The organism is Natrinema amylolyticum, assembly GCF_020515625.1.
In the GTDB taxonomy this organism is placed as follows: domain Archaea; phylum Halobacteriota; class Halobacteria; order Halobacteriales; family Natrialbaceae; genus Natrinema; species Natrinema amylolyticum.
Genome location: NZ_JAIWPJ010000006.1, coordinates 57,672 through 115,342, shown reverse-complemented (window position 1 = coordinate 115,342; position 57,671 = coordinate 57,672). Strand labels below are relative to the sequence as shown.

Here is a 57,671-nt window from a genome sequence, read left to right as displayed (position 1 = left end):
GAGACCGAGATCGACGCCGAGGTCAACGTCACCGACCCCGACCAGCTCGAGCAGTTCCTCGAACAGGAAGAGGCACAGCTGCGCGAGATGGCCGAACAGGTCGCCGACGTCGGCGCTGACGTCGTCTTCGTCGACGGCGGTATCGACGACATGGCCCAGCACTACCTCGCACAGGAGGGCATCATCGCCGTCCGTCGCGTCAAGTCCAGCGACCAGGCCCAGCTCGCTCGCGCGACCGGTGCCTCGCCGGTCTCGAGCGTCGACGACCTGACCGAGGACGATCTCGGCGCTGCCGGCAGCGTCGCACAGAAGGAGATCGCCGGCGACCAGCGCATCTTCGTCGAGGACGTCGAGGACGCGCGCGCCGTCACCCTGATCCTCCGCGGTGGCACCGAGCACGTCATCGACGAGATCGACCGCGCCGTCGAGGACTCGCTGGGCGTCGTCCGGACGACCATCGAGGACGGCAAGGTGCTCGCCGGCGGCGGCGCACCCGAGATCGACGTTTCGCTCTCGCTGCGCGACTACGCCGACTCCGTCGGCGGCCGCGAACAGCTGGCCGTCGAGGCCTTCGCCGACGCGCTCGAGGTCATCCCGCGCACGCTGGCCGAGAACGCGGGCCTCGATCCCATCGACTCGCTGGTCGAGCTTCGCAGCGCCCACGACGGCGGCGACACCGCTGCCGGTCTCGACGCCTACACCGGCGACACCATCGACATGGACGCCGAGGGCGTCTACGAGCCGCTCCGCGTGAAGACCCAGGCCATCGAGTCCGCCACCGAGGCGGCCGTCATGCTGCTCCGCATCGACGACGTCATCGCCGCGGGCGACCTCGCGGTCTCCCACGACGACGACGACGAAGACATGCCCGCCGGCGGCCCCGGTGGCATGGGCGGCGGCATGGGCGGTATGGGCGGCGGCATGGGCGGCATGATGTAAAACTAAATTTTGCTCTGCGGGCCGCCTTCGGCGGCCCTCGGCAAAATTTAGTATAAAAGCACTCCTCCCTCCGTTCACTCCGCTCACATCGGTCGTCGGCCCGCTCGGGCCTGCGGCCCTCGCGGCGAGGAACGGAGGACGCCGCTCGTATCGACCCGCCGTTTCGACTAGCCCATCTCGATTCCACCGAGTCGGCCCATTTCTCCATATTTCGTTGTCGCTCCCGAATCCCGTCTTTCGGATTCGTTCGTCGTTCGTATAGCTCTGCTCTCATCGAACCCACCCTCGAGCGATGACCCCCTCGCGACCGGTCCCCACGCAACGCTCATGTGCTTTTCTCTACAAGTGGTGGCCGTGACGAAAGACGCCGACAGAAAGCGCGACGTCGCGACGGCCTTCGGGGACGCCGCGGACGGCTATCGGGACGGTGCCGTCCTCAAGGAGGGCGCCGACCTCGAGCGACTCGTCGACTGGTGTGCGGACGCGACGCGGGTCCTCGATGTGGCCACCGGTGGCGGTCACGTCGCCGGTACCCTCGCCGACCGCAGTGTGTCCCGCGTCGTCGCGGCGGATCTCTCGCCGGAGATGGTCGCGACGGCGACGGCCGAGTACGACGGGCTCGAGGGAGCCGTCGTCGACGCCGAGCGACTGCCCTTCTCGTCGGACGGCTTCGACGCGGTCACCTGCCGGTTCGCCGCGCATCACTTTCCGGATCCCGAAGCGTTCCTCGCGGAGGTCGAACGCGTGCTCGCGCCGGGTGGTGTACTCGCGCTTGAGGACCTCTGCGTCCCGGCCGATCCCGAGTTAGCGGCGTACGTGAATCGAATCGAACGGCTCCGCGATTCGGGCCACGTCGAGACCTACTCCCCGGCGCAGTGGCTCGACTGGCTCGCGGAGACGGGGCTGACGGTCGACGCGGTCGAGGAAACGAGTCGGCGACTCGAGGTCGACGCGTGGCTCGATCGCATGGACGTACCGGCTGCCGATCGGCGAGCGATCCGAACCCTGCTGTCCGATGCGCCGGACGGTCTCGAGGAGGCGTTCGAGTTTCGGTACGAGTCCGACGGCGACGGGGAGCGGCTCGCGTCGTACCGGACAGGCGTCGTGTTGCTCCGGGCGACGGCCTGATCGTCTCCGAGTCAATTGTCGTCGGAGCGATGCTATCGGATCGTATAACGGATGCTCTCGTCTCGCACGCATCCGTCGATTCACGACGAATTAAGTACGAGCCCGCAATATTCGCCAGTATGAACACGCTTCTTCTGGACAGCGACGACGTCGACGAGTTCGCGCGACTGTCCGACGTCATCGATGCGGTCGAACAGGCATTCGCGGCATTCGAACGCGGTGACTCCCAAATGCCCGCGAAGTCCTATATCGACCTCCCGCAGTACAACGGCGACTTCCGGTCGATGCCCGCCTATCTCGACACGGGCGACTGGGACGCCGCGGGGCTGAAGTGGGTCAACGTCCACCCCGACAACCCGGCGGATCACGACCTCCCGACGGTGCTGGGGACGATGATCTACTCCGATCCCGAGACCGCCTTCCCGCTGGCGATCATGGACGGGACGACGCTCACGATGAAGCGGACGGGGGCCGCCGCGGCCGTCGCCACCGACTACCTCGCCGTCGCGGACGCCTCAAGCCTCGGCCTCGTCGGGGCCGGCGTTCAGTCGTACACCCAACTCGAGGCGATCAGCGAGGTCCGATCGATCGAAGAGGTCGTCGTCTCGGACCCCGACGAGGAACGCGTTCAGCGGTTCGTCGAGGCCTTCGCCGACCGGTTCGACGTTCGGGCCGGCTCGATTTCGGAGGCGGGTCACTGCGACGTGCTCTCGACCGTGACGCCCGTCGAGGACCCGATCGTCGGACTCGAGGACGTCGGCGAGCGCACGCACATCAACGCGATCGGAGCCGACGCCGAGGGGAAACACGAACTGGAAGACGAGCTGTTGGGCGCGGCGCGGATCGTAATCGACGACCACGAGCAGTGTACCCACTCGGGCGAGATCAACGTCCCCTACGGCGAGGGGATCCTGACCGACGCGGACATCCACGCCGAGATCGGCGAACTCGTCGTCGATGCGGCGGCGGGCCGGACCGACGAGACCGGTATCACCGTCTTCGATTCGACCGGGCTTGCGATTCAGGACGTCGCGGCCGCCCGGGTCGTCTACGAGACCGCCCGCGAGAACGACGCCGGATACGGGTTCGGGATGATCGATACCGGTCAGTAGGCGGTCCGTTCGCCGGCCGTTAGGTCATCGACGCGACCCGCATCCGTTCTCGACCGAAACTCGTCCGTCTCGATCAATGTGCCGTCCATCTCGACCGTTAGTCGTCCGTCTCCGTCGCGCGGGGCCGTTCACCGGTGTCGCGTCCGAACGCCGTTTCGCGGAGGTCGGCCTCGATCGCCTCGAGCGACCGTCCCTTCGTCTCGGGGACGAGCCGATAACAGAAGACCAGCGCGAGCAGGGAGAGAGCGCCGTACAGCCAGAACGTCCCCGTCTGGCCGACGACGTCGATCAGCCGGAGGAAGGTCAGCGAGACGAGCAGGTTGCCGGCCCAGTTGACGACGGTGACGACGCCCATCGCCGTGCCGCGGACCTCCATCGGGTAGATCTCGGAGATCAGTAGCCAGAAGACCGGTCCGAGCCCGATCGCGAAGAACGCGACGTACAACATCAGGCTCCCGGTCGCGATCCAGCCGATCGCGCCCGAGAGACCGGGCAGGTAGAACGCGATCCCGAGGACGGCGAGCATGACGGTCATCCCAGCCAGCCCCGTGAGCAACAACGGACGGCGGCCGGAGCGGTCCATCAACACCACTGCGACGACGGTCATGACGACGTTGACGACGCCGATCCCGACGGTCGCGAGGATCGAGGCGGTGTCCGCGAACCCGGTCGACTCGAGGATCGTCGGCGCGTAGTACATGACCGTGTTGATGCCGGTAACTTGCTGGAACGCCGCCAGGCCAATGCCGACGATCAGCATCGGTCGTACCCACGGCTCGAACAGGTCACGAAGCGTTCCGGACTCCGTTCGGACCGTCTCCTCGATCTCGCGGAGTTCGTTCTCGACCTGACTCTCAACGCGGGTACTGGCGAGGACCTCGCGGGCGTCGCTCTCGCGACCGTGCTCGTAGAGCCAGCGGGGGCTCTCGGGCATGAACAGCATGCCGGCGAACAGGACTGCGGCGGGGACCATCCCGAGGCCGAGCATCCAGCGCCACTCGCCGCCGCCGGCGAACGCGAAGTTCACGAGGTACGCGATGAGGATGCCGCTGGTGATCGTCAGCTGGTTCAGCGAGACCAGCGATCCGCGGATCTCCGGCGGTGAGATCTCCGAGATGTACAGCGGACCGACGACCGAGGCGAATCCCACGCCGATCCCGTCGACGATCCGACCGACGATCAGTATCTCGACGGTCGGCGCGATCGCCATGATGAGTGATCCGACGAAGAAGACGACGGCTCCGACGAGGATGAGGCGTCGTCGACCGAGCCGATCCGCGAGCCGACCGCCCAGCGCCGCCCCGACGATCGCGCCGATCATCGCCCCGCTGACGATGATCCCCTCGATCAATGAGGCGTTTATCGAATATCCGAACACGGTCGCCAGCTCGAACGTGTTTCGAATGTATAACATCGCGCCCGAGATGACGCCGGTGTCGAACCCGAACAGTAGTCCGTTGAGCGCGGCCAATGCCGCGACGACGTAGATGAACGAATTCCGGCCGCTGCCGGTCGCTCCTGTGCGTGTCGTTGACATCGATACTATGTAGAAATATTGTTTCAAACCGTAGTTAACAAATCTAACGATACGCGACCTCACGTGCGGGGGTGGGGTGGTCGCGTCCGGCGCGCTACACGGGTCGGTTTCGGCGGTCCGAACGTGGATCGGCGGTTCCGGCCCGAATCGATGCCGGCGGGTCCGCTGGGGCTCGGTCAGGGTTCGATCCGCCGCGGAATCGAACCCGTCATCGACAGTTCGTCGGCGTAGTGGACGATCGGATCACCGATCGGCGCCGGTAACCCGTTGGCCTCGAGCATCGCGTTCTCGTGGATCGTCACCGCGGCTGGCTGGAGCGGCCACGGGTCGTGTGCGATCTCGCCGGCCAGGACGCTGTCAGCGTTCGGAGCGTAGAACCGACGACGCGCCGTGAGCCAGTGTACGAGCGTGTCTGGCTCGGCGGTGAAGACCTCGCCGTCGGGGCGGTAGGTCGCGGCGAACCTGGCCGGAGCGCCGCCCGTCGCCTCCGTCTCCCGGCGTTCGCTTTCGAAGGTCACGTGATTCGCTTCGGTGGCGCCGACCCGCATTCGAGCGCGATAGACGGGCAACCTCGTCGTCCGGCCGACGGTCGCGGCGACCAGCGGGTTCCCGACATCGATACTGAAGAAAAACAGGCCGGGGTCGCCCCGATACCGGACGTACGTCCGGACGTTGAGTTCTGCAAAGGCCAGTCGCGTAATCGATGGCGTCCCGCGAAGTCCCACGTTCGTGAGCACGAACGGGAGCACGCTCACCCAGGCGTGACCGTCCCGCGTCTCGAGCGTTAACTGGCCGGGAACGTGCGGGCGAAGGTCGTCCGGATCGACTGGCCAGTGGACGAACAATCCGTCACGCCAGGTCATCGAGGCGACGTGCGGTGCTTTCGGCGACGACTCATCTGCGAACGTCCATCGAAAGGGATCCGTACGTTGTGCGTTCATCCTCGAAGCGAACAGGTGCTGTCGAAACCCTACGATGAACCCGCGTATAAACTAGATAGCTTGCTTTCAGATCCGATGGCGATTCGGTCGAACCGCCGTCAGTCGGCCGGATCGACCGCGGACTCGTCGGACCGCTCGAGGGTGACGCCATCCGAGCCGTCGTCGCCGCTATCGGTCGATCTGAGTCCCGCGATCACCTGATCGGTCGCGTCGGTCGCCCGTAACACCAAGACACCGAACCCGATCCGGGCGAGAATGTCGAGATACGCGGCGACGAAGATACCGCTGAACGCGTCGAGCAGTCCCAGCCCCTGTCGCGAGACGAACCCCATAACGAGGTAGAACACCCAGAGCAAGAGCAGCAGGTTCCGGAGTTTGCCGTAGAGGAGGACTCGTTCACCGCTTTGCTTGCCGGAGCGTTTCGTGAGCGGCCAGATCATTAGGACGACGATCCCCACGAGAGAGACGATCGTGACGATCCCAGCGACGGTGTTCAACGGGGGATCGACGAGATAACGGACGGCCGACGACCCGACCCACGCCACGCTCAGGACGGTCGCGACGGCCAGTTGTCGTCTCGTCGCGCCGGCAATCAGCCCGGCGATGAAGACCATGATCGGCGTCGCGATCACGTAGTCGGCGTACCGGGTCATCGGGATCGGATCGCCGCCCGCCGTCGTGATGCGGAACAGTTCGATCGACATGCCGAAGTTCGCGAGTGCGAGCGTTCCGCAGAGGATCGGCACGGGGAGGTAGTATCGCCGTTTTCCCGCTGGCATCCGGGCGACCCATACGAGGAAGCAGAGGGTCGCTACCGTCATCGCGTAGAACGCGAACTGGTAGAGTTGAAGTTCGGGTATCATTGCGACTCACCTCCCTGTCCCGCCGGGGCCACGGTCGAACCGGCCGGCGACGACGAGACGGTGAACTCGTCGACGGCGTCGGCGAGATCCGCGGCCCGCTCGTCTAGTCGCGTCGCCTCGGCGGAGACGTCGGTAATCGTCGCGGTCGTCTCCTCGGCGGCCGCCGCGACCTGCTCGGCCTGCGACGTCGTTTCGTTCGCGACGCTCGCGACGTCCTGGACGATCGTCGCCAGCTCTTCGGCGGAGCTGGCCTGTTCGTCCGTCGCCTGGTCGATCTCTTGGACGCCGGACGTCACCTGTTCGATCTCCGTCGCGATCCGGTCGAGTTTGGTCGAGAGCGAGTCCACTCGTTCAGTCGCCGACCCGATCGTCGACTCGGCTTCCTCGATCTGCGTCGCACTCTCGGTCGCTCGCTGTTGTATCGATTCGATCATGATTTCGACATCCTCGACCGCCGTCTGGGTCTGCTCTGCGAGTTCCTTGACCTCGTCGGCGACGGCTTGGAACCCGTCGCTCTCGCTCGAGGCGCTCTCCGATCGCGCGGACTCGATGGCCGCGTTCAACGCGAGCATGTTGGTCTGGCCGGCAATCTCGTCGATCAACTCGACGATCTCCTGGATCTGTTCGGCCTCCTCGTCCAGCGTTCGGATCGTCTCCGCGACGGCTTCCGTCCGGTCGCTGGCCGCGTGCATCTCCGCGGTCGTCTCCGTCGCCGCCTGCTGACCGTCCGATGCCAGTTCGTCGACCTGGCTCGACTGCTCGGCGATGTTACTCGTCGCGGCGGCGACCTCTTCGACGGTCGCGGACATCTCCTTGACCTCGGTTGTCGCCACCGACAGGTCCTCGGCCTGCTTCGAGGATCCGTCCGAGATCTCCTGGACCGACGTGCTGACCTCCTGGCTGGCCCGTCGGATCTCGTCGGAACTGGTCTGGACCTCGGTACTCGTCCTGGCGACCTCCGCCGAGATCGTCTTGACCTGTGCGACCGCGGTCTCCAGATCGGCGATCATCTCGTTGAACGCCTCGGCGATCGACACCATCGCCTCGTGGTCCGTTTCGGGCTCCAAGCGCTTCTCGAGGTCGCCGTCGGCACACGCTGCCATGACCTCGCTGTAGCGTTCGGCCTCGGCCTCGAGTTCGCGGTTGCGCTTTTCGGTCCGTTCCTGAGCCTCGCGGGCGCGTTCGCGCTGGTCTTCGAGATCGACGAGCGTCTCCCGCAACGAGTCCCGCATCGACGCGAACGAAGCGTAGAGGCTCCCGACCTCGTCGACCCGATCGGTCTCGAGGTCGACCGAAAGGTCGCCGTCGCCCATCCGTTCGGCCTTGTTCGCGAGCCGGCGGAGATACAGCGAAATGTTGCCGCCGAGGACGACCCCGACGAGTCCGAGATGGAGGACGAAGAGCAAGAGGACTGCGAGTAGCGACGACGTCGCCGTTTGTTGTGGTCCGTAGACGGCCGCTGCCGTCTCGTAGGTCGTCACCGTCAGCGATTCGCCGCCGGCATCGATCGTCGCCGCCGTCGCCGCGAACTCCGTCTCGGAGCCCTCGGGGACGCCGGTCGAGACGCCGTCGTCGCTCGGTGAGACCGCGGCGAGCACCGTCTCGTCACCGACCGACGCCACCTGACCGACCGCCGCGATCGTCTCGCCGTCGGCGTTCGTGACGACCGTGCGACGCGACTCGCCTTCGGTCTCGAGGACCGATGCGAACGCGGCGGTCGAGGCGGAGACGGCCACGTACCGTTCGTCGTCGCCCTCGACGCTCGAGACGAACGAGAACACGGACTCGTCGCTCGTTATCGCCTCGTGAGTGGCGCTGGGTCCGTCGGTGGCACCCTGTACGCCGGCCGTCTCGAAGACGTTCTCCCCGACGGCAGCGTCCGCACTGCTCGCGAGGACGTCGCCGTCGCCGTCGAGATAGTGAATCTCCGCGATTCGATCCTCGCGGGCGGACTGTACCGTCGCGAGTCGGTCACTGATCTCGTCGGACGTTCCCGTTCGGACGGTCGCGTCCGCGGTGAGCCCGTCCGTCGTTTCGGCAGTGGTCTCGAGCCAGGCCGCCGCGACGTCACTGCGGTCGTCGGTTCGATCGCTGAAGTGCTCTTCCGCCGCCGGGCCGACCGTGCCGGAGACGTGACCGAAAAAGAGCGCCGAGACGGCGATCGTCAGCACGATGACCAACAGGAAAATCAGGCCGATCTTTACACTGTACGTTTCTCTGAACCGATCGGGGAACTTGTCCTCGAGTGCCATAATGTCAACTGAGTGGTCGAGCAGCGTCGCACTGCTCGATGCCTTCGTTACCTTTGCTCACCCGTCCCAGTTGAATGTATCGGTCGAACTGATTGTCACGAGAGATAGTCATTCACTATCCCGTATCAATAGTCTGTACAGGCGGTCTCGACCGGATAGCTCTCCAGCCCTAAAAGTATCAAATAAACACAGTACGAGTTTTAGTCAGATGATAAAGCGTGTACTGACTCGGTAGACGGTCGAGTGAGAAAATCATCGTTGAAGAGTACTGGCCCAATCGCGGAGACGACCGACGGTCAGTCGTCGATTTCGATCGCCGGTCGGCCGGGTTCCGCGTTCGTGAGGACGTCGTCGTCGGCGTCGTCGGCGTGAACGACGCGAACCGGCGCGTCGAACTCGCGCTCGATCAGCCACGCTGCGGACTCGAGGGCCGCGAACTCCGCGTCCGGATCGAGGGTCGTCGAGAGCGCCTCCCGTTCGGCCTGCAGGTCCTGGCCGTAATCGGCCGCGGCGTCGCCCTGCTCGCGGATGTGTGACTCGCCCATGAGTTCGCCGATCAGGTTGTCGGCGTCGCTCTCGATCGCGATATCGAGGGCGTCGTACTTCCACTCGGGCGCGATGACGACGTCGATCCCGGTGGGGTCTTCGATCCCAGCGACCTCGACGATGTCGCGGATGTCCTCGCGAGTGTTTTCGACCAGTCGGCGGCGCTTGGCGACGTAGTCGCGGTCGACCTCGGCGGTCGGCCACTCGGCGTTCGCGACGAACCCGTCGCCGCCCAGCGTTTCGTACAGCTCCTCGGCGATGTGGGGCGCAACCGGCGAGAGCAGGCGGACGACCGCGGAGAGCCCCCGCTCGTACGTCTCGGGGTGGGGTTCGGTATAGTCGACGTACTGCCGCAGCGTTCGGACGAGGTCCTGCGTTTCGCGCAGCGCCTTGTTGAACGTCAGATCGTCGTACTCGCCGCTGGCGATGGCGATCGTCGCGTCGATCTCCGCGTCGACGTAGCTCGCGATGGCGTCGTCGTCGCCGTCGGGTTCCTCGGCGACGTATCCCTCAATCAGCCCCTGCAGCCGCTCGAGGAAGGCGTACGTCGATTGGACACCCTCCTCGCTCCAGTCGAAGTCGCGTTCGGGCTGGGCGGCCTGCATCATGAACAGGCGCGCGGTGTCGGCCCCGTACTCCTCGACGATCCGCTGGGGCGAGACGACGTTCCCCTTGGACTTGGACATCTTTTCGCCCTCGAGTTGGACCATCCCCTGTGCCAGCAGGTTCGTGAAGGGCTCTCGGTGCTCGAGGCCCTCGTGGTCGGCCAGCACCTTCGTGAAGAACCGGGAGTACAGCAGGTGCATCACGGCGTGTTCGATGCCGCCGACGTACTGGTCGACCGGCATCCAGTCGTTCGCCTTCTCGCGGTCGAACGGCGCGTCCTCGAGGTCGGGCGAGACGTACCGCAGGAAGTACCACGAGGAGTCGACGAAGGTGTCCATCGTGTCGGTCTCGCGGGTCGCGTCGGCCCCGCACTCCGGACACGTGGTCTGTTGCCACTCCTCGGCGGCGTCCAGCGGGTTACCGGTCGTGTTGATGAACTCGGGGAGTTCGACCGGCAGGTCTTCCTCGGGGACCATCACGGGGCCGCAGTCCGAACAGTGGATGACCGGAATCGGCGTGCCCCAGTAGCGCTGGCGGGAGATCCCCCAGTCGCGAAGCTGATACTGCGTGGCTTCCTCGGCGCTATCGATCTCCTCCGTGAGCCGTTCGCGGGCCGTCTCGCTGTCCAGCCCGCTGTACTCCCCGGAGTTGATCAGGACGCCGTCCTCGGTGTAAGCCCCTTCGCTCACGTCAGGGGCGGTCGGCTCCTCGTCGCCCTCGGGCTCGGGGGCAATGACGGGCCGGATCTCGATGTCCATCTTCTCGGCGAAGGCGTGGTCGCGCTCGTCGTGGGCCGGCACGGCCATCAGCGCGCCCGTTCCGACGTCCGAGAGGACGAAGTCGGCGACGTAGACCGGAATCTCCTCGCCGGTGGCGGGATTCGTCGCGGTCAGGTCCGTCTCGACGCCGTTCGGTTCGTCGCCGTCCGGATCCGCCTCGTGGTGAACGAACTCGTGGATCTCGTCGTCTTCGGCGGCCAACTCCTCGCTGATCGGGTGATCCGGCGCGAGCGCGAAGAAGGTCGCGCCGTGGATCGTGTCGACGCGAGTGGTGAAGGCCTCGACCGGGCCGTAGCCCTCGATATCGAAGTCCAGTTCGGTCCCGTACTGTCGGCCGATCCAGTTGCGCTGCATCTGTCGCACCGAGTTCGGCCACCCCTCGAGGTCGTCGATCGCCTCGAGCAGGTCGTCGGCGTACTCGGTGATCTTCAGGAACCACTGCTCGAGTTCGCGCTGTTCGACGGGCGTGTCACAGCGCCAGCAGAGTTCGGCCTCGCCCTCGACCTGCTCGTCGGCGAGGACGGTCTCGCAGTGGGGACACCAGTTGACCTCGGCGTCGCGGCGCTCGACCAGTCCCTCCTCGTGGAACCGGGAGAAGAGCCACTGGTTCCACTGATAGTAGTCGGGCGTGCAGGTGGCTATCTCTCGGTCCCAGTCGTAGCCGAAGCCCATCGCGGTCATCTGGTCGCGCATCGTGTCGATGCAGTCGAAGGTCCAGTCGCGAGGGTTCGTGTCGCGCTCTTTGGCCGCGTTCTCCGCGGGGAGGCCGAACGCGTCCCAGCCCATCGGGTGGAGGACATCGTCGCCGCGCATCCGACGGTAGCGAGCGTACGCGTCCGTAATTGTGTAGTTACGGACGTGGCCCATGTGGAGCTTCCCGGACGGATACGGGTACATTCCGAGGACGTACGTCGGATCGTCGACGTCGTCGGGCGTCCGATAGACGTCCGCGTCGTCCCACGCCTCTTGCCAGCGCCGTTCGACCGTCGCGTGGTCGTATCCCGCGTCGCTCATTTGCTTATATACCAATAGGGCGGGACGCCACCCTATACCTTTCCATACCGTGGCCCGCCGCCCGTCGAGCGACGCCAGTCTCGCCGCTCGAGAACAACGTTTCCGGCGACCCGCTGCCGGCTCGAGCTCGCGGGCGAACTCGCACGCGAGACGCCCGCCGACGGTTCCGGGAAGCGGGACGTTTTATTCTCGGCTCGCCCCATATTGGGTCATGGTAACTAACTCCACTGCTTTCGTCACGGGAGCGAGCCAGGGCCTTGGCCGCAAAATCGCCCTCGCGTTCGCCGATGAGGGCGCGAACGTCGCCCTCGCGGCCCGGAGCGACGGGATCGACGAGACCGCGGACCTGATCGACGCGCCCGATCGAACGCTGGCCGTCGAGACCGACGTGACCGATCCCGAGTCGGTAACCGACGCGATCGACGAAACGGTCGCGACCTTCGGCGGGCTCGACTGTCTCGTGAACAACGCGGGGATCGCCGGACCCACCGCGCCGATCGAGGAGACGACCGACGACGAGTGGCTCGAGACGCTGGACGTCAACGTCGTCGGCATCGCTCGTGTCACGAGGGCGGCGGCTCCCTACCTCCGCGAGTCGGAGCGAGGGAGCGTCGTCAACATTTCCTCGATCGGCGGCAAGCGACCGTACGCGAATCGGACCCCCTACGCCGCCTCGAAGATGGGCGTGATCGGGCTGACCCGCGCGCTCGCGGCGGAGTTCGGCGACGACGGCGTGACGGTCAACGCGATCTGTCCCGGTCCGGTCGAGGGCGACCGCATTCGCACCGTCTTCGAACGGCAGGCCGAGAAACAGGGCGTTTCCCCCGAGGAAGTCGAGGACGAAATCCTCGAGAGCCTCATGATCGACGACCTGGTCCCGCCCGAGGACGTCGCCGACATGGCCGTCCACCTCGCGAGTTCGGACTCGCGGCACGTCACGGGACAGGACATTAACGTCTCGTCGGGCGGGGCGTGGTACTGAAACACCGGTTCGAATCGACGGCTCGAGCGACGGGCCGTCGGCGAGCGAGCTACTCGATGTCGATCTGTTTCGAATCTTCGCCGCCCGACACCTTCGGCAGTCGGACCGTCAGCACGCCGTTCTCGAAGCCGGCGGCCACCGACTCCTCGTCGACCGGCTCCGGCAGCCGAATCCGACGACTCGCCGACGTTTCGGTCCGCTCGCGCCGGAGATACGTTCCCTCAGCGTAGGCCTCGTCGTCCGTCCGATTGGCCTCGAGGCGGAGCGTGCCGTCCGAGAGGGTCAACTCGATGTCGTCGGTCTCGTAGCCGGGCAGGTCGGCCGTGACGATATACTCTTCGTCCGTATCGGCGACGTCGACCGGCACCGAGCCCGGTACTTGCAGCCCGCCGGCGGTCATGCCTTCCTCGACCTGCCGGCTGACGCGGTCGAGCATCTCCTCGATTTCGTCGAACGGGTTTCCTCGCATGCGTCGCAGTAGGGTCCCGACGGGGATAAATTCTGCCCGCGGGACGACGACAGAAGGAGCGACTACTCGGGAAGGGTCACGAGCCCGTCGTCGAGGGCGTCGAGCAGGACCTCGCGCGCGTGACCGTCCGGATCGACGCCCTCGTAGACCGCCTGTACCTCGCCGTCGGCGAGGACGAACGTCGTTCGGCTGGTCACGCCGCTGTCGCGCAGTTCGACGTCGAACGCGTCGGCGATCTCCCCGTCGGGATCGGCCAGCAGGTCGAACTCGAGGCCCTCCGACTCGCAAAAGGACCGGTGGGACTCCACGTCGTCGGTCGAGACGCCGTAGACGTCGACGCCGGCATCCCGGTACGTCTCGCGCTCGCGCTGGAACTGGTTCGCCTCGATCGTACAGCCGGGCGTGTCGTCTTTCGGATAGAAGTAGAGGACCGTCGGCTCCTCGAACGCGAGGCTGACGTCCTCTCCGTCCTGATTCGGTGCGGTCACGGTCGGCGCGTCGTCGCCCGCAGCGAGTGGCATATACGTGGTAGCGCGGGACGCGGAGAAACAACTTGCGGTACGGCGAGCGACTCGCCCGCCGCCGGCCGTCTGCGTCGATCGCCGGTTTCCCTCAAGTATCTCTCCGTGATTCACACGCAGTGAGGACTCTCCGAGCGTATTATCGGTCGGCCGTGGTAGCCATGTGTGCACCGTACTCGTGTCCGGGTTGGGGTAGTGGCCATCCTTCAGCCTGTGCAGGCTGAGACGCGTAGTTCGATTCTCGCACCCGGACCTTCTCGCCGTTCCGACGGTCGCCCGTCCCGCCAGTCGTCGCCACACCGCCTCGAGGGGCCGCAATTCCACAGAAACAGCGGGCCGAGCGCCTCGAGCGTGACCCCGATGCGGTCTACTCGACGACGTGCTCGGTATCGTACGAGCCGAGCCGGCGGACCCAGCCGTCCTCGGCGAGGTCTTCGAGTTCTTCGATCGCTTCCGCCGTTCGCGACTCGTACAGTCCGGCCTCGAAGTCGATGTGGAAGACGTAGTCGCCCAGTCGCTGGCCGCTCGGCCGCGACTCGACGCGGGTCAGGTTGATGTCCCGGTCCGCGAACGGCTCGAGCAATTTGAGCAACAGGCCGGGGTAGTTCGCGCTCGGGTAGACCACCAGCGAGGACTTGCCGCCGCCCTTCGAGCGCTCCGCGGCGGGTGCGATCGCGAAGAAGCGCGTCGCGTTCGAGTCCTGATCCTGAATGTCCTCGGCGAGCACCGAGAGGTCGTCGCCGCCGAGAGCCGGATGACCGATGCCCGCCACCGAGGGATCGTCGCGGGCGAACTCGACGCCCTGTGCCGTGCTCGCGACGGCCTCGACGGTGGCGTCGGGGTACTCCCGCTCGAGGTAGGTCCGACACTGGGCCAACGCCTGGGAGTGGCTGGCGACGGTGTCGAACTCCGGACCCTGTGCGAGCAAGGCGTGTCTGATCGGGGTGACGATTTCGCGGACGACGGCGACGTCGTAGTCGGCGACGGCGTCGAGACTCTCCGTCACGGAGCCCTCGATACTGTTCTCGATCGGGATCACACCGCGGTCGTACTCGCCGCTCGCGACGGCGTCGACGATCGCGGTCACCGACTGTCGGAAGTCGATCTCGTCGTCGTCGGCGATCGCACTCGTCGCTCTGTGAGAGTAGGTCCCCTCGGGTCCGAGCGTGACTGCAGCCATTGCCCACCGATAGGAGCGAACGGGTCAAAAGACCGTCGGGTCTCGCGGACTCTCAGACCCGCGCCCGGTCGACGTCGGACGAGCGTCAGTCGTCGGTCGGTGCGTGAGACGGCCCCTCGCTCGAGGCGAGGAAGCCGTCGTCGGTCGCGCGAGCCGCGACGTGGGGCTGGAAGACCCACGCGCACAGCAAGACGATGGGGATCATCGTGGCAGCGACCACGGAGTAGCCGGTGTGGAGGCTCGGCATCATCGGAGCGGCGTAGACCAGCGGGTAGGCGATCCCGCCGACGGTGCCGACGCCGCCGACGACGCCGGCGACGCTGCCCGAGCTATCGGGGAACATCGCCGGGACCTGCGCGAAGATCGCGCCTTCGGCGAACGCACAGCCCATGCCGACGACGAAGCCGGCCGCGACGGCCAGCAACACTCGGCCGGTCATCCCCGCCAGCGTCATCCCGACCATCGCGACGACGATGAAACACAGCGAGACGAACGTCCACTGCTCGCGGTAGCGGCCCGTGAAGATCGGCAGGACGTTCGTCTCGTTGCGGGCGAGACGGTCGCTCATGTAGCCGCCGATCGGGCGCAGCAGGCCGGCCGCGACCGAGAACGTCGCGGCGAACGTGCTCGCGAGCACGAGGTTCTCCGTGTTGAAGCCCTCACGGTAGTAGGTCGCCAGCCAGCCGTTCATCGAGAGCTCGAGACCGAAGCTCATCACGTAGGCCAGTGCGAGCACCACGGTGCCGTAGCGCGTAGCAGTGTAGAGCCAGTCCTTGAGGTTCGCAGTCGACTTGGTCGCCTGTCGTTTCGCGTCGCTCTTAGCGGCTTCACCGATCGTGTAGTAGACGATCGCCAGCAGGATCGAGACGATCCCGGTGTAAAAGAAGGCCGCCCGCCAGCTCGTGTCGAAGATCGGTCCGCTCCAGCTCTCGGTGAACACGCGCGGGAGGACGAGCGCTCCACCCGCCGCGCCGGCGTTTCCGACGCCGGCGTAGATCCCCTCGGCGGTGCCCAGCTCTTCCTCCTCGAACCACTCGGAGACGTGCTGGATGCCGATGACGAAGGTGATCCCGGCCGTCGCGACGATCAGTCGCTCAACGAAGAAGACGGCGTACGATTGGGCGAACGCCGACGCCATCGAGAACACGCCCACGTAGGTCAACACGATGGCGAACACCGTCGGTGCGCCCCAGCGATCGGAGAGCCACCCGGTCAGGATCCGCCCGAACGGCGCGAGCCAGATCGCTGCACTCGCCAGGATCCCGATCTCAGCGACTGAGAGGCCGAACTCGTCGGCCATCGGCCCCGTGAAGGGAGCGAATGAGAACCAGATCAGGAACGAGAAGTTGAACCCGATCGTCGCCAGCACGAGGGTCCGCCACTTGGTCATCCTAATCACGGCTGGTCACCCCCGATCACACCGATACTCATATCTCGCATTTCACCCACCAAATACGAGAATCGGGAGTCATACGTTTGCCCTTCTACCGAAGAACCTTCATCTACTGTCCCTGTCTCCTCATTTACTTCGACGTACATCCACATGGCTCACTCAGGTGGTCCGGCGACTATCGTATAAATCTACTTATTAGCGTCTCCCCAACTATTGGGGCTTGATCCAATAAGAACGACCAGTATTATGCCGTATAGTCTTCGTACAAACGTGCTATTCTCGCCTATTATTGTAATAATGTAAATCCAAGACCAGCGCTGTTGGCAGTTCTTCGGATTCACGCCGATCAACCGATCGCGTCACGACTCGGGGCAAGCGGACTCGTGGGCGCTTTCCGTCGCAGGCGAGACGACAGCGGTGGCCGTATATCCGTTTGCCGCCGACTACCGAGAGAATACGCGTCGGCACATCCGTGTCTCGAGACCCGTCGAACGACACCGCTCGGGACGATTCGCGTCGGAGAAATCTACCGAGTCAACGACTCACTCCTCGAGGTGTTCGATCCCTTTCTTCGAGACGTTCGCCTCCGTGATCTCGCCGGGCATCCAGTCGGGCTTGTCGTCGGGAGCCGTCTCCTCCCACGCCCACCCGTCGTAGATGTGGACCTTGTCCGTGCCCTTCTCTCGGAGTTGCAGTTCGACTCGCTCTGCCTCCTCCTCGCTCGAGCCCGGCTCGAGCCGTCGGGCCGCCTTGAGCGCCGCCTGCCGGGGCGTGTTGCCCGAGAAGACGCTTGACTCGTCACCGCCCGATTCGCGCAGTGCAAAGTTTCGTTTCCCGTCTTCGCGTACCATGAATTTCGCCTCCGTGTCAATTCAGCACACGATCCGACATAAAGATATCCCCACAAATCGACCGACTGCGGCGGTATGTTTAAGTGCATCGCGCACGCTATTCCACCGCACTATCTACAGCACGTGCTCGACGCCGTCTCGTGATTGTCGCTCCGACGCGTGTGTAACAAGATCATTCGTTCGGTCGTCGAAAACACTTAAGTATATCCTACGGCGAAGTTCGGAATAGAATCCCGCGATGGTACGGAAAAAGAAGCTGAGTCCAAGCGGTGCGAAAGACGACGACGGTAACTACCACAACGTCCACCTCAACCTCCACGAGGACGAACTCGAGGTCGCGGGCATGGATATCGGCGACGAGGTCTTCGTCCGAGTCCGGGACGGGAAAATAATCATCCAGAAAGCCGACGAAGACGACGTCGAACACGAGTTCTAGGGGACGGTCTTCTTCTCTCGAGCGTCTCGAACGGCCCGGCAGTCGTTTCGCTACTGTCAGGTATCGTTTTTTACGCCAATAGGCGTAATTCGACAGTTCTGTGCCGTCATTACCTGCCTTGACGGTCTCGAATATCGTCTGTGGGTTTCCCAACCCCTTCCCACCAACTACATAAATATACGCGTCTCAGAGACATTCACTCGTTCGTTACCATATTTATTCCAGATCATTGTGGGCCGTGGACGTGGGGTATCCCCACGATCGGTAATGTCAAACGGACCATACCATACGCAACCGCGACGATCCGCTGACCGTTCGACCGACGACGCTGCCGACCGGTGTTCGGACGACGCGTTCGCCGGCAGCGCCATCGACCGACGGACGTTCCTGTCACTCTCCGCGGCGACGGGAGCAGCGCTCGCGCTCCCCGGTTCCGCTACCGCGGACGTCCGCGGCGAACCGATGACCGACGAGTACGAGTTCGTCGTCAACCATACCCCGGCGGAGTACGAGGCGGCGACCGTCATCGAGTTTGCTGACCAAACCGCGCTCGAGGCCTTCGCGGCCGAATACGAGGAGACCCCCGGCCCGGACCTCTCCCATGCGCCGAAGGCGGTAACCCGAGAATCGCCGACGCCGGCGGCGCACGCGCGTCTCACCGCCGACGAGGTCGCGGACGTGCTCGAGCGGGACGGGATCGAACTGATGGACTTCTCTCCCGGCGCGAACCCGTGGTGGAAACTCGAGGAGCCCTATGCCGAGGACGTCTTCCCGCCGGTCGAGGAAGCCCGGGAGTTCGTCTCCTACCGCGAGGTTGGCCAGGGGCTCGCCCGCCTCGAGGCGGACTTCTCCGACCGCGTGCGCGTCCACGCCCTCGAAGAATCGCCGGGCTGGCCGAACCGGTACACCGGCGAGAGTCCCGATCCGCAGGACATCTACGTCGTCGACGTCACGAACGACGTCCGGGACGAGGCGTCGTTCGCCGAGAAGGAGAAGGTAGTCTACTCCCTCTCGATTCACGGCGACGAGCGAGCGGGCGTCGAGACCGGCGCTCGGCTCGTCGAGGACCTCGCTCGAGGCGAAGCCGACGGCTTCGAGGGCCTACTCGACGACATCGCGTTCGTCTTCGTGTTCACGAACCCCGACGGCTGGGTGGCGCGCGACCCCGTGTTCGACATTCCGCGAGGGGAGACCCAGATCAACTTCCGGCGCGGGAACGCGGCCGGCGTCGACACCAATCGGCAGTACCCGACGATGGGATGGGTCGATCCGGCGTTCTGGCCCGCCGAGCCCGACGATGCACCCGACGAGTATTACGACGTGGTCCCGGACTCGCTGGCGATCGTCGATCACTTCCGCGAGTACGAGAACGTGGAGTACCTCTGTGACTACCACGGGATGTACACCGCTGATCACATGGTGTTCAACCTCGAGACGAACGCCCCGTTCGATCACGACGGGACCCACGACCTCGACGAGGTCAACGTCCGCATCGGCGAGGGGATGGAAGCCCACTGGGGCGGCATCGAGGCGATCGCGGACGACATCGAGCGCGCGTGCGAGGAGCAGTACGGCGTCTCGGGGTACGTCCCCGACGGACTGTTCGATTACGGCACGATCTACGACTCCCTCGCGTACCAAGTGACCGGCGCGTTCCTCGGATGGGCCGGACAGCCGGAGGAGTTCGGCGGGCTCGGGGCCGTCACGGTCGCACCCGAGATCATCTTCGCGAACCACTTCTCGGAAGCCCGGATCCAGTGGAAACCCTACATCGAACGCCACCTGGTCACCGCCTACCGAATCTCGATGCGCGAGTACGCCGAGATGACCGCGACAGACACCGATGCGACCGTCGCGACCGGCGGTCAGGACACCGCATACGTGACGACTGACGAACTCACGCGCTCGTCCGCCGATCTCCCGTACACCGACGAGCGTCCCGGCGAGGGCCGCGGACCCGGCCGGAGCCGCGCGGCCGAGGTCCGTCGTCGTCACGAGGTCGTCCAGCCCGGCCCCGCCGATCGGGAGACCGTCGGCACCGAGGCGACGGAATCGTCTCACTCGCTGTCGGTCCGGTTTACCGGCGTCGGCGACGCGACCGACGGTCACATTCGCGTCACCGACCCCGCCGGAACGGTCGTTCACGAGATCGATCTCGCCGCGAAGGCGGACCCGGACACCTCGACGCCCCGGCCTCACGACTTCGAGGGGTGGTTCCGCCATCGACCCGACGCCGGCCGGTGGGACGTTGAGGTCGAGAGCGACGCCGACATCGAGGTCGAGATGACCGTGCTGGACACCGACGACGAGTATCCCGATCCGCGAGCGGTACTCGGCTACGAGCAACGCGAGTATACGGTCAATCCGATGCAGTTCTTTGCCGATCTCTCCGATCACCTCGAGGACGGCGACATGGACGGGCTCCGGGTCCACGACGTTGGCAACGGTCGATTGCTTCGGGGCAACTCCGGGAAGCGCCGCTACGACAAACTGGTCGTCTCCCACGACGCGGGTCTCGACGACCCGCAGTACGTCGCCGCGATCGAGTCGTTCGTCGAGGCCGGCGGCGACCTCGTGCTGACCGATACGGGCGTACACCTGCTCGGCGCGCTCGACGTCGGCGACGCGGCGGCGATCGATCCCGACGACCTCGAGACCGTCGAGGTCCAGTTCGCGAACCTCGCGGACAGGGACTTCGATCATCCGCTGCTCGATGGCGTCCGCCCGCGACAGCAGGAGATGTGGAAGGGCCCGCAACTCGGGTACACCACCGGGGTCGACCAGCCGGCGACGATCATCGACGGCGACGCGTTCGACGCGGCCGGCGGTCGCGCCGCCGGAACGACCGGCGGCGGCGTCAGCGCCGGGACCCTCGCGGCGGGCGACGCCGAGATCAACGTTCTCGGATCGATTCTGCCGCCCGCACAACAGACGGTCCTGCATCCGTTCGGCATGGCCGACTACTCTCTCTCGTTCATGGGGCATACGCTCGTGTGCAACGCCCTCGGGTTCGAGCAGCGGCGCTATCGCGAGGGGGAGCTCGTCCGGACCTACGGCGAGATCCGGTGAATTCGGACGAAGAGTCGTTCGCTTCGCTCGCGGCCCTATCGGAGTGCCTCGAGGTCGAACTCGAAGGCCGACACCGGCACCTCGAGATCGTGCTCAACGAGCACCTTCGGGTGGACCTCGCCGATCACGCCGACTTCCTCGCCGTCGATGACGACCGCTGCCGTTCGACCCGAAATGAAGGTTGGGTGGTCGGTCGGCGGCGTCTCGAGATCGACGTCGAAGTTGCGGGCGAGCGCCTGCAGCCGGGCCTTGGCGTCCTCGTAACCGGCTTCGTGGTGGGCGAGGACGGCCCCGACGCGGCGGCCCTCCGCGACGCCCATATTTTCGCTCTCGTCGACCTCGGCCGCGAAGCCGATCTCGGCGAGGTTCTGCGGGTAGGAGCGGTGGGTGTTCCGCTCGAGGACCATCAGCAGCGACGGCATGACCCAGGTCCGCAACATGGTGAAGTCCTCGCTGTAGGGTTCTTTGATGGTCGCCGGCTCGCCGGCCCCGTAGACGTCGTCGCCGGGCGAGATATCGAGGCGGTCGTAGTTCTCCCCCTCGCTGATCATGTGGAAGTTCAGCAGGTCCTCGAAGCCCTGTCCGACGAGCTGGGTGCGGGCGGCGTTCTCGAGTCGAGAGCGCTCGTGGCGGCCGCCGACGGTTCCCACGTCGGGATAGCGGGGCTCGAGTTCGTTGAAGCCGTAGGCCCGCCCGAGGTCGTCGATAACGTCCAGGGGGTGGAGCACGTCGACGCGATAGGGCGGGATCGTCACCTCGTAGACGAGCTCGCCGTCCTCGTTTTCCTCCTTTTCGGCCTTGAGGCCCGAGCGCTCGGCCAAATCGATCACCTCGTCGGGACCGAGCCCGATGCCGAGGATGGTCTCGATGCGGTCGTGGGCGACCGTCTTCGTCTTCATCGAGAGGTCCGGTCTGACGACCTCGTGATCGGGGTACTCGACCCGCACCTCCTCGAGCGTGGCCCCGCGGGCCGACAGCGCGTAGCAGACGATGTTCAGCATCTTGTCGATCGTCCACTGGTCAGTGCCCGTCATCTCGACGAACAGGTCCCGCGAGTCCGTCGAGACCTCGGTACGCCGACCGTTGATCACCGGCGGGAACGAGAACAGGCCGATACTGTCGTAGATCGCCGGATAGCGCTCGTACTCGCTGACCAGATCGGCGTAGGTCTGCCCCGTCTGGTGGTCCTCGAGCACGTCGGCCGGCGTCATCTCCCGATCGGAATCGAGGGGGACGAACCGGTCCTCGTCGGGTTCGACGCCGACGTACTGGATCGTCGGGTTCCCCTCCGTTACGGCGGTCCCCTTCAGCATCGTCAGGTCGTGGATCCCGATCGCGCCCTTCGCACGCTTGCGCCCCATCGTCGCGTGAAGCTTCTCCTGGAGCTGGATCAGCGACTCGAGGCTCTCCTCGTCCAAGTCCACGTCGCGGACGACCGCGCCGGTGACGTAGGGACGCTCGTCGGGAACCGACTCGTCGACCTCGATAGTCCACTCCGACGAGTTCGGCGAGGGGACGTGCACCCCGCGCGCGTCGCCGTACTGGTACCGCAGCGAGCGGGCGACACCCTCGACGGAGAGCCGGTCGAGCCGGTCCGGTGCGAACTCGAGTTCGAACGCTCCGTCCTCGGTGCGGCCCTCGAACTCGAGGCCGAGCCCGAACAGGTCCTCCTGTAGCTCTTCGTCGCTCTTCTCGTCGTGACCGGTCAGGTCGCGCAGTTCGTCGGGGTCGATATCGACCGTGGGCATCAGTAGGTCACCTCCGTCTCTCGCAGCAGTTCGAGGTCACACAGCGTCCCGTGGATGTCTCGAATGTCCTCGAAGCCGTACATCAGCATGAGCAGTCGCTCTAAGGCCAGCCCCCAGGCCATCACGTCGCACTCCACGCCGAGGGGCTCGAGCATCTCCTCGCGGAAGATCCCCGAGTTGCCGATTTCGACGAGTTCGCCGGTCGTCGGATGCGTGCCGAACAGCTCGAAGCTGGGCTCCGTGTAGGGGTTGTAGTGGGGCTTGAACTGGATGTCCTCGATCCCGAATTGGGAGTAGAACTCCTCGAAGGTCCCCATGAGGTCGCGAACGGAGAGGTCCTCGGCCATCACCCAGCCCTCGATCTGGAAGAACTCGAGCAGGTGGGTCGGGTCGAGCGTGTCGTTTCGGTAGACCTTCTCGACGCTGAAGTACCGCTGTGGCGGCTCGAGGTCGCCGACCTCCTCGCCCGAGAGGTAGCGCGTCGACAGTGAGGTGGTGTGCCCGCGCAGCGCGAGCGCCCGCGCGAAGTCCTCGTCCCACGGCGAGTGGTAGCCCTCGCCGTCCGGACCGACGCCTTCCCGGTGAGCGCGCTCGACGCGGTCGACGAGGTCCTCGGGGAGTTCGTCGATGTGGGTCGGCTGCTCCAGGGCGAACCGGTCCCAGTGCGTGCGCGCGGGATGGTCCTGGGGCATGAACAGGCAGTCGTTGATCCAGAAGTCCGCGTCGACGTGCGGGCCGTCCATCTCCTGGAAGCCCATCCCGACGAGGGTGTCCTTGACGCGCTCGGCGGTCTGGCGCAGGATGTGGACCTTGCCGCCGTCGAACCGCTCGGCGTCGGCCTCGACGTTGTACTCGGAGAACTCGACGTCCTCCCACTCGCCGCTCGTGAGCAGTTCGGGGGTGACCTGGCCGACCGTCTCGGCAGTCTCGATGCCCGCCATCAGCTCCGTGACGGCGCGCTCGGTCAGCGTCACTTCGCGGACCGTCGACTCGCGTCGGTCGAGCAGTCCGCGCCGCTCGAGGGACTCGAGCGTCTCCGAATCGACGTCGACGCTGTCGACCGGGGCGTCGTCGACGTCGGCCAGTGCCTCGAGCGCGTTCGCCTCCGCATCGGCGTCCGGGTCCGCGTCGGGGTCGGCCGTGATCTCGCCGCTGTCGATCGCGCCGTACCCCTTGCGCGCGTAGTTCGAGAGCGCGATGTCGACCGCGCTGCCCTCGAGTCCCGACGCGCCGATGACCTGCCCCATCGAGACGGGGTCTGCGTCGGCACCGGCCTCGAGGGCGGCCTCGTAGAGCCGGACCTCGGGCAGTCCGTCGTCGACGTAGTCGCGCCCCTCGTCGGTCAGGGCGACCGTTTCGTCGACGCGCTCGCTGACGGCGACCAGCCCTTCGTCCTCGAGTTCGAAGACGGCCCCGGTGACGGTTTCGGGCGGGAGGTCGGTCGCCGCGGCGAGGGCGTCGACGGACGTTGCCTCGTCCGCGTTCGCGGCCTCTAGGACCGCGACCTGTTGTGCTGGAAGTTGCATTCGCTTACTTGCATTGCTGTGGGTCGGTCAGTTAGCGGTTCCGACTCAGTTCGGTATCGATGCTCGAGTCCGTGACGGACGTCGCGATGTCCGCGAACCGAACGCGGACGGTGCTCGAGCGGACGATACTGCCGCGGACGGTTTCGCCGCGAGCGACCGATCCGGTCGCTCTCGGCTCCACCGGCCCGGATTCACCGGGCGAAGAAGAAGCCGAATCCCGATCGCTGGCGCTGTGGTCGGCTGTCGACACCGGCACGGACGCGGGATTCGAGTGCCATACTCGGTAGCACTCGCGAGTCGGCTAAAAACGTTGTGATACGGGTCACCACACCACTACCGACGACCACCGCCTATCCCTCGGACACCCGCGTCGTCTCGAGCGAGCCGCTCTCGACCCATTCGAAGCCGGACTGCTCGGCGGCCGCGGTCGTCTCTGGAACCTCCACGGGCGCGCACCCGTCGGCGAACTCGATGCGCGTCTCGGCGGACTCTGTGGCCGGCAGTTCGGGGAGGAAATCGTCGTCCTCGAGCAGTCCTCGAACGGAGACGGTCCCGCCCGCGTCGAGCGCCGCGCCGAGCGCGCGATACTGGTCGTCGTCGGCCTGGGGATCGAGTTCCGTACCGAACGAGTCGTTGCTGACCCGCGCCGTCTGGCTGGTCCCCGAGAGCGTCCCGAACCCGTCCGAATTCGTCTCGCTCTCGTCCGGGCCCGTCGCTCGCTCGTCCCGACTCGAGTCGTCCACCGTTTCCGAGCGACCGGAGGCGGCCGCCGCGGCGTCGCGCTCCGCGGCCCGGTCGACGGCCTCGTCGCGTTGCCGTGATACGGCGGGCGATCCCCGGAGTTCGAAGCCGTCGACCTCGCTCGCGGGCGCTGTCGTGGCCGATCGTTCCGAGGCAGCCGTCGACGCCGTGCTGACCGTCGCGTCGCTCGATCGCGCCGCGGCCGTCCCGTCCGAACTCGACTCCGATTCCGGACGCACGGACGGTTCGGCTTCGTCGATGAGCGAGCCGACGTCGGACGGCAGTTCGCTCGATCGACGCGTCCCGCGTTCGAGCGCCCAGGGCGGCCACGGATCGTCGGCGTCAGCGCCGGCTCCGGTATCTATCGATCCGTCCGGTTCGTCGCCGGCCGCGGGGACGTACGCCGCGAGTCCGTGCTTCGGAAGCAGTGGTCGATCGACGGCCTCGATTCGGGAGCCGTAGCGCTCGCGGAGCCGCTCGAGTTCGCTCCGGTCGACCAGCGCGGCGCGCCAGCGGTCGACGCCCGACGAGAGGAGGACGAACCGCGCGTCGGTACCCGCGAGGATCGCGTCGTCGATCGTCCGGAGGACGGCCGGGAGGTTGTCGGTCCCGAGCGGCGTCTCGGGGGAGGCGATCGTCGCCTCCCGCGCTCGGCCGCGGGGATCCGACGCGGTCAGTTCCAGTCCGTCGCGGGTCGCCGACAGCTCGAGCGACCAGCCGATCGCCTCGAAGACGGCCGCGAGTTCGGACTCGAGGTCGGCCCGCGAGTACCGGGCCGCACACGCGAGGCCGCGGTCGCTCCGCGCGATCGTCCGCCGGAGCACCGTCGTCCGATCGACGCCCGTCGCGAGCGCGTCGACCAGCGCCGCCTCGAGGGTGACGTCGCCGGACGCGTTCCGTCGAACGTCCGCCGCCGTGACGCCGAACGCGCCGAGGACGTCGGCACAGACCAGTCGGTCGTCGGTCGAGCCGCGGCGGTGCGGGGCCATCGTGGCTCACGGTTCCACGACTGCCCCTATATATCTTCGTCAGACGCCAAAATGTATGTCCGCTCCCTGCCGAACCGATCCGCGAAAGTCGACGGAAGCGGCCGCGAGCACCCCGCGTTAGCGACGCCGCGGTGACTCGAGTTCGATGTCCGCCTCCTCGAGCAGTTCCTCGACTTCCTCGCGTTTCTCCTGGTGCTCCTCGAGGAACTCTTTCATGAGCTGGGCGGCCTGCTCCTTGCAGTCGCCACAGAGGCGCTCGCCGCCGACGCACTCGTCGTAGACGCGCTTAGCGAACTCGTCGTCGTCGCCGGCCAGCAGGTAGGCGTAGAGTTCGTAGACGGGACACTCGTCCGCCCGTCCCCCCTTCTCGCGGTGTTCCTCGGCGGTCTCGCGGCCGCCCGTGGACGCGGCCTTCACCTTGTCGTAGCCGTCCTCGGGGTCGTCCAGCAGCGAGATGTGCGAGGCGGGAATCGAGGAGGACATCTTGCCGCCGGTGAGTCCGGTCATGAAGCGGTGGTAGATCGACGACGGCGGCTGGAAGCCGTAACCGCCGTTGTCGACCTCGACCTCGCGGGCGAGTTCCTCGGCCGCGGCGCGGTCGAGATCGAAGGCGTCGACGTGGCTCTCGTAGACCCGCTTTTCGCCGTCGATGGCGTCGACCAACGCGTCGAAGGCCTCGTCGGTCGCCCGCCGGTCGAAGAAGCGAGTCCGCGGTCGGATCGGTTCCATCCCCGCCTCCTCGAGCTTCGTCAGCACCGAACTCAGCGTGTCCGCGTCGACCTCGAGCTCCGACAGCGGCGTCTCCTCGATCGCCTCGGCGACGTGGACGCAGCGGAGGTCGTCGTCGTCGAAGTCGGCGGGCTCGAGTCGCTCGTAGAATTCGGCGACCAGCGCGCGTTCCTCGGGCTCGAGTTCGAAGCTGGCGTACGCCTCGCTCACTTTGAAGAAGCGCATTCGCTCGGCGAGGTCCCGCGCCAGCCGGACGTGGGGGTCCTGGTCCGGGCCGACGGGGATCACGGTCGGCTTGGGCTCCTCGAGTTGCGGGTAGAGGATGTCGGCCATCTGGGTGACGACGGACTGCATGTGGGAGACGTCAGTCTCGCCGTCGAAGCCGTAGATCGCCTGAAACTCCGAGAAGTTGGCGTCGGCTCCCAGTTCGAAGGCCAGGTCCTGTAGCTCTCGGTTGGTCGACTGCCGGTAGAGTTCGCCCTCCTCGGGATCGAAGCCGAGCGCGAGCAGGGAGAGGAGGTAGTCCCGAGCGTGCTCGTCGATCTCGTCCCAGCTCATTCCGCGGGCGGAGTTGGCCTCGAGATCGGCGATCAGCCCGTAGGCGTCGGCCCCCTGCTGTTGGTGCCAGATGATCTCGTCGAAGACCAGCTTGTGGCCGATGTGGGGGTCGCCGGTAGGCATGAAGCCCGAGAGGACGGCCGCCGGCTCGTCGTTCTGTAGCGCCTCCGCGACCGGCCGGTAGTCGCGGTGGCCGAAGATGACGCCCCGGCGCATCAGGTAGTGCGGGTTCGGGACCTCCTCCAAAACGTCGTCGAACTCCTCGATGCCGAACTCCTCGAACAGGTTCCGGTAGTCGGAGACGCTCGAGGAACCCCAGGGGTCCAGCGCGACGTCGTCTGCACCTGCGGCCCCTCCATCCGTGAGCGGTTCCCCGGTCGTCGGTTCCCCTGACTCGGACTCCTCGAGTGGGTCGTCTCCGGTCATTAGGTGCGTTTTGGCGCGCCAGCGCGCAAAAGCCTTCGGCTTCGGCTCTGCCGAAATATTCGGTCACCGAGAGTGATGTCGGTGCGCCCCGAACGTCGAGTACGATGCGGATTCAGCTATTCGGGCGCGAACAGGAGATCGACGGCTCGGCGATCGACGCGGAGCCGGCGGTGATCCGCGACCAGGTGCGGGAGTACGAGGCCGGCGAGCGGACGGCGTTCGACCTCGAGATCGCGTTTCCCGACGACTTCACGGGGACTGTCATGCGCGCGATGACGGCGATTCCGGCCGGCGAAACCCGAACGTACGGGGAGATCGCGTCGGCACTCGACAGCGCACCGATCGCGGTCGGGCAGGCCTGCGGCCGCAATCCGGTTCCCGTGATCGTGCCCTGTCACCGAATCGTCGGCGCGGACTCGCTCACCGGCTACGCGGGCGGACTGGCGTTGAAACGACGGTTGCTCGAGCACGAGGGGGCCGCGATTCCCGGTGAGCCGTAGCGGTTCGGTTCTCGAACGATTCCTGTGCCGCACCTGTTATGGTTCCTCCGACTGATACGTCGATCGTGACCGACGTTCCGATCCTGACGGACGGCGATATCTACTCGCAGTTCGACTACGAGGGGGTCGTCGACGCCGTGCGGTCGGCGTTCGCTGAACGGGCCGCCGGCACCCTCGAGGCCCCGCCGCGCTGGCACGTCGACGCCGGCGAGGGCGAACTCGTCTTCACTGCGGGAGCCGCGACTGGTCCGGCTAACGCCGCCGGCTTCCGAGTCTACGAGACCCATCCCGATGACGGCGAGGGACACACGGAACTGGTAGCGATTTTCGACGCGACGACCGGCGCGTTCGAAGGGCTGGTCGTCGGCCATGCGATCGGTGGCCTCCGCACTGGGGGCATCGGCGGCGTCGCGATCGACCGTCTCGCTCGCGAAGGGTGCGAGACGGTCGGCGTTCTCGGGTCGGGCTTCCAGGCTCGAGCGCAGGTCGGTGCGGCCTGTGCGGCCCGCGAGTTCACGGAGGTACTGGTCTACAGTCCGACCACCGGAAGCCGCGAATCCTTCGCCGAGACGGTCGACGGCGAGGTCGACCCGCCCGTTCGCGCGGTCGACGACCCCGAACCGGTCGTCCGCGAAGCCGAGGCGCTCGTCTGTGCGACCGACAGCGAGGAGCCGGTCTTCGATGCCGACTGGCTCGCGCCCGGCACCCACGTCACGACGATCGGACCGCGATTTCGGGACGCCCACGAACTCCCGCTCGCGGTCGTCGATCGCGCCGACGTCGTCGCCACCGACTCGCTCCCGCAGGTCGACGACTACGACCGCCCGTACATCGTGGCGGGCGAGGACCGCGAGCGGATGATCGAACTCGCCGACATGCTCGAGGACCCGGGACTCGGCCGGCAGCGCGAGGACGACGTCACGCTCTTTTGCTCGGTCGGATTGGCGGGGACGGAGGTCGTCCTGGGGAAACGGTTCCTCAAGCGATTCGCATAGCTCGGGCGACGAACTAACGAGCGATTCCGCGAGCTATCGCGTCCGGAGTCGACGTCAGTCGGCTCGGTCCGTCTGGTCGGCCCGATCGGCCGCCGTTCGCAACGCCGCGAGTCGATCCGATTCGACGCCGGCGAGGACGACCGCTGCGAAGACGCGGTCGCCGTCGGGCCGGGGCGAATCGCCGCCGAGGATGCCCGAACCGCCGACGGCCGACTCGAGGGTTCGCCGTCCCTCGGCGATCGCGCGTCGGTTGAGCCACGCCGGCGGGCCGCCGACGATCAGCAGTCCGCGCTCGGCCGTTTCGGGGTCACAGTCGAGGGTCAATTTCCCGCGGATCCCCTTTCTGACCACCGTCTCGACGGCGCTGACCGCCTCGCTCGTGTCGACGTCCGGCTCCGCCGACAGGAGCCCGAGGCCGAACCGCGAGCCGCTCGTCTCGACCGCCTGGTCTCCGTAGCCGAGCGCGACGATGGCCGACTGGTCGCCGACGATCCGGCGGATGTCGCTCGCATCGATGACGGTCTGGGCGACCGACTCCGCTGAACCGCCGCCGTCGGCGAAGACGGCCGCGACGCGCGTCGCCAGCTCGCGGTTGCAGCGGTCGCGACCGTCGGCGAGCGTCTCGCCGGGGCGGAGCCAGTCCTCGTTGTCGAACGTGATGATCGCGCTCGCGACCCCGTCGAGTCGCTCGAGGGTGGCGACGGCGTTCACCGCCGCGTTCGGTCGCGGCGGTGCGTCGGCGGTGCTCGGCTCGCTCGCGCGAGGGCCGCTTCCCGACGCGTCCGCCGCGGCGTCGAACTCGCGGTCGGCCGGCAGCGTCGCCAGGACGTAGACCGGCGCGTCGGACCGCCGCTGGAGCGCTGAGACGAGCGCGGGGACCGCACCGCTGCCGGTCGCCCCGCCGAGGCCGACCGCGACGAGAATCCCGTCGGCCGCGCCCGGTGTGGAACGGTCCGCGCTCTCGAGGAGGTCGTCGGCGTAATCTCGGCCGACGGACCGCCCTCGTTCGAGATCGCCTTCGAGGCCGCCCTCGATATCGTCGGGGCCGTACCGAACCCGGTTCGATTCGGGGATGACGGTCCGATTCAGGTCGTTCCCGTCGGTGTCGAACGCGAAGACATCGGTGAGAAACGAGCGGTCGGTCGGCTCCGCGGCCCGGATCGCGTCGGCGATCCGACAGCCCGCGCCGCCGACGCCGATCACCTCGAGTTGCATGGTGCGTTCCTCGTCCGTCGGGGTTTTGAGGATTCCGCTCGCGCGGACTGTTGTGAGAAACGAGCGGTCAGTCGGCGCGGGTCGACGGGCCGTACCGATCGACGCGGCGTCGCCGACGGCCGAGCGACGGCCGACTCAGGGCGTCAGCCGCTCGAGCGACCACCACTCGAGTTCCGCGCGGCCGTCGGATCCCTCGCCCACCAGTGCGAACACCATCGTCTTCCGGACGCCGTGAGCGAGCCGCACGTCCAGCGCCAGATCCCGCGGCTCGAAGACGTAGCCGGCGGGATGGACGCGAACCAACAACTCGGAGTGGCCGAGATCCTCGACGGACTCCACGTCGGCGTAGGTCCGGAAGTCGGCGCCGAACTTGTACCCCGTCTTGGGGACGACGCCGCGTTCCCGGAGCGCAGTGTAGACGGTCAGCCGCCGATCGAAGCGCTCGCCCTCGACCTCGCGACCCCGCTCGCGGACCGTCTCGGGCTCGAGGTCGATCGCCCCCCGTTCGGCGAGGTAGGCCGCCTCGAGCAGGGAACACTGCAGCGTCGGCTCGTCGTACTCCCGGCCCTCGAGGGGCTGGCCGTAGAACGTCCGCTCGTAGAGGTCGAGCGGCGGCTCCCAGACGACGACCCGGTCGGCGAGCAGGTCGGCCTCGCACTCCGTGGGCAGCGACGCGTCGGAGTCCGAGGTCCCCGTCGGGTCACGGCGGCCGACCTCGAAGTAGGTGATTTCGCTCTCCTCGTCGACCACCGCCAGCACGCCCTCCCGGAGCTCGGCGGCGGGAATGTCGGTTCGCTCGCCGATGATCCGCAAGGCGTAGGCAATTTCGCCGTCGCCGGGCCCCTTCCCTCGCGGGAACACCGCGAAGTCGGCCTCGCCGCCGGGCGGGTCCGACACCCACGGCTCCGCGGCCGGCGAGAGGTAGAAGCCCCGCGATCGCAGATCCGCGTAGACGAGAAACCGAACGCCGAAATCGTCGCCGGGCTCGCGGGCGATGAACTCCCGGAACCCGAGCCGTTCGCCGCTCGCGGTATTCACGACCGCCTCGAGGTCCCCTCGATACAGGAGGTGGGCCGCTTCCACGGGCGCGAGCGCGATCTCGTTCCCCTCGAGCGGATAGCCGTAGCCCCGCGAGTCGTGATATCGCTGGCGCGCGTCGCCGCCCACGTGGACGACCCCCTCGTCCGCGTCGAACCGCCCCTCGAGTGACATAGCCGGGGTTTGGCCGGCCGGCACTAAGTGGCTGCGGATCGATCCCTATTCGTCGTCACTATCGTTTCCTGAGGAATCGGGTCCGAATCGAACACGCTGAAAGCCCCTGGTGCGCTCGACTCCCGCGCCTCGCTGCGGTCCTCGGTCGCTCGCTCCGCTCGCTCCTTCCGGTCCTTGCATCGTCGGGGTTCGTCGAGCAACGGGAGAGCGTCGCTCTCCCGAGCATCGCGGACGCGAGGCGTCCGCTCAGCGCACCAGCCCCTTTCAGTCCCGCCCACCGCAGCGCCGGCTGATCTTTCGGCTGTCGCGCGGTGGGAAGACGACACGGTAGGAGTCAGTCGTCGGCGACGGAGTCGGCCCCGAGCGGGCTCTCGAGTGCGCGATCGCAGGTCGCGTCGAGACAGCGGACGCCGCTGGCGGTCTCGAAGGTCGGTAGCCCGCAGTCGCACTCGCCGTCGACGACGCCCGCGGGGACGGCGAAACCGGTGTCGCAGTCGGGGTAGTGCTCGCAGCCGGCGATGAGCCCACCGCGCCGGAGGATCCGGAGGTCGCCGTCGCAGTCCGGTTCTGGGCACTCCCACTCGCGGTCGAAGGCTCCCTTGACCGCCGCGTCGAGGGACTCACAGCCGCGGTCGAGGCAGACGTTGAAGGCGAGACCGCGCTCGACGCGCATCTTGGGGAGCCCGCAGTCGCAATCGCAGTGCTCGTCGCGGACCGTCGCGTCCGCCGGCACGCCGTAGCGGTCGCCACAGCCGACACAGTGGACGCCGCTCGAGCGCACTAACGCCGCGCCGCAGTCGGGACAGTCCCCGACGGGCGTTCCGGCCGCCGAAGCCGGATAGTGAGCGAATCCGTCGCGTTCGTGGGTGGCGATCCGCAGCGTCTGGGTGTCCTTCTTCGCAACGAGGGTGAAGCCGTCTCGCCGGTCGCTCGAGACGCTGTCGGCGCGGGTCAGCCACGCGACGGGCTGGTAGCCGTCGACGTCGTGGACGAGGACAGTGTTGTCCGGTAAGACCATAGAACTACTAGTAGTTTGGAGACCAGTCCTCTTTGCTGGCTTTATTTCCAATATAGTATTACATTCACGAACGGAAGTTTGTGAGCTGTGCTGATCCGCGGATCATATACTTCTCTTAGGCCTATGTGCTGAACTGGCAAACGCCACTTTTATTATAGGATGTCTAAGAACATCATGAAGAATGACTGATCAGCAGAAGGGAGATGTTCAACATGTTTCTATTTATCAATGCCATCCACAGGCTGATGATCCTTGGTGGGAACTCTATGAGGAAATATCAGCTGATGAACTAGATAATTATGAAAATACGAAAGATATTGTCCGGGGCTTCATGGGAAACTTAGAAAAAAAGCAATATAAAGACCCCTCGATCAAGAATGCTCGAAAACACGAGCTAGAGGACCAAGAAACGCAATCAACTCTTAACGAACTTTCAACCTTCCATCTCAATAATGCGGAATCCGATGTGAATTCTCCTGAAAGTGAGGCTGAAGAAGCAGAGGAAGCAGAAGAAGTAGAAGAAGACGACGATACATCTACTGAAGAAAATAATACGAATGACGGCTTTTCCAATCAGGCAGATCCTTTAATAGAGAAGTATGAAAAGGCTTCTAATAGCGTTGATTGCTTTTTATTATTCATTGAATATTCCTGGGAAAGTGATAGATTTGAATCTGAGAATCGACTTATGATCGTTCAACTCCCACTTAGAGAAGATGTTTTCATTCCTGGAGAAGATAATGATGAAGATGCCGAGGAATTATTTTCTAATCTACAGGATGCATTTGATGACACATTGAAAAAATCTATATTATACCCTTTTCAAGGAACATCAAATGAGGATCGTGGGTCAAATTCCCAAGATGATTCCGAAAATGAAACTAATGGCGGAGAGGGTACTGATGAAGATGAAGATAACTCAGATGGAGAGTCACTTGGAGTAGCATATCTTTACCAGAGAAATGGACAAGCCCAGTATTGGCATGAATTTCTTGATTTACAGGGAGTAGATCATAAAGACGAGATATTAGCAGAACAACGAATTGATATTTTGAAACAAGTGAAAGATGATGAGACTGATAATGAGGATATCGAAGATCCCTTTGCTGAAATTGATTCACTTGCTGATGTAGACCAGAGCGAGTTACAAGATAATCTTGAGAAATATTGGGATAGTGGTATTGTAATAGAGATTGGCAATTTCAAGATACAAGGGTTCACGGTGGGTCAAGTTCTTGAACAGGATCCAATTGATTTCTATGAAAACACCGATACTGGTGAAATATTCACAGTTATAAGAGGTCAAGAACCAGCCTTCCGGCCTGTTGGAAAAGGTACTTATCGTCAGTCGTCAAATGGCGAAGAAGAAGGAGAAGAAGAAGAGGATGAAACAATTGATATATCCCTTTTCCCCGATCTGTCAGAATATAAAAATTTGGATGATATATTAGATGATAGATGAATTATCATTCTTAGCTAATTTACAGGAGGCGTATTTAGAGGAAGGAAATTGGAGTAAGAATACCATTTCTATTTCAGACCAATCAATTGATGATATAGATAAGTCTGACTTGAAATCAATAGTAGAAAAAATAGCCGACAGGCCACGCTGGTTTAGAGATTTTCAGCTCAGTATTCCTGCTCCATCAAGCTACGAGACAGAAACTCTACTTCTGTACCTTCAAAATGGTGTTTGTCTTAAGCAGCAGGGGGTAGATCTGCTACTGGCCTCTACTGAACAAAGTAGTTCTGATTGGGCAGGTCGGATATCTGACCAGCTTTCAGGAGAAAATTATAGAGATGGTGTTGAACTAATATATGATATATTAAGTATATCTGGTGACGGTCAACTACGTTTATCAATATCGATAAACAAATCGAATATCAAAGATGATCTATTTGATGAATGTGATATAGAGATAGGTGACTCCTCACCACAGTTTTGGACTAGTAAAAAAACTCTTGAATATTGGATTGATGACAAGAATGTTGAGAGTATCATTGAATCCCAATTCAGTGGCACATCAACACCATATCATTGCTTTTTAGATGGTGACAGTATCGTAGAGAGTCAATATGTTGGATTTATTTCTCTATATTCACTACTAAATGGTGGTACAGACTACTATCCCGTTAGTTGTCAAAGTAGTTATGAGGAGGAGCAAAGTACATTAACAAATCTGTTTGATGACACAGATTTCAATCCACCTAGAGTGTCGCCACTTATATTTGATAACCCTGTTTTGCGTGATATTTATGAACCTGTTTTTATTTCGTCGGCGATAGCTTGTTTAGCTACTACACATTCTCTTGACGGGAACCACTTTGAAGCTGAGACCAAGACAGACCGTCATCATGCATCCAGCCAAATTGATTTCGGTGATCCAACCACTGATACGATCGATGATCGCCACATGCCAGAAATATATAAATTATTGGAGGAAGTTGTTCACCCAGACGGACCGTCTTCTCTAACCCATTGGCATCGATCAGTTGCTACTCATTGCTCGTCTTTTACTGAAATCTCTACAAAGAACCGTGAGATCAGTCACTATTATGGCTTTCTACGAGAAGAAGATGCTAAAAAAGAATTAGATCAACTTCAAAATACAATTGAGGAGGCATTTGAGCTCACAAGAACCGTTGCCACCTCGCTTTCAGAGGCTTCCCAATCACTAACTTCTGATATTCAAAAGATTATCATTACACTTCTAGCAGCTATTGTAACTAATTTCGTTCTGATTCTTCGCTATTCAGATCTCGCTGTTCTTGCCCCTTTCAGTATCTCAGCGATCGCGGGAATTCTAATCTTCTATTTCCCCATCATACAAAACGAAATTGGAGAAACTCAAGCGATAATGGAGAATCGTACTGGTGATTTCATTGTCTATCTTTCCGAGATTCGTAGTCACGTAGGTACACGAGTTTTTGACCTCGGTAAGATTGAGGATCAGCACGAAATTCATCTCAAAACTGCTTATAAATCTTTAGAAAATGCAAAACAAACCATAAGTAAGATATATTATATTTTGGTTCTTATTTGGGCTATAATTATATTTTATAGTACATTTGTGATATCAGAATGGAGTCCCAATAGTATAACAGTACTTCTTAATAACTTAGAAATACAAACGTCAGTGATTGAGAATGAAGCTCCAATAAAAATAACATTATTGTCCTCAACAATTCCATCACTTTGGCTTCTATATAAGCTCTATAGCCACTTCGAAACCTCAGAGGCCAACTTCTGGTCCTCTTCTTTAAGAATGTCTTCGTCAACCAGTGACACTGAAATCACCTTCCCTGAAATTCGAAAAGAGTCAACCAAACCAGATGAAGTCGATATTGACCTATTTGAAGATATAACACCTCAGCATTATTTTGAATATTGTCCTCTGTTGCTGGTTTTACTTTTAGGATCCATGGTTCTTTGTGGGATCATTTCCCTATATATAATAATGTAGGGCAGAGACAATATCTATAATTGAATAAAATATTTCTTTGAGAGGTTTGTCCTTGTTTCACATGGAATTATAGAGCGTAGTGTTTCATCGGAATATTAAGCTTGAAGATTTCATTTCGGTAGTCGTCATTGATGTGTTCATAATTCGGGTGCAGGTAATCATCAATAGCATCTTCCCACTCATTTTCACCTTCTGGTTCGATCAAGTCACCGCGCATATACTGGACCAGTTCCCGATTGAGACCCATCTCAAGTCGCGTATAAGAACTGAACCAATGCCGACCGAAATGACTCGTCACCGCACGGTTGTCATCCGTTTCAGCATATTCCGGATGGAAAGCCTCTTTCCATGGTCGGTTGACTGGCCGAGTGGTGCTCAACTGAGTGAACGACTGTGTCGACAAGAAGACCCAGGGTTCGTCTACTTGTGGGCGAGTCATGAGATGCCGAATGAGTAGCCAACGGAGTTCTTCGTCGATCGGTAGTAGCCGGGGAACACTCGATTTGTTACCATCCCGATCTGGGGGAATAACTACTACATCCGTGTAATCTTCAAGCGCGGGGTGTGTCCCAAGATTGGGATAGCATTTCTGCACGCCAGCATGGCTAATATGTATATCCCTGATCATCCAGTTCCGAAGTTCCCCGGCGCGGATCCCTAGTTTCAACTGCGATCCGATGAGTGTTCGTGACCGGATATTGGCAATCTGGCTGAATATGTCACGAAGTGATTGGAGTGAGAGGTTTGGGAATGGTTTCTCCTTGTTTTCACCGAACGCGACCTCTTTCCGCGCGATCTGGATTGGATTGTATTCAATTGGATGTGGGAAGACTGACTCGTCTTGCCAGTATTCGTAGGCTTGGTTCAGACGCGAGAGTTTCAACTTGATGGTTGACGGCGCATTATTGTGGACGTCCCGCCTCCATGTAATGAACGACTTGATCTGCTGCTTCGTGGGACAAGCAGGATGTCGGTCTGTTGTGGCCATGAACTCCCGCCATTGCCGAAACGTTCGGCGGTACTCCTCAATTGTGTCGGGCTTATCGATTCTGTCTCGATTCGTAACGACCATGTAGATAAAGTAGTCGAACGGATCGGGGAGACCAGTAAACACATTGTTATACTGAGCGAGCGGATCTGTTGGCTGGTCAAATGCCTCAGCATATTCTTCGCGGATCTGCTCTGGAGATTTCTCCAGTGCTTCACCTACGTGTATGTCATCATCACTCATCACGTTCCTCCGTTTGGCGTTTCGCAGCTTTTTCGCGCCGTCGTTTGACCCGTACCATCCAAATCGTCCGTGCAGCACTATGATTGATTGCCGCTAGCAGGACTGGATTATAGAGGTGGGGGTGCTGGAAATCAGTTTTGAGGTAGTCATAGAAGTCGTAGATGCGGAGAAAGTAGTATTCGTAACACGTCTTTGGAACCTTATCTTCGAGGAGAGTGTCGCACCACGCCTCGACGTCACGCGGTGAGGCGAGTGCGTGGTGGCGGCCACGGTCTTCCATATGGTCTTTCCACGACGTGCCCGCGAGGCGGGCCGCCTGTCGCATTCGGTCAGAGTCATACTGCTTTAGTAACACCTCTTCCATATAGCGGTCCCATGTGTCCTTATTACGGTACCGACCAGCGTACGTTTTTAGTCGATACCGTTTCGGGATTGTGTCGTAATACTGGATCGCTCCAGCGTACTGTTTGGGCGTTGCTAGTCGGTTGTGCGTCATTCGTCGGTTGATTGTGTTCCGTCTGTTGAGGCCAAGTGATGGCCTGAGTCAGTCTCTTGGAGGTAGTACTCTCCGTCTCGAAGTTCGAGTTCGTCTCCTTCGAGCAGGTCAAGGTAACTCGCAACGCGACTCGGAACGGTATCAGCTACGTATTGCATAATTTCCGGTGTGGTTACGCCGGGATTATCTTCGACGTAGTCGAGGATCTCGCCGTGAACGGTCCGGTGAAGTTGCCGTTCAAGTTTTTGATTCCGCGTGCGTTGTTGGTTGAGTTCTCGCTGCAGATCAGTGACCTGGTTATGGAGATCGCGGAGCGATTCTTCTGCGATATCTTCGAGATCGACTTGCTTTCGACCTACCTCGACCATCCGAATGAGGAACTGGCTGATACTCATGTTGAGGGAATCTGCCTGTTGACACCACTTATCGTAGAGCGGCTGAGGAGGGTACGTGACCGCGGTAGCTTTGTCGGATGCGATGTCAGGCATTGTACTCACCAGTCGCTGGAATGTGATAGACAATCGGCGATTGAGGCGAACAGCTGCTCCTCGTCATTTTACTGGTCTTGTCCGCTGAGGCAGAGTTGCTGCTCATCTGGATCGATCCAGTACAGGACTGTGGTAACACCGGACGGGTTGATGCCTAAGGCAGTCAAATCGGCGGCTGTCAGGACTACGCAAACACCGAGCGGCTGATCGTGAAATTTTGAGAGTGATGCTATTCGAGGGTTCGATTTGGTGGCTGATCTGGCCTCGTGGAGATGTTGAGAAATTTCTGAGTCGGTTCCGTTAGAGGGGTTCGTGTCAGTGAAATCTTCCTGTGGGCGCATTATCCGCATAGGAGTTCGCGCACAGGGGTTCTGACTGATATCTGACCACCTTGGTCTAACCACAGCGTTTATTATGGTCGAATTTGCTCGACTCTCGCTCTTCAGAGCTTTTCACAGAAAGCGGTTGTGTTAAAGTTCGAGTCGCTCCTACTCGGTGTCCACCGGATCAAAATCAATGATAAACGTCTTCTCGTCTTGCACTCGAAACAGTACCCCGCGTTGATTACCTTCCGAATCGGCCACTGGATAGAGCTGTTCCCCAGTATCCAGCGTGAGTATGGGTGGCCGGTACCCGGAGACATCTTCCCAGCCCCGATATTCCATTGCCGCCCGTGACATTGGAGTTATATCCGTTATGCGGGATCCAGTAAGGGTTTCCCAGTCATCGATATTTTTCCCGCGGAATACACCTGGCCCATTTCCTTCGGCGTCACTAACCGGAATAAGCAGCGAACCGTCACCGAGTTCAAGTGCGATTGATGTCCCAGAAATGGTGACTTCCCACGTCAACTCGTCAGGGGTATTGCTGGCCAAATGACGTACAGTGGTGATGACTTGGCCTTCGATATTATTCATACTTCTCCCGTTGGGGATAGCGCAGATAAACATTGCCGACGCTTGATTCTGCTGTGTCAGGGTATCCACTGCTGAGGCTCTGACTTTATGAGAATCCGGCTTCCAGAGATTCTATGACTACGCTCACTCATTCACTGAGGCCTAGGTCATCTATGGTATTCATCACGAGTTTTCGTTCGTATACAGAGAGCTCTTCTGGACCAATAGCGCAGTGATACATCCACTCAGTGTCTCCATCACAGTCAAAGCTGGTGTAACAAAGTAACGATCCATACGGTGTTAGTTTCCATTTTGAGCCGCGTGAACCACTCCCGGTTTTATTGGCAAGAGGTGCACTTGTCCAGAGTTCATAATCGTCCTCACTTGAAACCCGATTTAGCACCGCCGCCACCTGGGATTGCGCTAGATCTATTCCCTGTCCAATAGTTTCCGAAGTAATATCTGATTTTTCTTGCTTATCATATGTATTGTCCATTAGCCCATTGAACGGCTCTTCACTATCCGTATTACCAGTGTTGTCGCCATTCTGTGACTTCTCTTCAGGCCCATGTCTGGCCTGCAGACCCCAGACCTCCTGCAACACTTGATAGGCAGAATCTACCCCCATGACGCTCCTATTTTGAATTGCTTCTAGATCTGGCTCGATTCCCTGTCGGAGAGCATCTACTTCTTTCAGAGGTGTAGAATTGTCTATCTCTTTTACAAGCCGTTTTGATATTGTTTTTTTAAGGTCTGGCCCTATCTCGTTTTCTGGATCGTTTTCGTTCTCCCACTGAGGATTGTCTTGCTGGTGCATGGAATCTGGGAGGGTACCAATCACTTCGACTCTTTGCGGTTGCTCCAGTTTCTCGCGGTGGTGTTCAACTTCTCTCAGAATTATGGGATGTGGTGTGAACCCGGCTTCTTCGACTGCTTCTTTGGTGACTCCGTCGTATTGTGAATCCTTTATTTCACTCATTGTTGGCATTCTCTGTGATTCCTTCTTTCTCAAATCCTGAAGGTGAAGAAACATTTCAAACAGTTCGTCCAGTTGCTGTCGTTCCTTCTCAAGGTCCGATTTGGACTGACCGATAAATGCCAGTAGAAATCCCCACATCAGACCCTCTCCGATAAGTTCGCCACTCGAATCCCAATCATTGAACGCTGGGTCGTAATCGTCTGGTCGCAGAATACGAAGTATGTTCCCGATCTCAAAGCCAAACTGGATCTCTTTCGAGTTCACAGCGTGGCCGTGGAAAAATACGTCATCACGTACGTGTTGTGTTCTTCGCGGAATGTCCAGGAGTTCCTCCCAGAGATCAACGGGTGACTCGAATGGTGTAATGTAGTACTCGCGTTGGGTTTCTTTGATTCCGACATTAGGAATATCATCAACCGAATCTGCCTTCTCTAGCCGTTCTGCCAACTTGGTTGAATTTCGGTTAGTTTGCCGTTGAACAATTCCGTCTTCCCACTTTTCCTCAGAAAAATAAGATTTGAGTGACAGGAGTGCAACATCTGTGATGAGATGCTGGAATCGTTCCGGAAGCAGGTCGCGCTTCTTCAGGATTTGCTCGTTTCGATTGGACCTGTTCCTGACACGACCGGTTTTCAGCAGCTGTCTCTGTTTTCCTGCCAGTGCGAATTTTGCATTGAGGTTCTGGTCTTTTTCAACGTCTGTGAGCGGTTTCTGGATGACGGCCTCAGGCCAGGTTGAGGTAAGCCCGATTCCCAGTTTTGGTGAGTTTGCGAATAATTCACCATGTAAATTATATTCTTGCCACACGTTCACCTGCGCATACTCGGGAATAATAAAATTACCCCTGTGACCTAGGGTTGAGGGGGCTGGCTAAACACCCCCCCAGCCAACCAGTGCCTGCATGCCGCTACTCGAAAAAGCGCATTCGCTCCACCGCTGTCGCTGGAGGAGCGATCCAGATCACGCCAGAGAGCATAACGAAGATGCAAATCAATTACCACATTGCAGCCGCACTCGCCTAATTGCTGTCTATGCAGCACTTAAGTGCAGGGTGGAAAACAGAGGTATACGTAACTCAATCCTAAGATGGACTAACAATATTCATCAATACAAGCAACAGGTTCAGCACCGTTGTTTATATACTAAAAAGTCTCACCTTCGGTTTGATCCTCCCGCCGTAGGGTCGAAAGAAAGATTAGACATTGGAGTATATAAAGGGGTGAGAAACCATGACAACTGATCAAGAGAGGGTAAAGGAAGTGCGTAATCGAGTAGAGGAATCAGAGGAGATATCTGAGGCAAATCGAGATATCTTGCTTCAGTACGACGACATCCTACAGCGCCGCCGAGGGAGTGAGATTAAGGCGAATAGGCACTACAAAGATCTCTATGCCGTTCTGGACTTAGCAGAGCGCGGATTTGACCTGCATAAGCTCATTGTACCACGCGAATGTCAGCATCAAAATGGTCTAACTGATAGTGAGCGTAGAGCGGAAGAAACGATCAAGGAAATTGATACCCATGTGAAAGATCGAGGGTTCAAGGACTCTGTCATTGATGATCGCTTCACCAAACTTCGAACGTTCATCAATGCATTGGGAAACACTGAATGGATACCTAACATGATCGAATATGCGAACACAAGTCATTACAATCCGAGGGAAAATGTCCCAAATGTCCATGAAATTCTCTGGTATGAAGATGATGTGACTCCGATGATCGAAAACCGTCGTCAGAATAATTACCGTGATAGCGCTTGGATGGCAATGTTATGGGCGTCTGGAGGTCGGCCTCAGAGTGAAATCTACAGTCTGAATATGTCTAACCTCGAAATAAGGAAGAATCGAATTGAACTTCGGATCCCAGAAGATACCAAAACAGGCTACCGAACAAGGGAAATTTACACGGGAGTCCCATATGTCAGAGAATGGTTAAAAGAGCATCCCACTGCAGAGATGGACGAAAATTCAGATACACCAGTATGGGTCAAACTGAATGGCGATCAATCGCAGCGTGTAAGCTATTCTCAATTGGCTAGTATAACTAAAGCTGCCGGAAAAGAGGCAGGAGTCGATAAGCCGTGTAATCCACAATGGTTCAGAAAAAGTCGGGCAAGTGTCGCAGCACTTCGTCAAGGGTACAGTATTGATGATATGCGCCAGGCGTTCGGGTGGGAACAAAGAACGGCAACTCCCGAATATTATGTGGCAAAATTCGGCAAGCAAGCGTCGCGTGATCTCGCAGAAATCGAAGGCGCAACCATAGAAGATGATGAACGAACAAAGGCGATTGCTCCGGTGAAGTGTCCTGACTGTTCACAATACACAACCCGGTTTCGAGGACCGTGTCTCTGGTGTGGTACTGATATCGATCCCGATGAAGGACGTGCTGCAGACGAAGCTGCACGTGCTATGAAAGAAACTGCTAATGAATCTTGGAACGCCCTCGTCGAAGCTGTAGTAAGTGGGGAAATTGACAAAGAGAATTTAAAGAAGGGAGAAATGATGGCTGAGGTGGCTCGTAACCATCCTGAAGCGATTGGACGTCTTCAAGACCTCTTCGATCTGCAAGAATAGATAGCGGACTACTCCCACTGATTGCTAACTTCTGCTGCTATTTCGATTTCTCGTTTCACTTCAGCAAGTTCCTCACTCCCACCTGCTTGAATAAGAGCGGCGATTGCGAGAACACGTATAAACTCATCTCCGTGGAGTGAAAATTTGACGAGGTCTGTTCGATGATTCTCTACTATCTCGTCTACTGAACTACAATTACATGGGCCGTGATGGCTGTTATGTTTCATGCTTGAGAGCGGGGTCACAATTTGGTCTCTTTCTGACCGCTACTACTATATTAGCGGGAGCAAGCCATTTCATCAACCGGTGATTGGACGTCTAATGAAAACTAAACTGAAATAACCCGTTTTGAGTTTAAGAATGAGAATATTTACATTTAGTTCTTATTACTTAATGTAATCCGGTAGAGAATCATAGTTATATTGGTTGAGGTTTACTTGTTCCTCAGTAAATAGCTCACCGAGTGTTAGTTCCAGAGTCGCCGGATTGAACCGCCCAATCTTGAGTGGAGCTACCCGCTGGACATACTGTTCCACCCGATCGACATCATGACGTCCGCCGGTGTGGAAAATCAGATACGTACGATATCCATTAGAGAACATTCTTCTGAGGCGGCGATACAGAGCAAGCTTTGATGCCTTGTAATAAATTTCAGCAGCAATCTGTACAGGACTCGTGATCCTTACATCCGCGATCACGAAGTTTGGCTGAGTCCCAATCCACTTTTCGACGTTGATCTCTACTTGTTTACCAGTGACTTCATTGATACGGTTGTGGAGGGTTTTTACAGTTATTTCAACGGCAATCTGATGTCCTCCAGATACCGACTCGGCCGCGAAACAGTCGGGCGATCCATCTTTATGAACGAAGAATTCGAACAGATAATCTGTTGACAGCCCATTATATTCGACTTCCCTATTACAAATAGGGCAACTGAAATTGTATTCTAGACCTGGATAATAACTTTCACTAATTAGTGTTTGTATTTCTTTACCCGTGTAGATATGGTTAATATCATTTCTCTTGGCTACGAACATTGGTTATTGTATACGAATGATTGTCTGGTCATTTCTGGTACGTAGATTGAACCAGTGGTGCGTCGGTACCCTTCCGCATCCGAGAATAATCTTTTCAGATTCTCATGTTACTGTGTACGTTGAAAGTCAAGTACTTACTCAATCACCGGTTGATGCCGAGCGTAAGATCGTCTCCTTCTCGGGTTCACCCGGTTTTTCGCGTTGAACGTAGATGACAAAATCACTGGGTTCTGTGTGCAACGGTCCTTGTTCAAGCATGTAGCTCTAAGAAACCGTATTACCAACTCCTAAAGGAAAGTACAACGACAATGACATCAATCTTTATTCGTATATCCCTGACTTTGTAACGTCTGGAGCGCAATCTCGTTGAGATTGTTCAAGAGAAGTGCGATCGTGAGATTAGATCCTGCAACAACAACCTGTCTCTCGGAGTCATAGATGATGATATTGACGTCTGAAAGGGTCGATAGATGCGTCTGAGAGAGTGCATTGTATACGTTCCGATAGGGTTCACCAGTCGCTCTATCCACCGGAACGTCTTGTTCCCGCGCAGTGATTTCCTTAGCGAGAATTCGAACCGAGAGCTCATCGTTACACTTTGCCACCAACTCGATCACGTATCGACGGCGCTGTGCTCTGAGCGAGTGATAGACCCGCGAGAGAAAGTCATCACTGTAATTGTCGTAGCCCATGGTGAACTCGTAGAGTTAGCTCAGGACTCTCAAATACCGGTACTCCCAAGACGTGCCTGCGAGCGATCATCAACATAACCATGTGCAAATTGGGTCAGGGATTAGTTCTTTTGAAAGAACTAATGATGGTTAGTTCTCTCAAGAGAATAAATTGCTAACTACCATCTGGTCAGCGATTTTCATAATGAGCGACGGACCTGGCCGTAAGCCGACGATCACTGACGACGATATCCTGGACGTGTTTCGCTCGTCTTCTGATCCAGTTTTGACTACGTCAGAGATTGCATCTCACTTCGACATCACGCATAGAGGAGTCCGAGATCGATTAGAGAATTTAGAGCAAGAAAATAAGCTTAAATGTAAGAAGGTTGGTGCTCGTGGGATGGTCTGGTGGTATCCTGGGTATACATCGACACCTGAAGAACCATAACTCAGAAATCCATCAGGAGCATGACGATGGACTCTGGGAGCAGTGAGGAGGGGTGAACATATTGTATCTTCTTTCATCTGCCTATTGATCGCTGAGGGCGAATGCGGGAACGAGTCGTAGCAATTGGCGATGCGTTCGATACATAATTCGAGATGCAAAGACAGGTCGAAGGGGATCACCCGCGTGGAGAAGATCGTCTTTGGGTGCCATCGAGCCCTTACTGTCTCATCCTCTGTGAGGCCGTTACCGCTACGCCCCAGTCAAGCGGCCTCCCTGCGAGTGGCAAAGCTGTCGCATCGGCTGCTGATGATATGAGTTTCTACCAAGAATCACCGCTGAAGTTCACTCCAGAAGCAGAGACATCTTCCCGGAACATTTAAACTAGTGTCGAACCCGTCCAATAGTATGTCCCAGTTTTATCAGAATGCAGATCCTGATCGGGCTCAACTTCTCCCCACAAAGGATACCCTAACCGCTTTGAAATCCGACGTAACTCTCGAATCAGCTATTTTAGAATTATGTGATAATTCCCTTGATGCTTGGAAAAGATCGAATGAACGGACGGGAAAAGCACACATAGATATAGACATAAACGAACATGGGGAACGAACGGAGCTCATCGTTCGTGATACGGCAGGCGGCGTCCCGCGGGACGACGCAGCAATGCTATTTGGTTTAGGAAAAACTGCAAAAGATCAGGTTTCTGGGGCAATTGGTACGTTCGGTGTCGGAGCAAAAAAGAGCCTGGTGAATCTTGGTCTCCCATTCCAGATCCGGTCGCGTGACAAGACAGCAGATGTTGGTTGGACCTATCGTATTACAGAAGACTGGTTCAATGATGACGAGGACTGGACTGTCCCAGTACATGACGCCGAAGATATCCAACCCGGAACAACCGAAATCCTCATTGAAGATCTAAATTATAATTGGAATGAGGAGACAGAACAAGAACTGCGAAACCGGCTCGGAGAGGCATATAATATGTTTTTGAGCGATGAAATGCAGGCGCTCCGTGGAACGAACTATGATCTGGAAATTATCGTGAACGGAGAGAAAGTCGAGCCCGAAGGGATCCCCAATTGGTCGTTCTCACCGTTTGATGGCCTTCATCCTCGACGGTATAAAAATATCGAACTAAATATTGCGGAATTCGACGCCCCTGTTTACCTCCACATTACAGTCGGCCTGTTAACAAAGAAAAGCAACCGAGCGGCTGGAACGGATATCTACTGTCAAGAACGGAAAGTCGCAAGCCGACTCCGCAATGCAGAAGGCGGATTCGGCAGTGGACAAGATCGACTTGGCAACTTTAATCCCCGCCATCAACGGTTGAAGGTGATCGTCGAATTGGAAACAGATGGTGATGGTCAAGTACTTCCGTGGGATACCCAAAAATCATCGATCGATAAGCACAATCCGTTTATGAGGGGTACTGACGATTGCAAGGGCGTGTATAATTGGCTGCGGCGCACTGTACAGTCGTATTTTGATCTCGATGCCGACCGTGTTCCGCAAGCGTTCCTAGAACCGTATGATGAGGATCACCCTGCTGCAATCAACGACGGCAAACCGAAGGTGCACGATTATTCCGATCGAACTCAAGTGGTCAAACAACATCGGCCTGATACTGACCTCTCAGACATCAAATTAATCACACGAAAAGCACAGGCAGATGCACAGCTTCAGATCACCCGTGAGGACGTCTTGGATGAGGCGCAGGTTGATGCCTATATCATGCAACTTGAGCGAGAAAGTGATCGCAACCGTGAAAACCTAGTCACTGTCTCTTCAGCACCAGCAGAGGTAGCCACTGAACATCCCCATGAGATTTCCGGGCAGATCAGTGAGTTAGCCCGTGTGCACCATCACAACGGTGTTTATTACCCCAATGATCTTCCAGAATGGCAAACCGCACGGTATGATGCACATATGAGCCGACACGGAAAGAAAGATCTCCGAGACCTTTCCGAGGCACCAGATGATCTCCCAGCCACGCTTGGCGAACTCGATGGTCAAGATGGAGATGATTTAGCAACGAACAATCAGGGTCCAACAGTCTATACAGCTGATAAACTTGAAGACCCCTCGAAATCAACTGAAGAAGCTGAGATATTCTTGGTTCTCGGCGGCGACACTGAGGACGAGCGCGGCTCAAGGGTTATGGAGACTACCAGAAAGGAATTGACCAACCAGTTGAATATTGGCAACTCGTCAACAGATGAGGTACTCTGGGAAGAACTCAGAGAACACCTCAAAGAGTCCTTGGACTGAAGACCGGGCGATTTTAGAGTTCGCCCTCTCATTATACGGCAAGATGGCAGATCCGATCTTACGCTGGGCTGGCGGCAAACGCCAGATGATTGACGATATTTTGTCTCGCCTTCCGCCGTTAACAGATTTCAACGACTATTATGAACCATTCTTTGGCGGTGGAGCTGTATTCTTTGAGTTAGAGCCAAGTAACGGCCATATCAATGATATCAATCCCACTCTGATAAACTTCTACAAGCAATTCCGGGATAATCTCGATTATATAATTACTGCAAACAACCGCCTAGATGACGATCTCAGTCGTTTCAACTCTGAAGAGAAAATGAAGGACTTCTACTACACCCGCCGACGGGAATTTAACGAACTGCAAAATGGCCGTTGTGAAGATAAACTGCGCGAAGCGGTATTATTTTTATTCCTAAACCGTACATGCTGGAATGGACTCTATCGAACGAACGAAGATGGAGATTTTAACGTACCGATGAAGAGTAAGATAATCAAGACAGAGTCTATCAAAGGAAATCTAAAACGTGGCCATTACGCACTTCAGAACACCACCATCACTTCAAAGGATTTCACGTTTATCGAAAAGGAAGTCGGTAAAAATGATTTGGTGTTCTTGGATCCGCCGTACCAGCAACAGTCGGATGCACGCCATTTCGACGAGTATCAACCAGGTGGCTTCGATGAAGAACGACAGAAAGAGTTACGTGATATTGCATTAAAACTTCATCGTCGGGGAGCTATCGTTATGATAACGAATTCCCATGATGCAAAGAATCTCTATACGAATCATGACGAATTTCATGAGAACTTTAGAATAAAACCGATCAAAGCATCTCGATCGATAAATAGTGACTCGTCTCAGCGGTCGCAACTCGGGGATACCGATATTATCGTCACCAATAGTCCTCAATTTTGGGATCATAAGGACTTCGACAATTTCCGGTGAATGCTGCCCCACACCAGTTGTCTGGAACTATTCTATTAGTGATCGTTTTGTCACTAGCTTTTCCAAACTTCACAGATGCTCTTATATGGGCAACTACCACACCGAGATTCCAGATCTAATTCATCTAAGGTATGTCTCGCTGGGTCAGGATCCGGTCGGACAGGTAATCCTTTTCCAGACGTCACTCGCAATTCATCCGGTAGTTCAGAGAGATACGAACTGAAGTTAGTCCAGTCTGTATCGAATTCAATCCGATCACCACTTTCCACATAGAATAACTCTGTCGATGCGACTTCAATGTCGTATTCCTCTTTTAGCAACCAAGCATATGTCGTCAATTGCCATTTATACTTTTTCTCCAAATAAGAATCTGTCTGTGGCTTTTTTCCAGTCTTAAAGTCAACAACCTTCCAGCCGGAACTCGTTTCTAACAATAGATCGACGACCCCGTTAAGATGAACCTGTGGCTCATCAGGATGGACTGCCGATAATTCGTACTCCGGTAACACTGTCGTAGCTGACAACACTTGTTCCCACAGTTTAGACTCACGATAGCTTTCAAGGCTTGTTTCCAACTTATCTCGGATTTCGTCTTCCAGTTCAATATAGTTCGTTACATTTTCCCCCCAGCTATTACTCTTAGAGTCCCATCTATCTACAATGATATCCTCATGCAATGCCTCTATCGCTCCATGAACAAGTGTCCCCCAATACGTTGGTTGCACACCATCTGGTGCATTGTTTCCCGGTGGAGACTCTCCTCGCGTTTCGCTCACCTCCTGTAGTGCCCGGTACTGATAGCGTCGTGGACATGCAATGAGATCGTTTAATGTCGATGGGTTCAGCTGACGTGGCGCAAACGGAATACCGTCCCATGTAAACTCAGTCTCGTCTCTTTTTTCGGCTGCTGATACAGAAATATCTGGAAGCCCAATCATCTCTGCGGCTGGTGGCCCAGGCTGTTCTAATAACCCGATATCCAGCGGTATCGATTCTGGCACATCGTCGGAGGCTTCCATACTATTTGCCTCAAGATTGAACGTTACCGGATCATCATTTTCAGATGCCGTCCAAGTCTTTCTACGCTGGAACACCTCTAACAATGGATGTGCCCATGATGACCACTCATTATGATATGTAATTTCATTCCCAAGTGGGAGAATGAGGTGATCGCTCGCCCGCGTGAAGGCTACGTAAAGCAAGCGCCAAAACTCACCAAACTCATCTTTGATAGCCGGATTGAACGGATGGTCATACCTGAACCGGCCCATATCATCCCGGTCTGGAGCAAGCCACAACGTCGAGCGATACCCTAAGTTGATCCAATTGTTTCCTGGCCCTTCATTATATGATACTGGTCCATCTCGTGAGCGTGGCGCGACCGCAAATTCCTGATCGCGGGTCTCTGGGTCACGAAATTGAATACGATCTCGACTTTGGATTCGCCCTCCTGGGCCAGCTAAAAGATCTGGAAGGACAACAACGTCGAATTCTAATCCCTTCGAACTGTGGACCGTCCGTAGCTTAACCGTATTTTCGTTACTACTATCCGCCGTTTGGGCGAGTTCAAATGTTTCATTGTTTGAGGTTGCCATATCGCGGTATCGTTGGAGTCGATCGACAAATTCTCGATACGGAAGCAATTCTTCTTCTTCCCAGTCACGAGCTAATTCAACGAGAACCCAGAGATTCCCATACCGTTGCATCGCATCTTCGCCCGCCAACAGTACAGTTTCGAGTCCAGTGTGCTGAATGATTTTCTGGATAAGGTCCGCCTTTGATCCCTCTCGGTCCCAACGGAGATCGTTGTGCAAGTCAACGAGCCCTGCTAATCGCTCGCGGTCGTCTGGATCTAAGTCGTCGTCTGACCACTCTTCGAGCGCATACGGTAGGTTCCAGTCATGACGTGCGAGAAATCGTAGTGTATGGTCTGACAACGCAGTTACTGGCGATCGGAGAATCCGCAATAGCGAGTCTTTCGAGTGAGGGTGAGCAAACCAATCAAGAACATCGATAATGAACCGAATTTCCTGAGCTGCAAACAGCCCACGATGTGCAACGATTGCGTTCTCTAACCCGTAGTCATCAAGTGCATCACGGAACTCTTCCATGTATTTCCCACGACGGAACAGGAGCGTGACATCACCTGCTTTGACAGACCGCTTTTTATCGTCATCACCAACCATGATATCGTCGTTATCGACTAGCCCACGAATCGTCGCAGCTGTCTGTTGAGGGTCACGCTGACGCCATTCGTCGGCATTTACGTCACCAAGTGGAAGAACGTGTAGGTGACTCTGATCATCGTTCGTGGGAGGACGGTATGGACGCAATGGCTGGAAGTCTGTCGAAAATGTTCCGATTGCGCCCCAGCCGTCATGCTGGAACAGTCGATCAAACAGGTGGTTACCAGCGCGGACAAGATGAGGATGACTCCGAAAGTTCGTTACCAACTCGGCCCTCTCCCAGTCGGTCACTTCTAAGTAGCGGTCAGGATCACCGTTAGCTTCCTCATCAGCAGCATGTTCAAGCAGATGTGCAAATATCTCTGGATCTGCCGATCTCCAACTGTAGATCGACTGTTTGACGTCACCGATGACGAGAATGTCACCGCCATTTTCATCGTTCGTGATTAAGTGACTGAGAATACGGCACTGGGCATAACTGGTGTCTTGGAACTCGTCAACAAAAACCTTAGAGAAGCGATCAGAAAGGCTATTCTGAAGGTGTTTGCTATCACCGTGTTCAAGATACTCCCAAACAATATATACGATATCCTGATAGGAGAGCTGTCCGGATTCTCGGGTTCGGGAATCGTACTCTGCTTCAAATGCATCCAACAACTCATCCAAGGCGTTAGCAAATCCAATATTGTGCCGATACTCGTCCCCGATTGCTTTTTGGCTCTCATCACTCGGTTCGGAGATTTCGCCCTCCGGGATTCCAGTTACATGGGAAACAATATTCCTAATGTCCGCGCCGTTGAATGGTGGTTCACGATCGTTGTGAAGGCCTGACTGCATTTTAGTTCGGAAAATATCAGTACCTGAATCTGCCCCCGGAGCAGGGAACTCATAGCACGCTTCACGAAGATCTTGATGGATATTGAATAGATATCGTCGTGGGGATGTTTCCGTTAGCGCCTCTTCAAGCAAGTCAAGCGCCTCTTCATACTCATCATCGTCTCGGAGCGTCCGCTCAATCTCCTGTAACAGTTCATCTGTCTCTATCTCGTCTCGGATATCAAACTCAGGGGAAACATGTACCTCAGAGGCGATCTCACGCAAGAGATCCCCGACAAACGAATCGATCGTAGAAATATTACTGTCGGTTTCTAGCCATCGCCAAAGTGCCGGGTCAAAGGCTGTGTCCACATTTTCCTCGTGCTCTCTGAGTAGTTTCTTTATTTGGCCTTTCAGTTGTCCAGCCGCATCTCGGGTAAAAGTCGTAACAAGAATATCAGTGAACGGGTTCTCGGTCAATGACCCTGGATCAGGCTGAGCCATTCGGGCAACTGTCTCCGCGACAACTCTGGTAAGTGTGGCTGTTTTCCCTGTTCCTGCCCCTGATCCAACTGCGACCCGACCAGATCCTTCTTGGAAGGCGTACATGACCTCAGCTTGGTCATCAGTAAATTCGAACCCGTCCGCTATTTCGAGTTCCAAGTCCGCGACGAGTTCATTGTGGTTCATTCGAGTTCTACCCCCGAATCCGGAATCTGGCACAGATCACGGTAAACACAGTTAAGACAATCGTCACGATCCACAACTGTCGGACTAACTGTTAGTTCTATCTCGCTAGATGAATCAAGCGTATCCGCTAACTTAGAAAAGTTCTGTTTCCAGTCTTCGACACTACTCTCCCAATTTTGGGGATATCCACGCGGGACTAACTTCTCAACCCACTCGCCCTCTGGAGCAATAATATTAGTATAGTTGTTTTGAATGGCAACAGTACGGTTGCCGTCACTCGGTCCCGCGTATTGTTCCTGTAGTGCTATTCCAATAACCTTTGAGTCGTGTTCATTGCTTTCGTGCTGGTGACCCGCAATCATACGATGATCAATGACGTACTTCGAGTGGTAGTTGCAGTTCTCTTCCCGACCACAATCAAGACATAGTTCCCCCGTCTGTTCGTTGGATTCCCAAATAGCTCCATCAAAACAAGATTTTAGAGCGCTATTAGCCCGCTTGGAGAATCGAGTAAAGAAGATTGGGAGCGCATATGTGCTATCACCGTTCTGAATTCTGTCAAGGCGGTACGCTGGGACAGCTAAATCGTGGCCCTCTATTGTGACCTCCCCTCCAGATCGCCATTTCCAATCGCGCTTGATATCGGCTTCCCGTTCGGCAAGAACAAGCTCCCGCTCGGCACGAAGGTTTTGATAAATTGTATTCATATCGTACTCAGAAAACCGATCCTGATCGTGGACCCATTCTCGGAGCTGTTGTTGAGACTGGAATTGCGCAAGGCCTCGCTTTGTGCTCTGACGCTCGGGAAGGAGCGTCTCAACTATGTCTTTCCACTTTTCGACGTAACGTGGGTCCGCGTAGTTTTCTCGAACAATATATGGAAGATGGCCAAGTCGCCAATGGGGTGTCTGTGAGTAGTACTTTGGTATTTCCCCTCTCGTGGGATTATTCCCAGTGAAATTATACATGAATTGGTAATAATAGTATTTCAATCCACACTGTGCCTGCATGTCCAGTTCGTGAGGGTGATGTGGCTCCCCTGTGACAGCATCTAATGACACTTCACTGAATGCGGCTTCGTCTGGTTGAATGGTGACACTGGTCGGTGGCTCTTGATATCGTTCAACACGAGGTAATACAAGTGCTGTTAGTGGGTGTTGTTTAAGCCGAGCGGCGATCGCCTCCACACCGGCCGCCGAAATCGTATCTGTGTCCGCTATATGAGGTTGCATCGCATAATAGAGCAACATCCGGAGTCGCTCACGTGGTGCCACTTGACCGGCAAGAACTTCCCAATCTGCTTCGGTATTAGACTCTGGACTTGGCATCCAATCACCAACGGAGAGTCTTTGGACTGGTCGATTTGATGCGTCCTTGTCAGCGTTCACATCGAACAGATCAATGAACGGAGACCATGCGATCTCGTTTCCACGCTCATCCCGATAGCTATGATACAATCGGATTGTCCCATCTGAAGTCAGCGTCGAGAGTCCTGCTTGGTAGAAGTCGAGTGCCTCTTCATAATTCGATCTTCTACTATCTAAATGATGATATGGTGTTTCGCCGGCTCGTGTCTGTTCGTATACAGCCTCACGGAGTTCACGATGTAGAAACGTTGGTGTGGATGCTTCTCCCGGGAATTCGTCTGCATTCATCCCTAAGAAGAATACATGCTCAGCTTCTCTAAAGAACGCGTTCCCGGCGTCCACCACGGGTACAGCATACTGGTCTAGATGTCTCTTCCCATAGGACTGCTTCCCTAAGACTGCAGAGAATGCGCGGCCGACCTCATACCAACTCCTCGGAGCATCAAATAGTTCCTGCACCCGATCGTAGTGATTTCCAACATCTCCAAGTGCACTCCGAACGTGTTCTGCTTCATTGGTAGTATGTCGTTCGTCCAGTGTTGTTCGGGTTACGTCAATCGCAGGACCCGTATTCAGTTCTCGCTTGTGATCGACTGTTTGGCGAACATATGCCCCGAGATACTTTCCAAATAGATCTTCCAGTTCCTCGCCAGATGTTGGTGGCCCGTCTGCTAATGTTTCAATGTCAGAAAGGTACTCTGTGACAGCATCCCATGGGCCCGTCCAGTCTGGTATTTCATTGACCAGAGAACGCCATTCAGAGAATACTATTCCTTGGCCTTCATACCGGTCTGGTTCGTTGTTGTAGAACTGCTGTTTCCGATGGAGTTCTTGTTCGACTTTCGTGAATCCACGCCCCTCGATCGGCCAAGTCCGGCCATAGCTTCCTCGGGGGCAGTACCCTAAGCGAAGAGGGTCCACCAGTTCTCCATACGTTATTGGTTGATCGTTAGCGACTGCATCGACAACATCAATCAGCGTGCGAAAACAACGATATGCTGGAATATTTGCAAATGGGCGGCGAGTTTCGACATGAACTGGGATCTCTACGGTTTCGAATGCCTGTTCAACGAGAGACTGGTAGCTCCCAGCGTCTGGTGCGACGATAAGAATCTCACGCGGATGTGTTCCATTCTGGACAAGTCCTCGGATTTCCGCCGCAGCATGTTCGACAGCCCGTTGATCAGACGGAGCTTCAATAAATTCGATACCATCAGGAATACTATCAGGCTGCTTCGAGGTTGCGGTCAGTAGTGTCTCGCTTGCATTAGCTGCCAGTGTTGGGTCCGCTGTCTCTCCGGGGGCGGGTGTGCTTGTTGTTGTTAGTGAATCAAATCGGCACGTATTGTACTCAGTACTTCCAGTTCCAGTAAATATCTCTACGTCTGGCGCTTTGTCGTGTGCTGCTAACGTTTCGATGAAACGTAAAGTCGGGTTGTCGAACACACTGATGCCAACGATTGCAATCCACTCGACATGATTGTACTCGGCAGTCCACTGGGTAGAAATATGATTCCGAGCTTCATGGACGAGGTGACTTCGTGATTGCTGCCGATCTAATTCGAGCGACGATAGTTTTGACTCAATGATCCGTTCGATCCCCTTAAATGCGGTGAGTGAACGATTGCTCTGAACCTGCGCAAATCGGTTGTTCAATTGGGTGAGTTGGCGCGTTGCCGGCGTGATATTGGTTGCTGCATCTGTCCATCGGAGGAAGTCATCGTACTCTGTGATGAGTGCCTCTCTAGTATCCTCTTCCTGATATGGGAGTCTAGCGGCTAACGCTTCAATAGCTGATTTTTCTGATGACTTTACAGAGTCGCCGAACTCAACAGGAACAGCCGCGTTTTCTGTTCCCGGCTTCGGATCCGCATGCATGAAGATTCCTTCGACAAGGCGGTCACGGATACTATCAGCTAAGATACGACTTGGCGAATCAGTAGGACTGAGAAGTGTACGTGAGAGATCCTCAACTGTTGTGTAGTGACTAAGTCTTGATGTCGGCAGGTTCTGGTGATCTAAGGCCTCTTTGAGATTCTGTTTGAGCAGTTGACCTGAAAGAATGCACATACCCGAAGGATGCCGCGCGGGGGTCATGGCAGCATTGTCGGCTTTGCTTTCGAGATATTCGATCGCGGACCCCGTGCGAACTCGAATCGCCATAGACTTATGAGATAGTCCCGATATAAAATCTTATCTAATAGACATCAATACATCATTTCGGATACTTCAAATAAACTGTTTTATATCTGTGAAAACGTTATCTAACCTGTATACACAAAACTATTGTACCCCCGCTTTCCCAATAATTGTAGTAATGGGTAACACGATGGACACCCGAAAGGCCTCCTTGGACCGAGAATGGAGGCCACTCACAGATGAACATGATCGTCATCTGTCACGTGCAGAGGAGAGTTTTACTGCGTTTGAGGACGGCAACGCAGTGGATCCGCTCGCATTAGTTGGTGCGTACCGATCTGGAAAAACTCAACTTATATATCACCTTTTCAATGATTCCTGGGATCGCGGTATACCAGCCTTTTACATTGGAGATCCAGGAGAGATGCTAACACAGTTTAGCAATTCAGAAGAATCAAATCTTAATAAGTGGATCCAAGACCGAATCGATGAACAACTCACCGCCTACACAGAAAACAATCCAGATGGAATTAACTGGTTTCCAAATGTTGACACCGAATCAAAACAGGTGTTCGTGGAAAAGCATGCTGATGATGTCAACGTAGATGGAACTGTGAAGACTGCCCTCTTCTTTGACGAAGTTGAGCAATCCTACCAGGATTTCATCAAAGCAATGGACCAAGATGATGATAATCCTCTACGGAAAATCAACGATGGTCTTCAGGATTCGATCAAGATTTGGAGTTTCGGGATGATCTCTGCGTTCGAATTTATTGGTGAGGCAGATTGGGGGCGTATGCGCGAAATTCGGATTCCTCCACTTGAAGTCGATGATGTGCGAAATCTATTACAGGATCAACGTCCTGATGCAGTCGCCCTCGCAAATGTTATCTGGTGGCTCGCACGTGGTCGGACTGGACTGATAATTAAGCTAATCGATAATCTCCCTGAAGATGTTGATGCGGACGCCATTGATTGGCTCCGTAATCTAGCAGAAGAGAATTTCCGAGACACAAGTCCAATTAACAATCTCTGGACGGACTTGGACAGAGAAAACTGGGAGTCCGCAATTAATGCCCTTCTCTTCCTTGAGGGCGGATTGGATGAGTGGCAAGTCGATTACGAGAGTGGCTTAACGGTGACTAAATGCCAACACATTGCCATCAACATCCTCAAAGACGAGTATTCGTTCGACCAGACTGAAGACCATCAAGATGCTCTTGAGATCCTTGACCGCAACGTTAAGCGTGTATTCTCAGGTCTGGCAGTAACTGAGGAGGGGCTATTTCCTCCGGTCAGTTTGGGAGATGAAGACGAAGCAGACGCATTTTTGTCTCTCGTGAGCGACCTAACTGTCTCATTCGAGCCCGCAAGCTCTGCCCGTTCAATCGCTATAGAGGCTCTTGATGATGCTGAAGGAGTATTCCATACAGGCTGGCTGTCCGAAACGAGGGATGTGGATGAGGTAGATCGGTATGTCACCACTGCTGCCCCTCGAATTGTCCAGGGGGCATTTCCACCGATCGCGGTCAACCCAGAGCGTGTCTCCGAGCAGTCAACAGATAATCTTGAGGACGCAATGGAGCGAGGACTTTCAGTCCAAACTGGAATCCCCGCAAACGATTCCGTTAGTATTCAATTTTGTCCTACTATTGAGTCGTTTGAGGCGGAACTTACAGAGCTCACAAACAATTACGACATCACAGATCCAACAGTATTAGTTATTCCAGACGATGATGACTTCGAGTACTCCAGCTCAGATATTGATGTCTATACCCGGCATCATCTACTTAAAATTGAATCATATCAATCAAATCGATTTTGGACATTTATCGCAAATCTACATGGAAGATTAAAAGACGAAGATCTATCAGACCCTTATACAATTGATAAAAATAAGAAAGGTGATCTCCTAAACAAGTGCCAGGAAAGAGAAGTCCGAAACACGATTGAAACGCTCTATGATCAGCTTCGACAAGTCGCAATCGATCAAATTGAAACTCTTGAGACGACTTATCGAGAGACATACTCTCTTCCCAACACTAACACGCTTCTCTGGAATGAAGAGAGATTGAATGGGGAAAAGCCCTATTGGTCGAACGGAGAGTTCGTTGAATCGACGATTGCACTATCGTATCTTCTGCTCTTTGGTCCTGAGTACGAGCCGACTCGTGAGTATAGCAAGCTTTACAAACGACTAGAATACAGTATAAATCACGATCTTGTAGCTGGTAATAAAGGAGGTCTACAATTCAAGTCCTATTTTGATGATCTCTTCACACAAAGCGGCTACGGAGATAATATTAATGACGAACGTCTTCACTACGAAGTGAACAACGAGCTAGCCCCAGCAGTCAAACAGACTCGTGACACACTGACTGCCCTTGCAAATCTCAATGACGTTTCGATCATCATTGAGAAACTTGACGATCCAGATGTTGACCTACAAAACGGACAAGTACCAGTCGCCAGTGTTTCTGGACTCACCCATCTCGGCTACGGGTTGATTCGTGCGTTGCTGATTACTGGCTTGACTACAGGCGAAAATCCAGAAATAGACATCAAATCACGACTGCGGAACGTTATTTCTGATATCAATTCAGAACTCGCAACTATCGAGGACTACAAAGATCAAGTTGCAAATCGCAATAATACCCTGACATCACCTGACACAGTTAATGTTGGA

42 protein-coding genes (2 of these 42 cut by a window edge) are annotated in these 57,671 nt (G+C 57.7%); 16 read left to right on the top strand and 26 right to left on the bottom strand.

From position 1 onward, the window contains the following. From thsA to LDH66_RS21465, 3 genes are all read left to right on the top strand, one after another. On the top strand, nucleotides 1–939 hold the 3' portion of the coding sequence (thsA, locus tag LDH66_RS21475; RefSeq protein WP_226483163.1) for a thermosome subunit alpha. The gene continues 726 nt to the left of window position 1, outside the view; the window shows 939 of its 1,665 coding nt (coding positions 727–1,665); its start codon lies beyond the left edge, outside the window; the stop codon is at nucleotides 937–939. A gap of 354 nt (nucleotides 940–1,293) precedes the next feature. Next, nucleotides 1,294–2,067: a class I SAM-dependent methyltransferase gene (locus LDH66_RS21470; RefSeq protein ID WP_226483125.1), complete on the top strand. Its 774-nt coding sequence runs from the start codon at nucleotides 1,294–1,296 to the stop codon at nucleotides 2,065–2,067. A 119-nt stretch (nucleotides 2,068–2,186) separates the two neighbouring features. Further along, entirely contained in the window at nucleotides 2,187–3,179 is a 993-nt protein-coding gene (locus tag LDH66_RS21465; RefSeq protein ID WP_226483124.1) for an ornithine cyclodeaminase family protein, read from the top strand. Nucleotides 3,180–3,276: 97 nt separating this feature from the next. On the opposite strand, the gene LDH66_RS21460 is transcribed toward LDH66_RS21465, so the two are convergent. From LDH66_RS21460 to leuS, 5 genes are all read right to left on the bottom strand, one after another. Beyond that, nucleotides 3,277–4,716: a sugar porter family MFS transporter gene (locus tag LDH66_RS21460; protein ID WP_226483123.1), complete on the bottom strand. Its 1,440-nt coding sequence runs from the start codon at nucleotides 4,714–4,716 to the stop codon at nucleotides 3,277–3,279. A 176-nt stretch (nucleotides 4,717–4,892) separates the two neighbouring features. Then, nucleotides 4,893–5,657, bottom strand: coding sequence for a YqjF family protein (locus LDH66_RS21455; RefSeq protein WP_226483122.1), 765 nt, complete (start codon nucleotides 5,655–5,657; stop codon nucleotides 4,893–4,895). Nucleotides 5,658–5,755: 98 nt separating this feature from the next. Continuing rightward, on the bottom strand, nucleotides 5,756–6,520 hold the full coding sequence (locus LDH66_RS21450) for a bacteriorhodopsin (protein WP_226483121.1): 765 nt from the start codon (nucleotides 6,518–6,520) through the stop codon (nucleotides 5,756–5,758). After that, nucleotides 6,517–8,772: a methyl-accepting chemotaxis protein gene (locus LDH66_RS21445; protein WP_226483120.1), complete on the bottom strand. Its 2,256-nt coding sequence runs from the start codon at nucleotides 8,770–8,772 to the stop codon at nucleotides 6,517–6,519. The genes LDH66_RS21450 and LDH66_RS21445 overlap by 4 nt, the downstream gene beginning before the upstream one ends. A 296-nt stretch (nucleotides 8,773–9,068) precedes the next feature. Next, nucleotides 9,069–11,717, bottom strand: a complete 2,649-nt coding sequence (gene leuS / locus LDH66_RS21440; RefSeq protein ID WP_226483119.1) for a leucine--tRNA ligase — start codon at nucleotides 11,715–11,717, stop codon at nucleotides 9,069–9,071. A 211-nt stretch (nucleotides 11,718–11,928) separates the two neighbouring features. Here leuS and LDH66_RS21435 point away from each other — a divergent pair, with 211 nt between their 5' ends. After that, nucleotides 11,929–12,699, top strand: a complete 771-nt coding sequence (locus LDH66_RS21435; RefSeq protein ID WP_226483118.1) for an SDR family NAD(P)-dependent oxidoreductase — start codon at nucleotides 11,929–11,931, stop codon at nucleotides 12,697–12,699. 49 nt (nucleotides 12,700–12,748) lie between these two features. Here LDH66_RS21435 and LDH66_RS21430 read toward each other — a convergent pair whose 3' ends face one another. The 5 genes from LDH66_RS21430 to LDH66_RS21410 all read right to left on the bottom strand — a co-directional run bounded on the left by LDH66_RS21430 (nucleotide 12,749) and on the right by LDH66_RS21410 (nucleotide 17,113). Beyond that, nucleotides 12,749–13,168 (bottom strand): Hsp20/alpha crystallin family protein, encoded by a 420-nt coding sequence (locus tag LDH66_RS21430; protein WP_226483117.1) that lies wholly within the window; start codon nucleotides 13,166–13,168, stop codon nucleotides 12,749–12,751. Nucleotides 13,169–13,230: 62 nt separating this feature from the next. Next, entirely contained in the window at nucleotides 13,231–13,689 is a 459-nt protein-coding gene (locus LDH66_RS21425; protein ID WP_226483116.1) for a peroxiredoxin, read from the bottom strand. A 367-nt stretch (nucleotides 13,690–14,056) separates the two neighbouring features. Further along, a complete protein-coding gene (pheA, locus tag LDH66_RS21420; RefSeq protein ID WP_226483115.1) occupies nucleotides 14,057–14,869 on the bottom strand; it encodes a prephenate dehydratase in 813 nt (270 codons plus the stop codon). Between the two features lie 85 nt (nucleotides 14,870–14,954). Then, entirely contained in the window at nucleotides 14,955–16,259 is a 1,305-nt protein-coding gene (locus LDH66_RS21415; protein WP_264182577.1) for an MFS transporter, read from the bottom strand. Nucleotides 16,260–16,804: 545 nt separating this feature from the next. Continuing rightward, entirely contained in the window at nucleotides 16,805–17,113 is a 309-nt protein-coding gene (locus tag LDH66_RS21410) for a non-histone chromosomal MC1 family protein (RefSeq protein WP_226483113.1), read from the bottom strand. 238 nt (nucleotides 17,114–17,351) lie between these two features. Between LDH66_RS21410 and LDH66_RS21405 the strand changes: the two genes are divergently transcribed. Both LDH66_RS21405 and LDH66_RS21400 read left to right on the top strand, forming a co-directional pair. Beyond that, nucleotides 17,352–17,549, top strand: coding sequence for a SymE family type I addiction module toxin (locus LDH66_RS21405; RefSeq protein WP_006185211.1), 198 nt, complete (start codon nucleotides 17,352–17,354; stop codon nucleotides 17,547–17,549). A gap of 267 nt (nucleotides 17,550–17,816) precedes the next feature. Continuing rightward, nucleotides 17,817–20,618: a M14 family metallopeptidase gene (locus LDH66_RS21400; RefSeq protein WP_226483112.1), complete on the top strand. Its 2,802-nt coding sequence runs from the start codon at nucleotides 17,817–17,819 to the stop codon at nucleotides 20,616–20,618. Between the two features lie 35 nt (nucleotides 20,619–20,653). Here LDH66_RS21400 and pheT read toward each other — a convergent pair whose 3' ends face one another. Further along, nucleotides 20,654–22,366 (bottom strand): phenylalanine--tRNA ligase subunit beta, encoded by a 1,713-nt coding sequence (gene pheT, locus LDH66_RS21395; RefSeq protein ID WP_226483111.1) that lies wholly within the window; start codon nucleotides 22,364–22,366, stop codon nucleotides 20,654–20,656. After that, a complete protein-coding gene (gene pheS / locus LDH66_RS21390; RefSeq protein WP_226483110.1) occupies nucleotides 22,366–23,892 on the bottom strand; it encodes a phenylalanine--tRNA ligase subunit alpha in 1,527 nt (508 codons plus the stop codon). The genes pheT and pheS overlap by 1 nt, the downstream gene beginning before the upstream one ends. 59 nt (nucleotides 23,893–23,951) lie before the next feature. On the opposite strand from pheS, the gene LDH66_RS21385 reads away from it, so the two are divergent. Further along, on the top strand, nucleotides 23,952–24,179 hold the full coding sequence (locus LDH66_RS21385) for a hypothetical protein (protein WP_226483109.1): 228 nt from the start codon (nucleotides 23,952–23,954) through the stop codon (nucleotides 24,177–24,179). A gap of 63 nt (nucleotides 24,180–24,242) precedes the next feature. On the opposite strand, the gene LDH66_RS21380 is transcribed toward LDH66_RS21385, so the two are convergent. Next, nucleotides 24,243–25,622 (bottom strand): hypothetical protein, encoded by a 1,380-nt coding sequence (locus tag LDH66_RS21380; RefSeq protein WP_226483108.1) that lies wholly within the window; start codon nucleotides 25,620–25,622, stop codon nucleotides 24,243–24,245. 117 nt (nucleotides 25,623–25,739) lie between these two features. Further along, complete coding sequence (locus tag LDH66_RS21375) at nucleotides 25,740–27,335, bottom strand: tryptophan--tRNA ligase (RefSeq protein WP_226483107.1); 1,596 nt, start codon at nucleotides 27,333–27,335, stop codon at nucleotides 25,740–25,742. A gap of 104 nt (nucleotides 27,336–27,439) precedes the next feature. On the opposite strand from LDH66_RS21375, the gene LDH66_RS21370 reads away from it, so the two are divergent. Then, nucleotides 27,440–27,835, top strand: a complete 396-nt coding sequence (locus LDH66_RS21370) for a methylated-DNA--[protein]-cysteine S-methyltransferase (protein WP_226483106.1) — start codon at nucleotides 27,440–27,442, stop codon at nucleotides 27,833–27,835. Between the two features lie 65 nt (nucleotides 27,836–27,900). Next, on the top strand, nucleotides 27,901–28,830 hold the full coding sequence (locus LDH66_RS21365; RefSeq protein WP_226483105.1) for an ornithine cyclodeaminase family protein: 930 nt from the start codon (nucleotides 27,901–27,903) through the stop codon (nucleotides 28,828–28,830). A gap of 54 nt (nucleotides 28,831–28,884) precedes the next feature. Here the strand turns inward: LDH66_RS21365 and LDH66_RS21360 are convergent, their stop codons facing one another. The 3 genes from LDH66_RS21360 to LDH66_RS21350 all read right to left on the bottom strand — a co-directional run bounded on the left by LDH66_RS21360 (nucleotide 28,885) and on the right by LDH66_RS21350 (nucleotide 32,329). Next, nucleotides 28,885–30,045, bottom strand: a complete 1,161-nt coding sequence (locus LDH66_RS21360) for a tubulin/FtsZ family protein (protein WP_226483104.1) — start codon at nucleotides 30,043–30,045, stop codon at nucleotides 28,885–28,887. Nucleotides 30,046–30,180: 135 nt separating this feature from the next. Further along, on the bottom strand, nucleotides 30,181–31,257 hold the full coding sequence (gene endA / locus LDH66_RS21355) for a tRNA-intron lyase (protein ID WP_226483103.1): 1,077 nt from the start codon (nucleotides 31,255–31,257) through the stop codon (nucleotides 30,181–30,183). Nucleotides 31,258–31,591: 334 nt separating this feature from the next. Further along, nucleotides 31,592–32,329: a DUF91 domain-containing protein gene (locus LDH66_RS21350; protein WP_425492992.1), complete on the bottom strand. Its 738-nt coding sequence runs from the start codon at nucleotides 32,327–32,329 to the stop codon at nucleotides 31,592–31,594. A 127-nt stretch (nucleotides 32,330–32,456) separates the two neighbouring features. Here LDH66_RS21350 and LDH66_RS21345 point away from each other — a divergent pair, with 127 nt between their 5' ends. Together LDH66_RS21345 and LDH66_RS21340 are read left to right on the top strand one after the other, a co-directional pair. Continuing rightward, on the top strand, nucleotides 32,457–33,737 hold the full coding sequence (locus LDH66_RS21345; RefSeq protein ID WP_226483102.1) for a hypothetical protein: 1,281 nt from the start codon (nucleotides 32,457–32,459) through the stop codon (nucleotides 33,735–33,737). Then, the gene (locus LDH66_RS21340; RefSeq protein ID WP_226483101.1) at nucleotides 33,727–35,739 is read left to right on the top strand and encodes a hypothetical protein; all 2,013 of its coding nucleotides are present in this window, start codon (nucleotides 33,727–33,729) and stop codon (nucleotides 35,737–35,739) included. The genes LDH66_RS21345 and LDH66_RS21340 overlap by 11 nt, the downstream gene beginning before the upstream one ends. A 67-nt stretch (nucleotides 35,740–35,806) precedes the next feature. On the opposite strand, the gene LDH66_RS21335 is transcribed toward LDH66_RS21340, so the two are convergent. The 5 genes from LDH66_RS21335 to LDH66_RS21315 form a co-directional block, all read right to left on the bottom strand. Further along, nucleotides 35,807–36,970, bottom strand: a complete 1,164-nt coding sequence (locus LDH66_RS21335; RefSeq protein WP_226483100.1) for a tyrosine-type recombinase/integrase — start codon at nucleotides 36,968–36,970, stop codon at nucleotides 35,807–35,809. Then, a complete protein-coding gene (locus tag LDH66_RS21330; RefSeq protein ID WP_226483099.1) occupies nucleotides 36,963–37,250 on the bottom strand; it encodes a hypothetical protein in 288 nt (95 codons plus the stop codon). Before LDH66_RS21330 ends, LDH66_RS21335 begins: the two co-directional genes overlap by 8 nt. 212 nt (nucleotides 37,251–37,462) lie before the next feature. Next, complete coding sequence (locus tag LDH66_RS21325; RefSeq protein WP_226483098.1) at nucleotides 37,463–37,954, bottom strand: hypothetical protein; 492 nt, start codon at nucleotides 37,952–37,954, stop codon at nucleotides 37,463–37,465. Nucleotides 37,955–38,442: 488 nt separating this feature from the next. Then, nucleotides 38,443–38,871 (bottom strand): hypothetical protein, encoded by a 429-nt coding sequence (locus LDH66_RS21320; protein ID WP_226483097.1) that lies wholly within the window; start codon nucleotides 38,869–38,871, stop codon nucleotides 38,443–38,445. A 127-nt stretch (nucleotides 38,872–38,998) separates the two neighbouring features. Next, nucleotides 38,999–40,642 (bottom strand): hypothetical protein, encoded by a 1,644-nt coding sequence (locus LDH66_RS21315; RefSeq protein ID WP_226483096.1) that lies wholly within the window; start codon nucleotides 40,640–40,642, stop codon nucleotides 38,999–39,001. A 416-nt stretch (nucleotides 40,643–41,058) separates the two neighbouring features. Between LDH66_RS21315 and LDH66_RS21310 the strand changes: the two genes are divergently transcribed. Continuing rightward, a complete protein-coding gene (locus LDH66_RS21310) occupies nucleotides 41,059–42,405 on the top strand; it encodes a site-specific integrase (protein ID WP_226483095.1) in 1,347 nt (448 codons plus the stop codon). Nucleotides 42,406–42,791: 386 nt separating this feature from the next. Here LDH66_RS21310 and LDH66_RS21305 read toward each other — a convergent pair whose 3' ends face one another. Both LDH66_RS21305 and LDH66_RS21300 read right to left on the bottom strand, forming a co-directional pair. Then, nucleotides 42,792–43,442 carry a hypothetical protein gene (locus tag LDH66_RS21305; RefSeq protein WP_226483094.1) on the bottom strand — a complete coding sequence of 217 codons (651 nt, stop codon included), beginning with the start codon at nucleotides 43,440–43,442 and terminating at the stop codon, nucleotides 42,792–42,794. Nucleotides 43,443–43,756: 314 nt separating this feature from the next. Next, on the bottom strand, nucleotides 43,757–44,134 hold the full coding sequence (locus LDH66_RS21300; RefSeq protein WP_226483093.1) for a DUF7344 domain-containing protein: 378 nt from the start codon (nucleotides 44,132–44,134) through the stop codon (nucleotides 43,757–43,759). Nucleotides 44,135–44,318: 184 nt separating this feature from the next. Between LDH66_RS21300 and LDH66_RS21295 the strand changes: the two genes are divergently transcribed. The 3 genes from LDH66_RS21295 (at nucleotide 44,319) to LDH66_RS21285 (ending at nucleotide 47,787) form a co-directional block, all read left to right on the top strand. Next, nucleotides 44,319–44,564 (top strand): FaeA/PapI family transcriptional regulator, encoded by a 246-nt coding sequence (locus LDH66_RS21295; RefSeq protein WP_226483092.1) that lies wholly within the window; start codon nucleotides 44,319–44,321, stop codon nucleotides 44,562–44,564. A gap of 405 nt (nucleotides 44,565–44,969) precedes the next feature. After that, nucleotides 44,970–46,835: an ATP-binding protein gene (locus tag LDH66_RS21290; RefSeq protein WP_226483091.1), complete on the top strand. Its 1,866-nt coding sequence runs from the start codon at nucleotides 44,970–44,972 to the stop codon at nucleotides 46,833–46,835. A gap of 43 nt (nucleotides 46,836–46,878) precedes the next feature. Then, nucleotides 46,879–47,787, top strand: a complete 909-nt coding sequence (locus LDH66_RS21285; RefSeq protein WP_226483090.1) for a DNA adenine methylase — start codon at nucleotides 46,879–46,881, stop codon at nucleotides 47,785–47,787. 53 nt (nucleotides 47,788–47,840) lie between these two features. Here the strand turns inward: LDH66_RS21285 and LDH66_RS21280 are convergent, their stop codons facing one another. Next, complete coding sequence (locus LDH66_RS21280; protein ID WP_226483162.1) at nucleotides 47,841–51,398, bottom strand: UvrD-helicase domain-containing protein; 3,558 nt, start codon at nucleotides 51,396–51,398, stop codon at nucleotides 47,841–47,843. 77 nt (nucleotides 51,399–51,475) lie between these two features. Beyond that, nucleotides 51,476–55,009 (bottom strand): PD-(D/E)XK nuclease family protein, encoded by a 3,534-nt coding sequence (locus LDH66_RS21275; protein WP_226483089.1) that lies wholly within the window; start codon nucleotides 55,007–55,009, stop codon nucleotides 51,476–51,478. A 154-nt stretch (nucleotides 55,010–55,163) separates the two neighbouring features. Between LDH66_RS21275 and LDH66_RS21270 the strand changes: the two genes are divergently transcribed. After that, nucleotides 55,164–57,671 carry the 5' portion of a hypothetical protein gene (locus LDH66_RS21270; protein ID WP_226483088.1) on the top strand. 582 nt of this gene lie beyond the right edge of the window, so only the first 2,508 of its 3,090 coding nucleotides appear in the window; its start codon is at nucleotides 55,164–55,166; its stop codon lies off the right edge, out of view.

Excerpts from the sequence above, each read along its gene's own strand:
- LDH66_RS21465 (WP_226483124.1), top strand. The coding sequence starts at position 2,187 with ATGAACACGCTTCTTCTGGACAGCGACGACGTCGACGAGTTCGCGCGA.
- LDH66_RS21460 (WP_226483123.1), bottom strand. The coding sequence starts at position 4,716 with ATGTCAACGACACGCACAGGAGCGACCGGCAGCGGCCGGAATTCGTTC.
- LDH66_RS21455 (WP_226483122.1), bottom strand. The coding sequence starts at position 5,657 with ATGAACGCACAACGTACGGATCCCTTTCGATGGACGTTCGCAGATGAG.
- LDH66_RS21450 (WP_226483121.1), bottom strand. The coding sequence starts at position 6,520 with ATGATACCCGAACTTCAACTCTACCAGTTCGCGTTCTACGCGATGACG.
- LDH66_RS21445 (WP_226483120.1), bottom strand. The coding sequence starts at position 8,772 with ATGGCACTCGAGGACAAGTTCCCCGATCGGTTCAGAGAAACGTACAGT.
- leuS (WP_226483119.1), bottom strand. The coding sequence starts at position 11,717 with ATGAGCGACGCGGGATACGACCACGCGACGGTCGAACGGCGCTGGCAA.
- LDH66_RS21435 (WP_226483118.1), top strand. The coding sequence starts at position 11,929 with ATGGTAACTAACTCCACTGCTTTCGTCACGGGAGCGAGCCAGGGCCTT.
- LDH66_RS21430 (WP_226483117.1), bottom strand. The coding sequence starts at position 13,168 with ATGCGAGGAAACCCGTTCGACGAAATCGAGGAGATGCTCGACCGCGTC.
- LDH66_RS21425 (WP_226483116.1), bottom strand. The coding sequence starts at position 13,689 with ATGCCACTCGCTGCGGGCGACGACGCGCCGACCGTGACCGCACCGAAT.
- pheA (WP_226483115.1), bottom strand. The coding sequence starts at position 14,869 with ATGGCTGCAGTCACGCTCGGACCCGAGGGGACCTACTCTCACAGAGCG.
- LDH66_RS21415 (WP_264182577.1), bottom strand. The coding sequence starts at position 16,259 with ATGACCAAGTGGCGGACCCTCGTGCTGGCGACGATCGGGTTCAACTTC.
- LDH66_RS21410 (WP_226483113.1), bottom strand. The coding sequence starts at position 17,113 with ATGGTACGCGAAGACGGGAAACGAAACTTTGCACTGCGCGAATCGGGC.
- LDH66_RS21405 (WP_006185211.1), top strand. The coding sequence starts at position 17,352 with ATGGTACGGAAAAAGAAGCTGAGTCCAAGCGGTGCGAAAGACGACGAC.
- LDH66_RS21400 (WP_226483112.1), top strand. The coding sequence starts at position 17,817 with ATGTCAAACGGACCATACCATACGCAACCGCGACGATCCGCTGACCGT.
- pheT (WP_226483111.1), bottom strand. The coding sequence starts at position 22,366 with ATGCCCACGGTCGATATCGACCCCGACGAACTGCGCGACCTGACCGGT.
- pheS (WP_226483110.1), bottom strand. The coding sequence starts at position 23,892 with ATGCAACTTCCAGCACAACAGGTCGCGGTCCTAGAGGCCGCGAACGCG.
- LDH66_RS21385 (WP_226483109.1), top strand. The coding sequence starts at position 23,952 with ATGCTCGAGTCCGTGACGGACGTCGCGATGTCCGCGAACCGAACGCGG.
- LDH66_RS21380 (WP_226483108.1), bottom strand. The coding sequence starts at position 25,622 with ATGGCCCCGCACCGCCGCGGCTCGACCGACGACCGACTGGTCTGTGCC.
- LDH66_RS21375 (WP_226483107.1), bottom strand. The coding sequence starts at position 27,335 with ATGACCGGAGACGACCCACTCGAGGAGTCCGAGTCAGGGGAACCGACG.
- LDH66_RS21370 (WP_226483106.1), top strand. The coding sequence starts at position 27,440 with ATGCGGATTCAGCTATTCGGGCGCGAACAGGAGATCGACGGCTCGGCG.
- LDH66_RS21360 (WP_226483104.1), bottom strand. The coding sequence starts at position 30,045 with ATGCAACTCGAGGTGATCGGCGTCGGCGGCGCGGGCTGTCGGATCGCC.
- endA (WP_226483103.1), bottom strand. The coding sequence starts at position 31,257 with ATGTCACTCGAGGGGCGGTTCGACGCGGACGAGGGGGTCGTCCACGTG.
- LDH66_RS21345 (WP_226483102.1), top strand. The coding sequence starts at position 32,457 with ATGACTGATCAGCAGAAGGGAGATGTTCAACATGTTTCTATTTATCAA.
- LDH66_RS21340 (WP_226483101.1), top strand. The coding sequence starts at position 33,727 with ATGATAGATGAATTATCATTCTTAGCTAATTTACAGGAGGCGTATTTA.
- LDH66_RS21335 (WP_226483100.1), bottom strand. The coding sequence starts at position 36,970 with ATGAGTGATGATGACATACACGTAGGTGAAGCACTGGAGAAATCTCCA.
- LDH66_RS21330 (WP_226483099.1), bottom strand. The coding sequence starts at position 37,250 with ATGGAAGACCGTGGCCGCCACCACGCACTCGCCTCACCGCGTGACGTC.
- LDH66_RS21325 (WP_226483098.1), bottom strand. The coding sequence starts at position 37,954 with ATGCCTGACATCGCATCCGACAAAGCTACCGCGGTCACGTACCCTCCT.
- LDH66_RS21320 (WP_226483097.1), bottom strand. The coding sequence starts at position 38,871 with ATGAATAATATCGAAGGCCAAGTCATCACCACTGTACGTCATTTGGCC.
- LDH66_RS21310 (WP_226483095.1), top strand. The coding sequence starts at position 41,059 with ATGACAACTGATCAAGAGAGGGTAAAGGAAGTGCGTAATCGAGTAGAG.
- LDH66_RS21305 (WP_226483094.1), bottom strand. The coding sequence starts at position 43,442 with ATGTTCGTAGCCAAGAGAAATGATATTAACCATATCTACACGGGTAAA.
- LDH66_RS21300 (WP_226483093.1), bottom strand. The coding sequence starts at position 44,134 with ATGGGCTACGACAATTACAGTGATGACTTTCTCTCGCGGGTCTATCAC.
- LDH66_RS21295 (WP_226483092.1), top strand. The coding sequence starts at position 44,319 with ATGAGCGACGGACCTGGCCGTAAGCCGACGATCACTGACGACGATATC.
- LDH66_RS21290 (WP_226483091.1), top strand. The coding sequence starts at position 44,970 with ATGTCCCAGTTTTATCAGAATGCAGATCCTGATCGGGCTCAACTTCTC.
- LDH66_RS21285 (WP_226483090.1), top strand. The coding sequence starts at position 46,879 with ATGGCAGATCCGATCTTACGCTGGGCTGGCGGCAAACGCCAGATGATT.
- LDH66_RS21280 (WP_226483162.1), bottom strand. The coding sequence starts at position 51,398 with ATGTACGCCTTCCAAGAAGGATCTGGTCGGGTCGCAGTTGGATCAGGG.
- LDH66_RS21275 (WP_226483089.1), bottom strand. The coding sequence starts at position 55,009 with ATGGCGATTCGAGTTCGCACGGGGTCCGCGATCGAATATCTCGAAAGC.